The organism is Lachnospira hominis (ex Liu et al. 2021) (genome assembly GCF_014287955.1).
In the GTDB taxonomy this organism is placed as follows: domain Bacteria; phylum Bacillota; class Clostridia; order Lachnospirales; family Lachnospiraceae; genus Lachnospira; species Lachnospira hominis.
Map to the genome: position 1 here is coordinate 57,672 of NZ_JACOPD010000010.1, position 57,671 is coordinate 115,342.

At 37.8% G+C, this 57,671-nt stretch carries 54 protein-coding genes, 1 tRNA gene, 1 other RNA gene and 2 pseudogenes (1 of these 58 only partly in view); 15 read left to right on the forward strand and 43 right to left on the reverse strand.

Annotated features, from left to right (window positions below; all coding sequences use genetic code 11):
* The 5 genes from H8S01_RS12340 to ffs all read right to left on the reverse strand — a co-directional run.
* Positions 1-837: the 5' portion of a hypothetical protein gene (locus tag H8S01_RS12340; protein ID WP_186837372.1), read on the reverse strand. Its footprint begins 681 nt before the window's first position; only the first 837 of its 1,518 coding nucleotides appear in the window; it begins with the start codon at positions 835-837; its stop codon lies off the left edge, out of view.
* 15 nt (positions 838-852) lie between these two features.
* On the reverse strand, positions 853-1,449 hold the full coding sequence (recR, locus tag H8S01_RS12345) for a recombination mediator RecR (RefSeq protein ID WP_021865567.1): 597 nt from the start codon (positions 1,447-1,449) through the stop codon (positions 853-855).
* Positions 1,449-1,799, reverse strand: coding sequence for a YbaB/EbfC family nucleoid-associated protein (locus H8S01_RS12350; RefSeq protein WP_021865568.1), 351 nt, complete (start codon positions 1,797-1,799; stop codon positions 1,449-1,451). Before H8S01_RS12350 ends, recR begins: the two co-directional genes overlap by 1 nt.
* Complete coding sequence (gene dnaX / locus H8S01_RS12355) at positions 1,799-3,433, reverse strand: DNA polymerase III subunit gamma/tau (RefSeq protein ID WP_186837373.1); 1,635 nt, start codon at positions 3,431-3,433, stop codon at positions 1,799-1,801. Before dnaX ends, H8S01_RS12350 begins: the two co-directional genes overlap by 1 nt.
* A gap of 53 nt (positions 3,434-3,486) precedes the next feature.
* An RNA gene (gene ffs / locus H8S01_RS12360) (signal recognition particle sRNA large type) lies at positions 3,487-3,749 on the reverse strand.
* A gap of 124 nt (positions 3,750-3,873) precedes the next feature.
* Between ffs and tadA the strand changes: the two genes are divergently transcribed.
* Both tadA and H8S01_RS12370 read left to right on the forward strand, forming a co-directional pair.
* Positions 3,874-4,395 (forward strand): tRNA adenosine(34) deaminase TadA, encoded by a 522-nt coding sequence (tadA, locus tag H8S01_RS12365; protein ID WP_186837374.1) that lies wholly within the window; start codon positions 3,874-3,876, stop codon positions 4,393-4,395.
* Positions 4,392-4,931 (forward strand): GNAT family N-acetyltransferase, encoded by a 540-nt coding sequence (locus H8S01_RS12370; RefSeq protein ID WP_186837375.1) that lies wholly within the window; start codon positions 4,392-4,394, stop codon positions 4,929-4,931. The genes tadA and H8S01_RS12370 overlap by 4 nt, the downstream gene beginning before the upstream one ends.
* Positions 4,932-4,939: 8 nt before the next feature.
* Here the strand turns inward: H8S01_RS12370 and H8S01_RS12375 are convergent, their stop codons facing one another.
* A complete protein-coding gene (locus tag H8S01_RS12375) occupies positions 4,940-5,911 on the reverse strand; it encodes a DUF6128 domain-containing protein (protein WP_186837376.1) in 972 nt (323 codons plus the stop codon).
* A gap of 361 nt (positions 5,912-6,272) precedes the next feature.
* Here H8S01_RS12375 and H8S01_RS12380 point away from each other — a divergent pair, with 361 nt between their 5' ends.
* Positions 6,273-7,223, forward strand: coding sequence for a hypothetical protein (locus H8S01_RS12380; RefSeq protein ID WP_186837377.1), 951 nt, complete (start codon positions 6,273-6,275; stop codon positions 7,221-7,223).
* Between the two features lie 123 nt (positions 7,224-7,346).
* On the opposite strand, the gene H8S01_RS12385 is transcribed toward H8S01_RS12380, so the two are convergent.
* From H8S01_RS12385 to H8S01_RS12395, 3 genes are read right to left on the reverse strand one after another with little or no spacing between them, the layout of a single operon-like run.
* Positions 7,347-8,237: an alpha/beta hydrolase gene (locus tag H8S01_RS12385; protein ID WP_186837378.1), complete on the reverse strand. Its 891-nt coding sequence runs from the start codon at positions 8,235-8,237 to the stop codon at positions 7,347-7,349.
* On the reverse strand, positions 8,234-9,124 hold the full coding sequence (gene rsmA / locus H8S01_RS12390) for a 16S rRNA (adenine(1518)-N(6)/adenine(1519)-N(6))-dimethyltransferase RsmA (RefSeq protein WP_021865581.1): 891 nt from the start codon (positions 9,122-9,124) through the stop codon (positions 8,234-8,236). The genes H8S01_RS12385 and rsmA overlap by 4 nt, the downstream gene beginning before the upstream one ends.
* Positions 9,125-9,141: 17 nt before the next feature.
* A complete protein-coding gene (locus tag H8S01_RS12395; RefSeq protein ID WP_021865582.1) occupies positions 9,142-9,915 on the reverse strand; it encodes a TatD family hydrolase in 774 nt (257 codons plus the stop codon).
* A gap of 216 nt (positions 9,916-10,131) precedes the next feature.
* Here H8S01_RS12395 and H8S01_RS12400 point away from each other — a divergent pair, with 216 nt between their 5' ends.
* Positions 10,132-10,608 (forward strand): pyridoxamine 5'-phosphate oxidase family protein, encoded by a 477-nt coding sequence (locus H8S01_RS12400; RefSeq protein WP_021865583.1) that lies wholly within the window; start codon positions 10,132-10,134, stop codon positions 10,606-10,608.
* On the opposite strand, the gene H8S01_RS12405 is transcribed toward H8S01_RS12400, so the two are convergent.
* Entirely contained in the window at positions 10,605-11,009 is a 405-nt protein-coding gene (locus H8S01_RS12405) for a GNAT family N-acetyltransferase (protein ID WP_186837379.1), read from the reverse strand. The two genes, H8S01_RS12400 and H8S01_RS12405, sit on opposite strands and share 4 nt — an antisense overlap.
* Positions 11,010-11,305: 296 nt before the next feature.
* The gene (gene metG, locus H8S01_RS12410) at positions 11,306-13,312 is read right to left on the reverse strand and encodes a methionine--tRNA ligase (protein ID WP_186837380.1); all 2,007 of its coding nucleotides are present in this window, start codon (positions 13,310-13,312) and stop codon (positions 11,306-11,308) included.
* 193 nt (positions 13,313-13,505) lie between these two features.
* On the opposite strand from metG, the gene H8S01_RS12415 reads away from it, so the two are divergent.
* Positions 13,506-15,272, forward strand: coding sequence for a DUF885 domain-containing protein (locus H8S01_RS12415; protein WP_186837381.1), 1,767 nt, complete (start codon positions 13,506-13,508; stop codon positions 15,270-15,272).
* 57 nt (positions 15,273-15,329) lie between these two features.
* Here H8S01_RS12415 and H8S01_RS12420 read toward each other — a convergent pair whose 3' ends face one another.
* From H8S01_RS12420 to H8S01_RS12435, 4 genes are all read right to left on the reverse strand, one after another.
* On the reverse strand, positions 15,330-16,106 hold the full coding sequence (locus H8S01_RS12420; protein ID WP_186837382.1) for a J domain-containing protein: 777 nt from the start codon (positions 16,104-16,106) through the stop codon (positions 15,330-15,332).
* Positions 16,107-16,127: 21 nt separating this feature from the next.
* Positions 16,128-16,961: a DUF5685 family protein gene (locus H8S01_RS12425; RefSeq protein ID WP_021865588.1), complete on the reverse strand. Its 834-nt coding sequence runs from the start codon at positions 16,959-16,961 to the stop codon at positions 16,128-16,130.
* 169 nt (positions 16,962-17,130) lie between these two features.
* A complete protein-coding gene (locus H8S01_RS12430) occupies positions 17,131-17,385 on the reverse strand; it encodes a hypothetical protein (protein ID WP_021865589.1) in 255 nt (84 codons plus the stop codon).
* Between the two features lie 327 nt (positions 17,386-17,712).
* Positions 17,713-17,785 (reverse strand) — tRNA-Lys (locus tag H8S01_RS12435).
* Positions 17,786-18,040: 255 nt separating this feature from the next.
* Between H8S01_RS12435 and H8S01_RS12440 the strand changes: the two genes are divergently transcribed.
* Entirely contained in the window at positions 18,041-19,375 is a 1,335-nt protein-coding gene (locus tag H8S01_RS12440; RefSeq protein ID WP_186837383.1) for an AI-2E family transporter, read from the forward strand.
* Between the two features lie 181 nt (positions 19,376-19,556).
* On the opposite strand, the gene trmB is transcribed toward H8S01_RS12440, so the two are convergent.
* On the reverse strand, positions 19,557-20,201 hold the full coding sequence (gene trmB / locus H8S01_RS12445; protein WP_186837384.1) for a tRNA (guanosine(46)-N7)-methyltransferase TrmB: 645 nt from the start codon (positions 20,199-20,201) through the stop codon (positions 19,557-19,559).
* Positions 20,202-20,374: 173 nt separating this feature from the next.
* On the opposite strand from trmB, the gene H8S01_RS12450 reads away from it, so the two are divergent.
* Positions 20,375-21,802, forward strand: a complete 1,428-nt coding sequence (locus H8S01_RS12450) for a D-alanyl-D-alanine carboxypeptidase family protein (protein ID WP_186837385.1) — start codon at positions 20,375-20,377, stop codon at positions 21,800-21,802.
* Positions 21,803-22,000: 198 nt separating this feature from the next.
* Here the strand turns inward: H8S01_RS12450 and H8S01_RS12455 are convergent, their stop codons facing one another.
* The 4 genes from H8S01_RS12455 to glgB form a co-directional block, all read right to left on the reverse strand.
* Entirely contained in the window at positions 22,001-22,492 is a 492-nt protein-coding gene (locus H8S01_RS12455) for a flagellar protein FliS (protein ID WP_021865594.1), read from the reverse strand.
* Between the two features lie 19 nt (positions 22,493-22,511).
* On the reverse strand, positions 22,512-24,053 hold the full coding sequence (locus H8S01_RS12460) for a flagellin (RefSeq protein WP_186837386.1): 1,542 nt from the start codon (positions 24,051-24,053) through the stop codon (positions 22,512-22,514).
* Between the two features lie 62 nt (positions 24,054-24,115).
* Entirely contained in the window at positions 24,116-27,160 is a 3,045-nt protein-coding gene (locus H8S01_RS12465; RefSeq protein ID WP_186837387.1) for a DUF6240 domain-containing protein, read from the reverse strand.
* An 85-nt stretch (positions 27,161-27,245) separates the two neighbouring features.
* Positions 27,246-29,159, reverse strand: coding sequence for a 1,4-alpha-glucan branching protein GlgB (gene glgB, locus H8S01_RS12470; RefSeq protein ID WP_186837388.1), 1,914 nt, complete (start codon positions 29,157-29,159; stop codon positions 27,246-27,248).
* Positions 29,160-29,386: 227 nt separating this feature from the next.
* On the opposite strand from glgB, the gene H8S01_RS12475 reads away from it, so the two are divergent.
* Positions 29,387-30,349 carry a phospho-N-acetylmuramoyl-pentapeptide-transferase gene (locus H8S01_RS12475; protein WP_021865598.1) on the forward strand — a complete coding sequence of 321 codons (963 nt, stop codon included), beginning with the start codon at positions 29,387-29,389 and terminating at the stop codon, positions 30,347-30,349.
* Positions 30,350-30,457: 108 nt separating this feature from the next.
* The gene (locus H8S01_RS12480; protein WP_186837389.1) at positions 30,458-31,417 is read left to right on the forward strand and encodes a 3'-5' exonuclease; all 960 of its coding nucleotides are present in this window, start codon (positions 30,458-30,460) and stop codon (positions 31,415-31,417) included.
* A gap of 78 nt (positions 31,418-31,495) precedes the next feature.
* On the opposite strand, the gene H8S01_RS12485 is transcribed toward H8S01_RS12480, so the two are convergent.
* Positions 31,496-32,461, reverse strand: coding sequence for a calcium/sodium antiporter (locus H8S01_RS12485; RefSeq protein WP_186837390.1), 966 nt, complete (start codon positions 32,459-32,461; stop codon positions 31,496-31,498).
* Between the two features lie 458 nt (positions 32,462-32,919).
* Between H8S01_RS12485 and H8S01_RS12490 the strand changes: the two genes are divergently transcribed.
* Positions 32,920-34,605 carry a methyl-accepting chemotaxis protein gene (locus H8S01_RS12490; RefSeq protein ID WP_186837391.1) on the forward strand — a complete coding sequence of 562 codons (1,686 nt, stop codon included), beginning with the start codon at positions 32,920-32,922 and terminating at the stop codon, positions 34,603-34,605.
* A gap of 99 nt (positions 34,606-34,704) precedes the next feature.
* Here the strand turns inward: H8S01_RS12490 and H8S01_RS14350 are convergent, their stop codons facing one another.
* From H8S01_RS14350 to H8S01_RS12575, 17 genes and pseudogenes are all read right to left on the reverse strand, one after another.
* Positions 34,705-35,517 carry a toll/interleukin-1 receptor domain-containing protein gene (locus H8S01_RS14350; protein WP_021865602.1) on the reverse strand — a complete coding sequence of 271 codons (813 nt, stop codon included), beginning with the start codon at positions 35,515-35,517 and terminating at the stop codon, positions 34,705-34,707.
* A complete protein-coding gene (locus H8S01_RS12500; RefSeq protein ID WP_021865603.1) occupies positions 35,486-36,469 on the reverse strand; it encodes a D-isomer specific 2-hydroxyacid dehydrogenase family protein in 984 nt (327 codons plus the stop codon). The genes H8S01_RS14350 and H8S01_RS12500 overlap by 32 nt, the downstream gene beginning before the upstream one ends.
* A gap of 53 nt (positions 36,470-36,522) precedes the next feature.
* Positions 36,523-37,140 carry a 5' nucleotidase, NT5C type gene (locus H8S01_RS12505; protein ID WP_186837392.1) on the reverse strand — a complete coding sequence of 206 codons (618 nt, stop codon included), beginning with the start codon at positions 37,138-37,140 and terminating at the stop codon, positions 36,523-36,525.
* A gap of 117 nt (positions 37,141-37,257) precedes the next feature.
* Positions 37,258-38,592, reverse strand: a pseudogene (locus H8S01_RS12510) (MATE family efflux transporter); the annotation flags it as partial.
* 551 nt (positions 38,593-39,143) lie between these two features.
* Positions 39,144-39,560, reverse strand: coding sequence for a hypothetical protein (locus H8S01_RS12515; RefSeq protein ID WP_186837394.1), 417 nt, complete (start codon positions 39,558-39,560; stop codon positions 39,144-39,146).
* A gap of 85 nt (positions 39,561-39,645) precedes the next feature.
* The gene (locus H8S01_RS12520; protein ID WP_186837395.1) at positions 39,646-40,413 is read right to left on the reverse strand and encodes a hypothetical protein; all 768 of its coding nucleotides are present in this window, start codon (positions 40,411-40,413) and stop codon (positions 39,646-39,648) included.
* Positions 40,414-40,439: 26 nt separating this feature from the next.
* Positions 40,440-41,075, reverse strand: a complete 636-nt coding sequence (locus tag H8S01_RS12525; protein ID WP_186837396.1) for a Shedu anti-phage system protein SduA domain-containing protein — start codon at positions 41,073-41,075, stop codon at positions 40,440-40,442.
* 95 nt (positions 41,076-41,170) lie between these two features.
* Positions 41,171-41,389, reverse strand: coding sequence for a histidinol dehydrogenase (locus tag H8S01_RS12530; protein WP_243204375.1), 219 nt, complete (start codon positions 41,387-41,389; stop codon positions 41,171-41,173).
* A 153-nt stretch (positions 41,390-41,542) separates the two neighbouring features.
* Positions 41,543-42,169: a site-specific integrase gene (locus H8S01_RS12535; RefSeq protein ID WP_186837397.1), complete on the reverse strand. Its 627-nt coding sequence runs from the start codon at positions 42,167-42,169 to the stop codon at positions 41,543-41,545.
* Between the two features lie 41 nt (positions 42,170-42,210).
* Positions 42,211-43,722, reverse strand: coding sequence for a hypothetical protein (locus tag H8S01_RS12540; protein WP_186837398.1), 1,512 nt, complete (start codon positions 43,720-43,722; stop codon positions 42,211-42,213).
* Positions 43,712-44,785 (reverse strand): DNA cytosine methyltransferase, encoded by a 1,074-nt coding sequence (locus H8S01_RS12545; RefSeq protein ID WP_186837399.1) that lies wholly within the window; start codon positions 44,783-44,785, stop codon positions 43,712-43,714. The genes H8S01_RS12540 and H8S01_RS12545 overlap by 11 nt, the downstream gene beginning before the upstream one ends.
* Positions 44,772-45,833, reverse strand: a complete 1,062-nt coding sequence (locus H8S01_RS12550; protein ID WP_186837400.1) for a DNA cytosine methyltransferase — start codon at positions 45,831-45,833, stop codon at positions 44,772-44,774. The genes H8S01_RS12545 and H8S01_RS12550 overlap by 14 nt, the downstream gene beginning before the upstream one ends.
* Positions 45,808-46,050 (reverse strand): helix-turn-helix domain-containing protein, encoded by a 243-nt coding sequence (locus H8S01_RS12555; protein WP_186837401.1) that lies wholly within the window; start codon positions 46,048-46,050, stop codon positions 45,808-45,810. Before H8S01_RS12555 ends, H8S01_RS12550 begins: the two co-directional genes overlap by 26 nt.
* Before the next feature lie 474 nt (positions 46,051-46,524).
* On the reverse strand, positions 46,525-46,818 hold the full coding sequence (locus tag H8S01_RS12560) for a hypothetical protein (protein WP_186837402.1): 294 nt from the start codon (positions 46,816-46,818) through the stop codon (positions 46,525-46,527).
* A 211-nt stretch (positions 46,819-47,029) separates the two neighbouring features.
* Positions 47,030-47,407 (reverse strand): annotated as a pseudogene (locus H8S01_RS12565) (DNA topoisomerase); the annotation flags it as partial.
* A gap of 28 nt (positions 47,408-47,435) precedes the next feature.
* Entirely contained in the window at positions 47,436-47,636 is a 201-nt protein-coding gene (locus H8S01_RS12570; protein ID WP_022473970.1) for a transposon-encoded TnpW family protein, read from the reverse strand.
* Between the two features lie 122 nt (positions 47,637-47,758).
* The gene (locus H8S01_RS12575; RefSeq protein WP_186837403.1) at positions 47,759-49,636 is read right to left on the reverse strand and encodes an AAA family ATPase; all 1,878 of its coding nucleotides are present in this window, start codon (positions 49,634-49,636) and stop codon (positions 47,759-47,761) included.
* Between the two features lie 91 nt (positions 49,637-49,727).
* On the opposite strand from H8S01_RS12575, the gene H8S01_RS12580 reads away from it, so the two are divergent.
* The 5 genes from H8S01_RS12580 to H8S01_RS12600 all read left to right on the forward strand — a co-directional run bounded on the left by H8S01_RS12580 (position 49,728) and on the right by H8S01_RS12600 (position 53,697).
* On the forward strand, positions 49,728-50,114 hold the full coding sequence (locus H8S01_RS12580; protein WP_186837404.1) for a DUF2185 domain-containing protein: 387 nt from the start codon (positions 49,728-49,730) through the stop codon (positions 50,112-50,114).
* A 70-nt stretch (positions 50,115-50,184) separates the two neighbouring features.
* On the forward strand, positions 50,185-50,424 hold the full coding sequence (locus H8S01_RS12585; RefSeq protein WP_151199238.1) for a hypothetical protein: 240 nt from the start codon (positions 50,185-50,187) through the stop codon (positions 50,422-50,424).
* Positions 50,425-50,440: 16 nt separating this feature from the next.
* Positions 50,441-50,962: a TetR-like C-terminal domain-containing protein gene (locus H8S01_RS12590; protein WP_151199237.1), complete on the forward strand. Its 522-nt coding sequence runs from the start codon at positions 50,441-50,443 to the stop codon at positions 50,960-50,962.
* A gap of 104 nt (positions 50,963-51,066) precedes the next feature.
* On the forward strand, positions 51,067-53,124 hold the full coding sequence (locus H8S01_RS12595) for an FAD-dependent oxidoreductase (protein WP_151199236.1): 2,058 nt from the start codon (positions 51,067-51,069) through the stop codon (positions 53,122-53,124).
* 48 nt (positions 53,125-53,172) lie between these two features.
* A complete protein-coding gene (locus H8S01_RS12600) occupies positions 53,173-53,697 on the forward strand; it encodes a flavodoxin family protein (protein ID WP_008119059.1) in 525 nt (174 codons plus the stop codon).
* Positions 53,698-53,770: 73 nt separating this feature from the next.
* On the opposite strand, the gene mobQ is transcribed toward H8S01_RS12600, so the two are convergent.
* From mobQ to H8S01_RS12625, 5 genes are all read right to left on the reverse strand, one after another.
* Complete coding sequence (gene mobQ, locus H8S01_RS12605) at positions 53,771-55,285, reverse strand: MobQ family relaxase (protein ID WP_186837405.1); 1,515 nt, start codon at positions 55,283-55,285, stop codon at positions 53,771-53,773.
* Positions 55,286-55,518: 233 nt separating this feature from the next.
* Complete coding sequence (locus H8S01_RS12610) at positions 55,519-55,812, reverse strand: DUF3847 domain-containing protein (RefSeq protein WP_186837406.1); 294 nt, start codon at positions 55,810-55,812, stop codon at positions 55,519-55,521.
* Between the two features lie 89 nt (positions 55,813-55,901).
* Positions 55,902-56,618, reverse strand: a complete 717-nt coding sequence (locus tag H8S01_RS12615; protein ID WP_186837407.1) for a hypothetical protein — start codon at positions 56,616-56,618, stop codon at positions 55,902-55,904.
* A complete protein-coding gene (locus H8S01_RS12620; protein ID WP_005922902.1) occupies positions 56,615-57,175 on the reverse strand; it encodes an RNA polymerase sigma factor in 561 nt (186 codons plus the stop codon). The genes H8S01_RS12615 and H8S01_RS12620 overlap by 4 nt, the downstream gene beginning before the upstream one ends.
* Before the next feature lie 84 nt (positions 57,176-57,259).
* Positions 57,260-57,574, reverse strand: a complete 315-nt coding sequence (locus H8S01_RS12625; protein ID WP_005922904.1) for a hypothetical protein — start codon at positions 57,572-57,574, stop codon at positions 57,260-57,262.
* Between the last annotated feature and the right edge of the window lie 97 nt (positions 57,575-57,671).

The following is a 57,671-nucleotide window of genomic DNA, read 5'->3' on the forward strand; positions in this document are numbered from 1 at the left end:
AACTTTCAGCTGGTTTTCAAGCTCATATATCTCACTGATTGTCTTATAATATGCTGCATCCGCCTGCCCTCCCGGCGATATTTTTTCAAGTGCCGATTTTATTAAATCACTGTTTTTCTTAAACAGCTTTTCCTCATCATCAAACCAACGCATTCCCGTTTCCACAAAATCACGGTATGCTTCTATTCCGGCAAAAACATCGGATGCAAGCGTATTCATTACATCCTGCTGTACAAGTGCGAGCCTGCTTACCTCTTCATTAATTCTTTCAACAACTTCCGTACCACCTTTGAAATTCTTTGCCTGTATCATTTTTTCAAGCAGAAGCTGCTGCACACTTATCCTGCTCTCATCTTTTATCTCTTTTGTATCAAGATAAAATTCCACAGCATCGGGACTTATCGTATACCACACTATATTGTCCCTTATTGTGCTTTCTATCATCCTTACCCGCGAAATTCTCTTTTTTCTTTCGACCGGGTCAAAATATTCAAAATCAAAAGGGCGGCCGTCATTTTTAATTTTATCAAAAATGTAGCCGCCAATTTCCCTGTTTTCTTCTTCACTTAATAAAAGTCCGAAATCCCTTGAAATGAGTTCATGAAAAAATTCAAGGTATTCAGGGTATGTAACATCTTTTTCATTGAAGTTATTTTCTTCTATAAAAAAGCGTAAAATACCCATAACGATATATCCCATATCAAGTATTTCGTACTTGCCGTCTTTAAACTGTGACAATGAAATCTCTGTGAGTTTAAAAAACGGATAATATTTTTTTAAATTGAGCATTCTCGCCCTGTGTCCGGAGACAATATCGTTTACCATATTTACAGCCATAAATCTGCTCCCATTTTACAATTGTGTACGTCCCTCAAGAGCACGCAGAAGTGTAACTTCATCTATATATTCAAGGTCTCCACCGACAGGAACTCCGCTTGCAATTCTTGTAACCGTAATTCCGGTCGGCTTAATAAGCCTTGAAAGATACATTGCAGTTGTCTCGCCCTCAAGACTTGAATTGGTTGCAATAATAACTTCATTCACATCACCCTCAAGCCTTTTTATAAGCTCTTTAATCTTAATATCGGCTGGTCCGATTCCAAGCATCGGGCTTATTGCACCATGAAGCACATGATATACGCCATTATATTTGCCTGTCTTTTCATATGCTGCCATATCACGCGTATGTTCAACCACCATAATTGTTGAATGGTCACGTGCCTTATTGGCACATATCGGACAAATTTCTTCATCTGTAAGTGTAAAACACTCTTTGCAATATCTCACATTAGCCTTCGCACTTGTGATGGCATTAGTCAGTCCATCTACTTCTTCCTGTGGCATGTTAATAATGTGAAATGCCAGGCGCTGGGCACTTTTAGCTCCAACCCCTGGTAATCTGGACAACTGTTCAATTAATTTGTTAATGTGTCCGCTGTAAATATCCATTAGAAAAGGCCTCCGCCCAATCCTGAAAGACCGCCTGTAATCTTAGACATCTGTGCCTGTGATTCTTCTTCACACTTTCTTAACGCTTCATTTGTTGCAGCCATAATTAAATCTTCAAGCATTTCAACATCATCCGGATCAACTGCTTCAGGGTCAATCTTGACTTTTGTCACTTCACGCTTGCCGCTCACTGTAACTTCTACAACTCCGCCGCCTGATGCCGCAGAGAATTCCTTTGCTTCAAGCTCAGCCTGCTGTGTCTCCATCTGACGCTGCATTCTCTGTGCCTGTTTCATTAAATTATTCATATTGCCCGGCATACCGCCCGGGAATCCGCCTCTTTTTGCCATTAGATGTATTCCTCCTTATCATCTACTTCTATATCCATATTAACAAGTTCTCTTATATCTGTAAATCTGTTTTGAAAATCCTCGTCATCTGCCAGCTTTGTAATTATTATATTTACCTTTATGCCGGTTCTTTCCTCAATAACATCAATAAGACGATTTACTTCCTCTTCTCTTGATATTGCATTATATGCCGATGTGGATTTCACCATTATCTCAAGACTTATGCCGTCTTTTGCAAGAGTAACATGGCATTGTCTTAAAAACGCAACATACATCGGGTCATCAATTGTATTGATTATGCCGTTCCATGATGCTGCAATCTGTCTTACATCATCCGGAAGAGCCTCTATGACACGCTTTTCTACCGGTTTCTGTGATTGTATACCATCAGTTCCACTGATTGATGCACCTACTGACGGAACTGGTGAACTAACTGCAAACGCACCGCTTTCAAGCTCCTTACATGTCTTTTCAAGATTATTTTCAAGAAGTGTGACACGCCCGGCAAGTTCTTCCACGCTGTCATTTTTTTCCATTGAAGGCTTGCACATCTTTATTATTGTAACTTCAAGTTTAATACGCTTCTGCGTTGAAAACTTTAACTCATTTGACAAATCAGACAACACTCTTATATACCGCATAAGCGTGCCCTCATCAATTTTTGATGAGTCTGACTTCAACTGTGCAAGGCTGTCTTCTGACACATCTATTATATCAGCAAGTTTCGATTCATCATCCGTCGTTTTTACGAGTAAAAGATTTCTTAAATACCATATGAAATCATTTACAAACTGACCAAGTTCCCTGCCCTGCATTATAAGCTGTTCTATAAGCTGCATGCATCCGGCAGCATCTGACGACATTATAAGTGCAAGCATATTTTCAAACACTGCCGTATCAACCGCTCCCAGAACTTCAAGCACATTTTCATACTTTAAATCCTGTCCCAGATAAAATGCTATACACTGGTCTATAAGGCTTAATGCATCACGCATTGAACCATCTGCAGCTTTTGCAATATATCGTATTGCACGTTCCTCAACATTGATATTCTCAGCTTTCATGAGCTCAGATAATCTGTCGGAAATAGTCTCTATGGAAATCCTGTGAAAATCATATCTTTGACATCTTGATAAGATTGTTATCGGTATTTTGTGTGCTTCCGTTGTTGCAAGTATAAATATAACGTATGACGGAGGCTCTTCAAGTGTTTTTAAAAGTGCATTAAACGCACCTATAGAGAGCATATGGACCTCATCTATTATATATACTTTATACTTACCCTCTGTCGGTGAATACTGTACTTCATCACGAATCTCACGGATATTGTCAACACCATTGTTAGATGCCGCATCTATCTCAATCACATTCATTGATGTTCCTGCCGCAATCGCCTTACATGCCGGACATTCACCGCACGGATTTCCGTCTATGGGATGCTCACAATTTACAGCCTTTGCAAATATCTTAGCTATCGTAGTCTTACCTGTTCCTCTCGTACCACAGAACAGATAAGCATGTCCAATCCTGTCTGATTTAATCTGATTACGTAACGTCGTGACTATATGGTCCTGACCTTTGACATCAGAAAAGGCGGTTGGTCTCCATTTTCTGTATAATGCCTGATATGACACCGGAAACCTCCTTACTAATACTTTTAAGTACACTGCTTATAAACATATTAAAACCGTGCGTCCGGCTTCGAACAATTGTCCACAGACGTTACCGGTACAGTTAGCTCGATCCAGGCACCCTTCCGGCACACAGAAGCTTTCGCTTAATGCTGCTTCATTCCTGACCTGACATGGTTCACGAATTTCTGTTGCGGAAGACCCAGATGTCATCACCACTTATACCGGGCTGCTCCATAAACTATTGCCCTCTGCCGAACATCACCCCTGCTATAGCGGATTGCAGGTACAAGGTGCCGCTACTACCCCGGCTGCACGGTAATTTTAATTATATCTGTAAACGTAACTCATGTCAAGGTTTATGAGGCTTGTAATATTTTTATTATTGGTGTAACATTATCTTAAATTTTGACAATTATTTCACTCAGACAAAGGGGACTGACATGAAACCAGGTAATATTACTACAAATAATACTGATACATCAAAAGCTGATGAAAAATATATGAGTGCAGCTCTTGCACAGGCCGTCAAAGCATACAAAATAAAAGAAGTTCCAATAGGCTGCGTGATTGTCCATGACAACAAAATCATTGCACGGGGCTATAACCGCAGAAACACAGATAAGACCACTCTGGGCCATGCTGAAATAACTGCCATAAGACGTGCCAGCAAAGTTTTAGGCGACTGGCGTCTTGAGGAATGTACTATGTATGTAACTCTCGAACCATGCCAGATGTGTGCCGGTGCAATCGTACAGGCAAGAATTCCCCGCGTAGTCATTGGTTCCATGAATCCAAAGGCAGGATGTGCAGGCTCAATACTTAATATCCTTGAAATGCCTCAATTCAACCACATGTGCAGCGTTACACGCGGTGTTCTTGAAAATGAATGCAGCAGACTTTTAACTGATTTTTTTAAGGAATTACGCAATTCAAAAAAACGTGCGGAAACGGAGACTTTATGAAATTTGAATATCAACAGGACAGTCTTGTGTTAAAGGTATTAGACACAAGTCATACCGGAGAAGTTTTAGATTTTTACAAAAGAAATAAAGACTCATTTGAAAAATATGAGACAGACAAACCATCTAATTTTTATACGTATACATTCATCTATAATCTGTTAAAGGCTGAATATAATGCCTGTATACATGGAAAACATATCCGTTTTTTTCTGTATGATAACAGTGTTTCGGATAAAATTATCGGAAGCGTTTCATTTACTGACATAAAAAGCTCAATGAAAAGCTGCGTAATCGGATATAAAATCGACGAAAAATACCGTCGTATGGGCTACGGCAGACGTATGCTTACCATGGCACTTAAAATTATGGTTACAGAATATGGCATGCACAGGATTGAAGCATACATTCTTCCCGGTAATGACGCATCTGTAAATCTTGCCAGAACTATGGGGTTTATAAGCGAAGGCAGTGCATACGCATATGCAAAAATCAACAAAGAATGGCGTGACCACCTCCGCTTTACTTATATATCGTAATTATCTCATCAAAACTCCTGATACCAGTATCCAAAATATGGATTTGAAAAATCACTTCTGTGACTCTTTTTGAAATTATCAAAACCAAACATTGATGCCATGAATCTGTCCCTGTTTGAATACATCCCCGGCACACCTATAAAGTACCGCGTGTGATTTTCATTTTCACGCACCCTGCCAAGCAGCAGATGCTTGTAATTGTAAAAGCCGTGTATCAGAAAGCTGTTGTTGACAATCACTTCATCTTCAACCGGGAGTTTCCTTAGTGTCTCCGGCGTTACTTCTATGCAGTCATAATAATAATCATCATCAAATACATTGACGCTGTCTTCCTGTTCAAACAATTTCTCAACCCCTTCAATATCAAGAATTTCCTGTATCTCAAAATTTTCTGTTTCTGTTGCCCGAAGAGGTTGCTGCGGCTGTGAATCTGTATTTTTTTGTTGTTCCTCCGTGTTAATCACAGAGTCACCGACCTGTTCTATTTCTGCCTGCGGTGACTGCTCTGTTGTTTGCGGTGTGGCAGCCTCATCCCCTGCCTGTTTCATCTGTAAATTTTTATTATATCCTTTTGGCAGAAACTCGATATTATTCTCATTAATCTCGTCATCCTGCCACATGCTTGACATCATATAATATGTATCATTTTCTTTAGTTATTGCAATTCCACATATATCTGAAAATTCAAATCCCGAATTTTCGATATTCTCGGCATTAAACACGCCCATATACGAGCCGATTCCATTGTTGACAAGAATTCTTCCGACAATCAGAAGCCTGTATTTTGATTTATTTTCCTCTTTTTGCATTACAAGACTGACATTCATATATTCCGGTGTATCCGTATATACTCCTCTGAGATTTATTGCAAGTTCAAACTTCTGTCCCTGTACCTGTGCTTTTGCAAAGCCTGTATTTTTATCCCTCACTCCCCCTGCATAAGCATAAATATATGATATAAATCTTTTATACTCAATCATAAAATCCTTCCTTTCAACAAAACTGATACCTATTGCAAAGGTATGTCAAAGTCAGGATTATTATTACTAATTTATAACATCAGTAATATTTGAGTCTGTTTGATTTATAAAAACATTTTTATTCTATTGCAAATATATATCTATTATGTTATACTTTGTGTAGAATATATTCTAATACAAGGCAAAGTAAATTTTTCTTATTTTCTATTTAACATTCTTTATTCCGGTTTTTAAGTATCCGCCAAAAGCGGCTTTTTGTAATTTATAACCGGATATTCGCACACATGTGCTCCAGAAAATCTATCAATTCACTTGCCGTCAATCCCAATAATCAGGTATAATTAAAGAAAGGAAATACTGAATGTCCAGTACACCATACGATGATGTATTCCGTACACTTCTTACTGATTGTACGGAACTTATGATTCCGATTGTCAATGAAATTTTTCATACCAATTATACCGGAAATGAAAAAATACGTCTGCTCCAGAACGAGCATTTTATACAGATGCCCGACGGCAGTAAACAGGAGCGAATCACAGATTCCAGCTTTGAAATTATGAGTGGAAACACATGCAATATAAAATGTAAAAAACGGTACCACATTGAATGTCAAAGTTTTGAGGATGGCAGCATGGTTGTGCGTATGTTTGAATATGATACACAGATTGCACTTGAAAACAGGGAACTTACGCCCGATACTCTTACTGTAAGTTTCCCCGATTCTGCAATCATATCGCTACGTCATACATTACACACTCCTGATAAGATGAATATCAATATCTTAACTCCCGGAGGAAATGTGTCTTATAATATTCCCGTTTTAAAAGTAAGACAGTATTCCGCCAGTGAACTGTTTGAAAAACATCTGTTTTTTCTCATACCTTTTCATATTTTTGTATATGAAAAAGACTTTAATGAAATTGAACAAAATGATGAAAAGTTAAAGAAATTAAAAGCCGAATACGCATACATTACAAAGCATCTTAACGAGGCGAGCCACGCCGGTATTCTGTCAGAATACACAAAAGCAGCAATTCTTGAGATGTCCCGCAAGGTTGTAAAACACCTCGCCGCAAAATATAAAAAAATAGAAAAAGGAGTGAATCTCAATATGGGTGGTAAAGTTTTAAATTACAGAGCCAAGGATATTTTAAACCGTGGACATGCCGAGGGCTTCATTGAGGGCGAAGAACAGACCAAAATTCAGATTGCAACAAAACTGCTCACCTGTGGAAATGATATTAAGTCAGTCGCTGATATTACGGAACTGCCTGAAGAAACCGTATCAAAACTGGCTGAAAAGATTTAACAAAGCAAGCCGGGGATTAAACTGTATACATATAGGACAAATTTAATTCCCGGCACGCTTATATCATTACATCGCTACATCAACTTTATCTACAGCTGCCATTCCTTTCTGTCACTTTACATATTAAAATTTTCTTAGATATTCTGTCATCATATCTATAACTTCGCTGCTTTCATCAAGAAATGGTTCAAAGACACTGAATGCATGTGTAAGATTTTTATTTTTTGGATAATCGATAAGTTCATGCTCCTTTTGTGCCGCAGCAAGTGCTTTTTCAAAATTAATTGTATATTTCCGCAGATAATCATTATGGCTTGTCACCAGCCATGCCGGTGCAAGTGAATTAACAAGTTCTTTATTTTCAGGATTTACATATTTGGAAAATGGTGTCTTTTTGTAATTTTTGCCATATAAAAATTTAGGAAGAAAAAGCCCAATCTTATCAAACTTTGTTGTGTAAAACATACCGCTGATAAGTCCGAGTGCACTAACATGCAAATCCGATGGTTTTACCCCTGCTGCCTTAGCAATTTTGTAGCTGTTCTGAATTGCATTAGCATATGTAATAAGGCATGCACCTCCACTGTCTCCGACCATGTATACATGTGACAAGTCACCACCGTCTGGCTTCACACGTTTCTTTATAAAATCCATAGCCGCAAATACATCCCTTAACTGATCAAATATCATGCAGTCAGGAACAAGCCTGTATTCTATACTGTATACAAGAAATCCTTTCTTGCAAAGCAAGGCACAAAAATATCTGTTAAACTCTTTATTGCCAAGAAGCAATCCACCGCCATGTACGTTAATTATAACTGGAAGCATAGTATCTTTAGCATTTTGTGGGCGGAAAATATCCATCCTGTGTGCTTTTTTATTATCATCTGCATATGCTATATTTTCGCTAAAATCAACTCCGTCAGGAAATGTTAATTTTTCATCTCTTGTAACACATGATTTTTCAAAATCACTTCTTTGTTTATAAAATTGTTTTGTCATTACACTGTTCATTTTGTGCCTCTCGCATTTAATATATTAGATAATTTTGCAAATTGCTCAAGTGTAAGTGCCTCACCTCTCACTGTCGGCGAAAGATTACATTCCTCCAATGCCTCAATTAATTTTTCTTTTGTTATTCCTAACTCTGCACAACCACACACGCTGTTTGTCATGGTTTTTCTTCTCTGGTTAAAAGAAGCTCTTATTATACCAAACATTAATTTTTCATTATCAGCTTTTACCGGTGGTTCTTTGTATCTTTCAAGTTTTATCACTGCAGAATCAACATTTGGACGCGGCATAAAACAACTTGCCGGAACTGTAAGAACAACCTGCGGTTTCGCATAATACTGCACTGCAAGCGACAGTGCACCGTAATCTTTTGTACCGGGACCCACCTGCATTCTGTCGGCAACCTCTTTCTGAACCATAATAGTTATGCTATCTAACGGAACTTTACTCTCAAATAGCCCCATTACAATAGGAGTTGTAATATAATATGGGAGATTAGCAACAACTTTTATCGGTTCTGAGTTGTTATGCTCTGCCGCAAGCTTAACAATATCAAGCTTTAACACATCTTCATTAATGACAGTAACATTGTTATAATAACTTAATGTATCATTTTCAAGAATCGGAATTAATTTCTTGTCAATCTCGACCGCAACAACTTCTCTTGCTTCCTCACACAGAATCTGTGTCATAGTTCCGATTCCCGGACCGATTTCAAGAACAAAATCGTCCTTCGTCACACCTGCTTCACGCACAATCTTTCTCACTACATTTTCATCAATAAGAAAATTCTGCCCGTATTTTTTTTGAAATGAAAATCCATATTTATCCAGGATTTCTATTGTGTTTGTTGGATTTCCAAGATGCTTTACATTTTCAAATGCCATACAATCTCCATTCTGTTTTAAAAAAATAACTTTTTCGCATTTTCATTGGTTATATCTATAACTTCCTGTGCCGTAATTCCTTTAATCTGTGCTATCTTTTCGGCAACATATCTTATATTTCTGCTGTCATTTCTCGTTCCGCGGTGTGGCTCAGGTGCCATATAAGGGCAGTCCGTTTCAAGAACGATTCTTGTCACCGGCACTTCTTCTACCGTCTCAACAAGCTTTCGTGCATTTTTAAAAGTCACGACACCGCCTACACCTATAAAAAATCCCATATCAAGAAATTCCTTTGCTGCTTCTTTTGTATAAGAATAACAATGTATCACTCCGCCGGCTTTGTCTGCTCTCTTATTTTTCATGCACTGTATCGTATCCGCACACGCTTCTCTTGAGTGGACAATTATAGGCTTATTAACATCAACTGCCGCTTCAATCTGCGTCTCAAACCACATTTTCTGGACTTCCTTCGGATTATCAAGATAATGATAATCAAGTCCGATTTCTCCAATTGCAACAACTTTTTCATTGTTTAAAGCCTGTTTTTTCAACCATTGTATATCGTGCATGGTAAGATTCCCTACGTCCTCAGGGTGAACTCCTACCGCCGCATACACTTTATCATATTTGTCTGCAAGTTCAAGTGATTTTTTACACCCGTCTAAACTTGCCCCGACATTTATTAAATACTCCAGTTCACCGTTATCCGACAACATCTGACTGATAAGCTCGTCCCTGTCATCGTCAAACGCACTGTCATCATAATGGGAATGTGTTTCAAATATTTTCACTGTTGCTCTCCGTTAAATACTTTTTTATATCATAATACCGCAAAAACATAAATTCGGCAAAATATTCTCTGCCTTAATATATTATAGATTAATTGGATATGTTAGTCAAAACGTAATTCATTTTCACGATTATTTTTTTGTTCTTTTAATTGAATTCCAACCATGACTTCAATATAATAAGTAATTATTAAAACATTTTGAACGGAGAAAGCTTATATGTTTAGAAAAATGAGAAGATTTAAACAGGAATTAAACGAAACCGAATGTAAGAAAATTCTTAAAAACGAAGTCCGCGGAGTCCTCTCCGTAATCGGCGATGACGGCTATCCTTACGGACTTCCTATTGATTATTGGTATGACGAAATCGAAAACCGCATTTATTTTCACGGTGCCAAAGAAGGACATAAACTTGATGCGATTAAAAAATGTAACAAAGTATCTTTTTGCACATACGACAAAGGATACAGAAAAGACGGCGAATGGCCTCTCTATATAAACAGTGTAATTGTTTTCGGAAAAATCAGCATTGTAAATGACAATGAAAAAATAATTGAAATTTGTAAAAATCTCTGCTATAAATTCACCGATGACGAAAATTATGTCGCCGATGAGCTTGAAAAAGCAGGAAACCGCGTATGCTGCCTCGAACTTATTCCCGAACACATCAGCGGCAAACTTGTCAAAGAAAGTTAATTAATATTACATATCTGCATTGCTGCTCCGTTTTCCATAACATGAAATCCATGCTTTTCATAAAAAGGAACGTTATTTTTGTCTTCAGGCATAAGTTCAAGATACATAAAATTCTTATATTTTTCTTTGATGTATTCCACCATTCTGCCTGCAATACCCTGTCCTTGATATTCCGGATGTACAAGTACATAATGAATCTGTGCGAGCATTTCCGAATCATCAAGGACGCGTATGAGACCGACAAGTCTCGCATCGTCCCACACAGTGAGCACAGTTTGGGAATTCATAAGTGCCTTATACAGTTTTTGCGGATATTCACCCGATTTCCAGCCAAATATCGTAAGTCCGTATTCAAGCGGACACCTAATATCAGCATCAAGTTTCTTTTTGTATTTCGCCATAATTATATCACCTTCTCAAATTGTTCCACAGGTCATAAAGCTACATGAAATCATTCCCACATTTATCCGCAGCATAAAAATATCCGTCGGAATTTTTGTTTTTAAGCAAGAACTCCGACGGAATGTTTTATCTTATATTTCTTTTTTATTATCAGCACCCGGAGTTGTGACAATCACCTTTTCCGGCGTAATAATAACAGCACCTTTTGCGGTAGCCGCACCATTAAACATCTTTTCTACCATCGCTTTAAAAGTATCGACAATCTCATCTTCAGCAACATACTCTGCTGTTCATTTTATCTAATTTCACTGCCCTCAATAATATCCTTATCAACAGTCAGAACAGAAAGATTATTCTCATCATCTGCTGCCGCAAGAATCATTCCCTGTGACTCAACGCCGCAGAGCTTGCAAGGCTTTAAGTTCGTAACTACAGCAACCTTTTTTCCAACCATTTCTTCCGGCTTATAGTATGCTGCAATTCCAGAAACAATCTGTCTTACCTCATCGCCGATGCGAATCTGTGAAACAAGAAGTTTCTTTGCTTTCTTTACAGGTTCACACTTAATTACTTCACCAACCTGAATCTGAATCTTGTCAAAATCATCAATTGTAATCTCAGGCTTTTTCTCAACCTTTGGATAATCCTTAATTCCAACTGCCTTTTTTTGTGCTTCCTGAATCTTTTCAACTTCTTTCATAACTTCTTCAAGATCAAGACGGGCAAATAATATTTCAGGTTTTTCAGTTACTTTTATATCATTTTCTCTTAAACCAAACTTGTCGAGGTCATCAAAATCTCTTTCTCCAGCCTTTGGATTTGCAGGATAAAGCTGTGCAAGAATACGCTCAGAAGTCTCAGGCATATAAGGTGTCAGAAGATTTGCTCCGACTGTAATGCTTTCAACAAGGTTATATAAAACTTCGCTGAGACGGTCTTTCTTTGTCTCATCTTTTGCAAGTGCCCAAGGCATTGTCTCATCAATATATTTATTGCATCTCTTAAAAAGAGTAAATATCTCCGTAATTGCGTCAGCAACATGAAGTGTCTTCATCTTATCTTCAACTCTTGCCTTTGTACCTGTCACAACAGCTTTAAGTTCTGCATCAAAATCAAGGCTTGCACCATTCTCATCTGTACCCGCACCTGTCGTGTCGGCACCTGTCTTTGCAACATTGCCGCCAAAATACTTATTTGACATGGCAATTGTTCTGTTTACAAGATTACCAAGCGTATTGGCAAGGTCTGAATTCATACGCTCAACCATAAGCTCCCATGAAATAACACCATCATTTTCAAAAGGCATTTCGTGAAGGACAAAATATCTTACAGCGTCAACGCCAAACATATCTACAAGGTCATCTGCATAAATAACATTGCCTTTTGACTTACTCATCTTACCATCGCCCTGCAAAAGCCATGGGTGTCCAAATACCTGCTTTGGAAGCGGTTCACCGAGTGCCATAAGGAATATCGGCCAGTAAATCGTATGGAATCTGATAATATCCTTTCCGATAAGATGAAGGTCTGCCGGCCAGAACTTCTTATACTGTTCGCTTGAGTTACCGTCTGCATCATAACCTATACCTGTAATATAGTTAGTAAGAGCATCAAGCCACACATAGACTACATGCTTATCATCAAAATCAACCGGGATACCCCATTTGAAAGATGTTCTTGATACACATAAATCCTGAAGTCCAGGAAGAAGGAAATTGTTCATCATCTCATTCTTTCTTGAAACAGGCTGAATAAATTCAGGATGTGTATTAATATGCTCGATAAGTCTGTCCGCATACTTGCTCATCCTGAAGAAATATGCCTCCTCCTTAGCCGGCTTAACTTCACGTCCACAGTCAGGACATTTACCATCTACAAGCTGTGACTCTGTCCAGAATGACTCACATGGTGTACAATACATTCCTTCATATGAACCCTTATAAATATCACCCTGGTCATAAAGCTTCTTAAAAATCTTCTGAACCTGTTTTTCATGATAATCATCTGTAGTACGAATGAACTTATCATATGATGTATTCATCAAATCCCATATTCTCTTAATCTCACCTGATACATTATCAACAAATTCTTTTGGTGTAATGCCGGCTTCTTCAGCTTTAAGCTCAATCTTCTGTCCATGTTCGTCAGTTCCTGTCTGGAAAAACACATCATAGCCCTGCTGTCTTTTATATCTTGCAATGCTGTCCGCGAGAACTATCTCGTAAGTATTACCGATATGCGGTTTGCCTGAAGTATAGGCAATCGCTGTTGTCATATAAAATGGTCCTTTATTCTGTGGCATTGTCATAGCCTCCTAACTCTTTACTGTTTCAATCTAAAGATGAAATAAGCTTCATACACTTAAAACATCCGCCATTTAATTAAATATTGTAGCAAAACTGATTTAATATATCAAGAGCCGCATTTTGCGTGCAGTGATAAAATATAGTATAATAAGTTAAGTTTACAACAACAGATTTCAGGAGGGTTTATATTTGAAAATTACAAAAAAACGCTTTTTATTAATATTTACATCATTAATCCTGTCATTTTCACTTCTTGCCGGTTGTCATTCTGCAGACACTGTCCGTAATAACCAGCAAAACACTGTAGATTCTGCCTCATCAGAAAATGAAAATTTCAGGGAATTTACCGATGCAATTTTTCGTGATAATGTCTCAGGAGATATTCTTTCCCTTCATACGATATTACAACATCCTGAAAACTACGGTATTACCAATTATGAAAAAACTCTCGGCAGATATAATCTCGATAATCCAACGGACAGCTCAGATATATCTGACTGTCTGACGCAGCTTAATTCGTTTGACAAAAACAGTCTTTCAAAAGACCAGCAGATTACATATGAATTATTAAAAAAATATCTTCAAACAAAACTCGAATACTGCGATTTATTTCTGCTTGATACAGACTTATCGACAACAATAGGAATACAGGTTCAGCTTCCTATCATATTTGCGGAATATACATTCAATGAAGTAAAAGATATTGACGAATATCTTTGTGCTGTCGAAGATACGGACGAATTTTTTGAAAATCTTATCGAATATGAAAAAATGCGAAGCGAAAAGGGCTATTTTATGGAAACCTCCCTCGCAGAAGAAATCATTGAGCAGTGCAATACATTTATAGACAGTGCCGATGATGGTTATCTTATAACAACATTTGAAGAAAAGCTGAACAATTTACCGGAACTTGATGAAACGCAGAAATCTTCTTACCAAGAAAGAAACAAAGCTGCCGTAAATGAACATGTGATTAAAGGTTACCGTATTCTTGCAGACGGCATTGAACAGCTTAAAAATACAGGAAAATACAGCGGCGGTCTCTGCAACTATCCAAACGGACAGAAATACTACGAATACCTTGTAAATAACCAGATGGGCTGGTCAAAAACCATTGATGAATACGACGCTCTTCTTGATTCGTATATAAGCCGAAATATTGCCTCTATACAGGGGTTATACAGAAAAAATCTTGGACTTTCCGACCAGTTCAACACATTTCATTTTCAATATACACAGCCAATGGAAATCCTTTCAGATTTAAAAGAGAAAATAAAAACATCATTTCCTGAGGGAGCCGATGTCAATTATGAAGTAAAATATATCACAAAAGCATTACAGGATTATGCAAGCCCTGCAATGTATTTTACTCCTCAGATTGACAACAATGCTGTCAACTCAATATATATCAACCCCAAAAGCACCGGCTCTTCAGATATTTATACAACACTTGCACATGAAGGATTTCCGGGACACCTGTATCAGATTACATATTTTGCAAACAAAAATTCTGATTTAATCAGACACATTATCCAGCCCGGCGGATATATTGAAGGCTGGGCCACTTACTGTGAAGCTCTTTCTTACCAATATGCCGACACAGATAATGCTCCGTTAAATACTCTTATGCAGCTTAATTATTCAACTATTATGCTAATCTATGGAAAAGTAGATATTGGTGTCAACTACTATGGCTGGTCAGAAGATGATGTATACAATTTTATAAGTTCATATGGATTTAATGACAAATCCGTTGCTACACAGATGTACTCGCAGATGCTCTCGGAACCTGCAAATTATTGCAAATATGTTCTTGGCTATGTGGGATTTATGGAATTAAAAGCTGCCGCCATGCAAAAACAAGGCAACAGCTTTAATCTTAAAGAATTTCATAAGTACATCCTCGATATGGGACCTGTACAATTTGACATATTGTTTGAAAATCTGCCTGAATAAAATATCTGCAGATTGGTTTTCCACATAAAAATATTTATTATGTTATCTTTTCCACAATCAGCAGAATCTTATTCCACAAGTTGGACCACAACATAAATTAAGGCATAAAAGCGTCATGCAATATCCGCCCGGATTCATAGTAGTTCTGCCATATGACTGTCCTCTTCCTGCATACCATTGTCCACCGCTTTGAAGCTGTCTGTAAAGATTCTGATATGCTACATTATCAGGGTCTATCTCCACGGCATGCTTTGCATGCTCAAGTGCTGTTGCAGTGTTACCGGCTCCCGAATTTGCCTGTGCACTGTAATAGTACCATCTTCCGTCACGGTTATCTATTCCATTAAGGACATTAATTGCCTCCTGAAAAGCTCCGCTGTTAATATAATTTACAGCCGCTTTGAAATGCATTCCTGTCTCATCATCTCCCATATTATCTGTGCGGTTCTGACCTCCGCTATAAGAATATCCACCAAATCCAAACGGTCCAAATCCCCAGAATCCACCAAAATCTCCATATGGATTACCATTCTGCTGATTATCTCCGTCATAGCCATAACCGCCACCTGATGAGCGTCCTGTCTGACCGTATCCGGAATAACCTCCATATCCGGAATATGAACTTCCGGATGAACTGTATCCCATCTCTTTTTCTTTCATTATCTGATTATAAGCCTGCTGGACTATCTTAAACATCTCTTCTGCTTTATCCTTATTCGGATTGTTAATATTAGCATCCGGATGATATTTACGGCTTAATGCCCTGTATGCTTTTTTTATCTCTTCGTCAGATGCATCCCTTGATACACCTAATACCTGATATGGATCACTCACTTATTTACTCCTGTATTAACATTAATTATTTTTCTTCTCATGCCTTAACTTTGCCGCATCAAAACGCGTCCAGACACCAGAATAGATTATGTTTCTTAAAATCTCAACATCATTAATAATAGGAAGACGTTCAAAATATCTTGCACATTCCGCCATTATACTATTAAGCAGATTTCCTACATAATTATCAAAATCCGGCTGTTTCATATATGGAATAAGCATATTATAATTCTTTTTTTCAACATCTTTTTCCAAATCGTCATATGCATCAAGTATATAAATATACTTGCCGAGAAAAAAGCCCAGCTTTGAAAGCGTCTCATGCCATTCATCGTCACGCCATGCTGTTATTGCCGCAAGCTGCTTACCAAAACAATATGAAACTCTGTCAATATCATTACATTTCTGTGCTTCAAGTTCAGATAAATCCTTTAGTGACGACTCTATTATACGTGCTTTGTTTTCGTATTTCTTCCTTATTATATTAACTTTGGAATTATAGCTGTCTGCAAGAATCTTTCTCGTAACTTTATGTTCATCATTCCAGTCATCCATACATTTATAATACATCATAAGTATATTCATATCCGCAACATAATCTGTAACTTCATTAATGCGGTATTCATGCTTTGCAACCGGATGGACCAAACACTTTTCCTTTCCATATTCAGTCTTTGGTTCGTATAAACCACTTAACAGCATTATTAAAAAAGTCATATCATAACTGAGTGATATTTTACCGGTAAATCCGTATTCCTTTCCAAGTACCTTGCATAATCCGCAATAGTACGACCTGTAAACATCAAATTCACGAAACTTCAACTCAGGCTTATTAACAACCACATATCCGTACAAAGACCTCTTCCTCCTGCAAACAACAAGCCGGACATTCGGTAAATGAACTACAACATTCATCCGCCGGCTATCCGACTTGCTGTTATCATATAACAACTTACTTTTACAGTCAATTACAGCAAAAGATTTATTATAAAATGTTTATAATTATAGAATTATTCTAAATTAATTACTCATCAGGACTTGTCCCGAACTTATAAAGCTGACTGTAGTAATCAAGTTCTTCTTCTAGTCCTGTTCCATGTGTCAAAAGCCCTGTGCAATCATTTGAAGACACTGCATCTGCCATATCAAGATAATCTTCATCGTCATAATAGCTGTCATCACCATAAGCCTCGTCATTTCCAAGCATTTTACGGCTAATCAGATAATCCTCATCATCATAATAACTGTCATTTTTCTCCGAATTTCTGCGTGGATACATAATCTCTGCCTCCTTTCACTATCAAGATAGTGTTAGTGTTCCCAGAGTAAATTTTATAATTCATATATCATATTTACTACTGCAAGCCAAACTTCTCACCTGTGGAAATGATATTAAATCGGTCGCTGATATTACGGAACTGCCTGAAGAAACCGTAGCAAAACTAGCTGAAAAGATTTAACAAAGAGAGCCGGGAATTAAACTGCGTCCATATAGAACAAATTTAACTCCCGGCTCTCTACATTTTTATTTTTCAAATATTCTCGACGCAAAAAATAAAAGCCCCACAACCTGGCTCCAATGACCAAATCATAAGACTTTCGTAAGTGCGCCGCCAGGGGTTCGAACCCTGGACACCCTGATTAAGAGTCAGGTGCTCTACCAACTGAGCTAGCGGCGCATATTAGATTTCTTCTGGCTTCCAGAAGTTTTTCGTTTTGTTCTCTCGAACACAATGGTTATTATATATGAATGATTTAATAAATGCAAGCATTTTTTTGTTTTTATTTAAGAACAATTCATTTTTTTTACTTTTTCTTAATTCTTTTTTCTATTATTTACTATTGCTAAACTTTTAAAATTAATATATAATATTAATATATAACCTATATGATACACTGACTGTGTAATTTATTTATTGGAATTGGAGGATTATATGCTGCATAAAAAGTCTCAGGATAAAACTTCTGAACATGATAAATTAACTAATGATGCTAACAGTGATGATGCTGTTGACGAAGCCGTACATTATAATAAAAGTAATGATGATAACGACAGTGCAGACAACGACAATAATAATCATCGTTTTTTCATACCGAACAGTAAATATTCAACGATTGTAATATATGCACTATTATTTGTTGTAGGTACTATCCTTATATATAAGTTTATAGGAACCTTTAACCAGACTATGCATTTTATAGGTTCAATTCTTAATCTTATTTCGCCTTTTATTGTGGGTGCATTTATTGCTTTTATACTCTTCCCTCTTGTTAAGCTTTTATTCCGGAAGCTTTTTAAGGATGTACTTAACATGAAGTCCGATAAAGCTGCGAAGTACCTTTCAATAACAACTGCATATATAATTGCAATTGGAGCTATTACAATACTTCTTGTTTTTGTTATACCACAGATTTACGAAAGCATAACTGAAATTACAGAACAGCTTCCTGTATGGTATAATTCTGCACTTGAATTTGTTGGCAATTTTGAAAACAATCACCAGAATCTCGGTGAATATGTTGATTTCAATATGATAAATGAAAGAATAGAAACCGCACTCCCTAATATTTTTAATTATCTTACCGGAATCATGTCAAATCTTATTCCTGTGATTTTTTCAACCGGTATGGCTATTGTTAAAGGCATTATAAGTTTTATCATATCAATTATGGTATCTGTTTATATGATATCTGACCACAAGAATCTCTTTTATCAGGGAAAAAGACTTATATATGCAATTCTGCCTTATAAACCTGCCAACACATTAAGAAATGTACTACGCGAAAGTGGACGTATTTTTACAAGCTTTATATTTGGAAAGGCACTTGATTCACTTATCATAGGTATTATATGCTTTATTGCAATGGTTATATTCCGATTCCCATATGCAGTTCTTATCAGTGTAGTTGTAGGTATTACTAATATGATTCCATACTTTGGACCATATATCGGAGGTGCTGTCGGATTTCTTTTTATACTTATTGTAAGTCCGTTCAAAGCATTGCTTTTTGCACTGCTTATACTTGTAATACAGCAATTTGATGGTCTTTACCTTGGACCTAAGATTCTTGGAGATAAAACGGGGCTCAAGCCGCTATGGGTTATATTTTCAATTACAGTTGGTGGCAGCCTTTTCGGTGTTCTTGGAATGTTCCTCGGAGTTCCTTGTGTTGCTGTACTCGGATATATACTCAATCAGGTTGTTACACATTTCCTTGGGAAAAAGAATATTACAGTTACCCCTTATGATTCCCATGACCGCATATAGCTTTTGATATTTCATCCCAGTTTCTTCTGATTTTTACAAGACGTCGATTAATTTTTTTGCGGCAGAATAATGAATATGACAGATTTTGAAGTGATTTTGATATGCATCCCATATCACATATGCTCCTTATGTGTTTATATCATTATATGCCGCAATTTTCATTCGGGTTCGTATTTATTATTTATTTCAGACGTGCAATAAGCTTACAGATTGGATTACCCTGTGAAGAAAATTTTTCTTCATATTCCGTCATTACATTTCCTTCAACTAAATCTGTATCATTATGCAAGTCATATGTAACAATTGTAAGCTCCCACTTAGGAGATTCTTTTACTTCTTCAACCGAAAAATCAAATAATCCTCTGTTATCCGTTTTGAATTCTACATATCCATCATCTTTTAAAATATCAGTATATCTTTCAAGAAACTGTCTTGAAGTAAGTCTTCTCTTGGCATGTCTGTCTTTTGGCCATGGATCAGAAAAATTAAGATATATTCTGTCAACTTCACCCTTTGCAAATACATCACCTATATTTTCTGCGTCCATTCTTATAAACCTGAGATTAGAAAGACGCAGTTCATCCTGTTTTTCAACTGCTCTTAAAAGCACACTGGAATACTTTTCAATTCCAATATAGTTAATATCAGGATTCATCTGGGCAAGTGTCGTTATAAATCTGCCTTTTCCCATTCCTATCTCGATACGCACAGGATTATTATTGCCAAACACTTCTTTCCATGTTCCTGCCATATTTTCCGGCTCTGTAAACACAAATTCATTTTCAATCATGACTTCCCTTGCACCGGGAACATTTCTCAATCTCATATATTTTTAAAATCTCCATTTCTGTAAAACTTATTAAAGTATAATAAAAATATTTCCATTCGACAAGCGTTATTAATTGATTTGCATTTCAATCATGTGTATAATGTAGCATGATATTAGAATTATTGTAAAAGTCAGTTACATGCCGGCTTTATATTTGATGGAGATAATATATGAATAAATTTTTTAAAAGAATGACGGCTGTTTTTCTTGCTGTCAGCACAACTGCGGCTTCTATATTAATGCCTGCAACAGGCATATATGCTGCCGAAGCAGCTGCCACAACACAAAACACGCAGGCTGCACAGACAACGCAGAATTCACAAAGCACCCAGACAACCAAAAACACACAGGAATACGACTGGCCGCAGGCACCGGATATTGTAGCCCAGAGTGCAATTCTTATTGATGCGGATACCGGTGCAATTCTTTATGAAAAGGATGCCCATGCCAAAGGATATCCAGCCAGCACAACTAAAATTCTTACCGGACTTCTCACAATTGAAAACTGTGGCCTTGACGAGACAGTTACATTCTCAAGTGCGGCAGCCAATTCTGTAACATATGAGGATGCCAGCCTTGGTACAAAAACAGGAGAACAATATAGCGTTGAACAGGCTCTATATGGACTTTTGCTCTATTCAGCCAACGAAATAGCATATGGTCTTGCTGAACACGTAAGCGGCTCACTTGCAGCTTTTACAGAGCTGATGAATAAACGAGCCAAAGAACTTGGTGCTATTAACACTCATTTTGCCAATGCAAGTGGTCTTCACGATGTCAATCATTACACCACAGCTTACGACATGGCAATGATTGCCAAAGGATGTTACAACAACTCCACTTTTGTAAATATTGATTCAACATCAACGACTTACACTATACCGCCGACAAACAAAACAGATACGGCTCGTAATTTTAAACACCGCCATCTCATGTTAAAAGGCAGACAATATTATTACGAATACTGCAAAGGCGGAAAAACAGGATTTACAGACCAGGCCGGTTACACACTTGTAACATTTGCAGAAAAAGATGATATGCGTCTTATATGTGTATGTTTCAAATCAGGAGACAAAGAACGTTTTACAGATACACGTTCATTATTTGACTGGGGATTTGCCAACTTTAAGAAAATCACAGCTTCAGGCGGAACAATAAGTTCATTATTTACAAGCGACAGTTATTACCAATCTCCTGTATTTAATAAATATAACTTAAAATTCAATCTGAAAGCCTCAACACTTACACTTCCTAACAACGCTTCTGTAGGAAATGTTGCAATGGGCATTGATAACAATTACAAAACAACAAGTGAAAACGGAATATATACCGCTCATCTTAATTTTAATTATGGAAATAATATTGTCGGAACTGCAAAACTGACACTTTCATCTGACGAAAATATCGCTGCTGCCAGCAATCTTCCTTTCGCAAAAGATGATAATAATTCTAATTTAAAGCAAAAACAATGTATAGTTATAAATATATGGGTCATAGTTGCAGTAATTGCCGCAATACTTATTGTACTTTACATCCACTCAGAAGTAAAACGCAGAAAAACACAGCGTAGACGCTACAGCGGCCGCAAATATTTGTAGAATTCATAAACTATGAGAAACACGCTTCGCGAGTTTCTCAAGTTATCGCGGCAGTCGCCAAGGTCTCGTGCAAGCACGGACTTTGGCTCGTTGCTCGCGTAAAATAAAAAACAGAGGCTGCATCACAAATTTTGCATCCTCTGTTTTCTTTATGTGCAGGGTAATCCAAATCAACGCCTGCATTTAAGCTTTATAATCTCAAACTTTATATCCTCTGTTTTCGTATCCTTTTGAATACTCATTTGAACCGCCATCATTTGAATATGTAAAACCAGCATATACCTGCTGTGTATTTTTCATAAGTGGTTCTGAATCATCCTGTTTACTTAATTCATAGAATGATTTTCTCATTGTCTCAAGCATTTTCTTTACTGATTCAAGCAGCATAATTGTATTTTTATCCTTTTTTGCAACCGCCTTTACAAGATACCTTTGCATTACAAGATAAATGTTATAAAGCTGCACTGACACTTCATACTGCATATCAAGCGAAGTCACAAGGCTGTCTACAACTCTTTTGACCTGAACTACATCAGACTCATATTCATCTTTTTCTGCCTGCGTTTCATAATTATTTTCGATAGCATCGCTGACATACTGTATAGCCATATCATACATAATTACAATAAGCTGCGTCTTATTTGCCTGTGAAATGCGATATGAAAATGTCTGTATCTCATCTTTTTTCAACGCTGATTATTCCTCCACACTACTGTAAAATCTGAAGTACAGTTGACGGACGTTCATTTGCCTGTGCAAGAATTGATGTTGCCGCCTGAGTCATTACATTTACAGATGTATATTCTGTCATCTCTTCTGCCATATCTGTATCAGTCATTGCAGAGAGTGCTGATGTAAGATTCTCATTTGAAACAGCAATATTATTCTGTGTATGTTCAAATCTGTTCTGATATGAACCAATCTTAGAACGTACCGAACTTGCCCTATTAATCGCTTTATCAACCTTTTCTATTGACTGTGACGCAGTAAGTCCTGTCATAACATTTACAGTATCTATGCCAAGTGTATATGTTGTAACCTCAGGTATATCAATTCTTATAACCTGATCCTGGTTAGCACCAACATGAATACTCATAGTTCCAACATCTGTAACTTCCTGAACAATATCTTTTGATGATGTACCTGTTGATACCGGTATTTTTCCTGTATCATCAAACTTAGTTCCCGCAACATTTCCCGGAACATCCATCTCAAATCTCTTGTTATTAACATCCTTTACTGTAATTCTTGTACCACTTGTTGAAAGTACGGCACTGTCATCAAATCCAACTCTCTTGCCATTGGCATCTGTTGTAAACTCTGCTTTAACATCGCTTCCCTGAACAACAAATCCGTCATCATCTGCCGCACTGTCAATTCCCAATGCCTGTGCAAGCTCCTTATTGCTGCATTTTACTTCAATAGACTGAGAACTGCCATACTCTTTTGTCATAATAACAAGACGGCTTCCCGGATATGTTGTCACTGGAGAATAGCCTGCGTAATCCATTCCGTTTGCAGTTGTATCATTAGTTGTATCTGTGACTGCAAATGCACTTCCCCCAATTATGCTTGCTGCATCAACGAGTTTTCCCATTATGGTATTAAGGTCATCACCCTCACTGACAGAAACTTTATATCCGTTTAATTCTATTACACCTTCCTGTTCCTTTGTAATTTTATCATTTGCACCAAGAGCGATTGTTCCCTCACCCACAACAATTGCCTGTCTTGCATCTTCTGTAACTGTAATTCCATAATCACCAGTTACAAAATTCTCAGAACATGTAATCTGATTAACACCCTGACAGTCAGAATAAACTCTTCTTGAAAGATTACCATCAATAAGTGACTGTGTATTAAATTCTGTCTGTGACGATATTCTGTCTATTTCCTTATTAATATTATCTATTTCACCCTGAATGGCACTTCTTTCATCATCTGAATTGACATCATTAGCAGCCTGTACAGAAAGCTCCTTCATACGTGTAAGCATTGACTGTATTTCAATAAGGCCGCCTTCTGCTGTATTAAGTACAGAAATACCATCTGTAACATTATTGTCAGACTGGCTGAGTCCACGAAGCTGAACTCTCATCTTTTCAGAAATAGCACAACCGGCAGGATCATCAGCTGAGCTGTTAATCTTGTAACCTGACGATAATTTCTGTATAGAATTAGACAGGCGGTCCTGTGCCTTCTGAAGTGCGTTATTTGCTATAATCGCAGAAATATTTGTATTAAGTCTCATATATATTCTCCATTCCGTAAATACATTGTCTATAATAAATATCGGCGTATTCACACTTTTTTTTACATTAAATCAGAAATAAATGATTTTGCAATTCTGTACAGCTTTGATGATGGCTGTGATTCAGATTTTTCATATGTAATATCTGTAACCTTATCATTTGAATTAGCATACACATTAGTCTTTTCAAAATTGAATTCTTCTTTTATCTTTTCAGCTGCATTTTGTAACAAACCGGCAAAATCATTATTTTCACCTGTGCATACGCCAAATACATCGAATGTATCATCTGTAACTTTAAGCTCAATGCTTACTTCTCCACAGCTTTCATTATCACATCTTATAGAAATTCTTCCACTTTCACTTCCGTCTGAAATCATTGTAAGCTTCATAACGCCAATTTTGTCATCTGATAAAACCGGAATTCTATAGTCTCTTTGTCTGTTGAGATTTTTTACAAGGTCGATAATATTATTTTTTAAAGCTGCCTGACGTACAAAATCATAACTGTTTATATCAGCTTCAGCTGATTGTGGTATGCTTTCTGATTTTTCGTCATCCAGACTCTCAATTGCCTCTCTGAGCGATTTTTCGTCTGACATACTGTCTATAATCTTTTCTGCCTTATTTCTGTCAGCACCAAATATCCTGCCATATGCACTGCCGCTTACAAGCTCCTGCATAGCCTCTATATTATTTATTGTAACAGGCTGCTCTGCCTGTTCAAGCTGATGAAGCACTTCATCATCTGCCGCCGATACAGCACGTACAACTTCCATATATGCATCCATATACTCAGCTTCAGCTGCCGCGTCATATGCATCCTGCACACTTTCGCAGAAATTTTCTACTGTTCTTGTATTTATAGACTTTTCAGAATTAACCTCTTTTAATGTAAGCGGAGTGACAGATGATGCCGTATTATCAAAAAGATTAAGATAATATCTTACCTGTCCTGCCATTGCAATATCTGTATCATCCCCTACTGAATTATCCATTCCATACTGTTTTCTGCTGTCGTATGCCCGGCACAGATTTTCCATAGTAATATCTGCCCCTTGCTTTACAAGTGCACCAATTGCATTTCCTGCATCTTTTGTATAGATATTAATCATTTTATAAATTCCGATAAACTGACGTCTTTCCTCTTCACTTATGCCACCTGTTTTATCAAGCTTGTATAAAAATCTGCTGAACTTATCTGTATTATCTGAATCTTTGTTCTTATTGATAAGGTAATCATTTACACTTTCAATATCAGAAGTAAGCGGATTGATATTATCCTTTATCATATTAAGAACAGTCTCTGGATTCATCTGCTCTATGAGAGTATTTAATGACTCCTTAATCTGCTTAATCTGCTCAATATTATTTTTTGTTATATCAATATTGTTATATGAAAGAATTCTTACAGCATCCGAATTTGCTTTTGTATTTTCCATGCCAAGCTGTGAAAGAATACTTTCAGAACTTGCCTCAACCGCATTTTTTAACGAATCTCCAAGGTCTTTTCTCACCTTTGTACCAACTGCTTCATAAGAGTTTCCTGCCTGTCTGAAACGTTCTCTGAGACTGCTTCCCATCTCAGAAAATCCGGCAATATTTATAACTGCCTGCGACTGCATATTTTCTTTATAGACAGCTCCAATAACTTCATCAGGTGCATATGAAATATTCCTGATTGCACGTCTTGTTGCAAGCGAAAGCTGATACATACTGATAAAATCAGCCGTTTTATTATCTGTTCCATTAACATCCGCCAATACATTGGATAATGCCGCAGCCCCTGTATCCGTAGGTACCTGACTATCTATGTCATCAGCAAGCTGTATTGCAATCTGTTCCATAGCTTTTTCCTGGTCATATGCAAGAAGATTTTCATGCAATGTATCTATTGAAACTGACAAAATATCAATTCCGTTATTGTAAATATGCATGCCTGCCTGTGGTGTGAGCAGAATCTGAATTTCAAGCAGTTTTTTGTAATTATCCTCATATTCCGGCTTATTCTGCACAACGCCCTGTTCCTGGGCAACAGATTTATTTCCTATATTATACTGTGCCATCGCCTCCTCAATAGATTTAATTGACACATTATCACCATACATGTCTGTCGCTCTCGCAACTGCATCATAATCAGCATTTTTTACGATATCTATTGCATCTGCGATTACAACCGCACTGTCATAATCTTTTATAAGGCTTACTTCTTCTGCCTTGCTGCCATCAGCCATACCCTGTGCAATTTTTAGAGATGTCTCATCATAATCAAGATTAATCATATCAAGCTGATTTTTGTATACAAGATTTTGTTCAGTCACCGGTATATCCTGCGAAATAAATGTTATTGCATTATTTATGTTGTTATCATTAACTTCAAGCTTAGCTTTACCTATAATTTCTTTTATCTGCGGCATAAGCTGCTCAAGTTCCTGCCTGCTTAAAGTCTGCATTTTATCGCCAAAGCCTTTTGATGCTGCCTGTGCAATCTGAATATTTTTTATTGTAGGCTGCATATTATTCTTAACAAGATAATTCTTTGTATCTTCTGACAAACTGCCATTTTCCATACCTGAAAGACTTTCTGCCATATCACTTATATTGTCATCCGTAAGCGGAAGTCCTGTATCCTGCATATTAGCAGCGACCTGTTGTGCCATACCGGCACTTCCGACTACCTTTTCTATCTTTGACACATCAATTCCAGACATGTCACCTGTATAAGTATCACAGTGTGCCGCAAGTTCTATTTTAATCCTCTCGATAATATTTACGCAATCATCCGGTGTTGCATCATTCAGATTAAATCCGTCTTCATCTATCTTTACTGCATCAGCACCCGAAAGTCTGTTAAATAATGCTTTAAGATTTGCTTTTGCGTCAGATGCACTCTGCATTATCTGCGATTTTACATCATCTGCCTGCTTTATAAGTGAAGTATATGTATTCTTATCAAGCTTTTTTGTATCAACTTCCATGCCGGATACTATAACTCCGTCAAATCCGGTCTTCTGGGTTTTCTCATTATTATTTTTTATATTAATAGACGCTCTGTTAGCGGTGTCTACATTATTTCCGGTTTTATAAATCGTTAAATCCACGCTCATATGACCTCCATTATTGCCATAACAAAAAACCTGTACAGGTTTCGATACTCTGTACAGGTTTTATCGTCTTTTTTATTCAATTTCTTTAGTCATCAATGCCTAAATCACCGGAAAATTCATAAACTGCAATGCCATAGGCCGGCAAATCAATAAGAAGAGACTGCTTATATCCGTCGCAATCACCTTTTACAGCAGTCAGCGTCTTCTTCTGAATATCTTCATTACTTCCAAGTACAAGCTTATACTTGCCTTTCAAAGGTGCCCCTATACGGAACTTATTTCTCTTAACAGGCGTAAAGCTTAATACAAATAGCAAATGCTTATTATTATCAGGACTTATCCTTATAAATGAATATACACTGTTATCTTTGTCATTAGCATTAATCCATCTGAAGCCTTCAGGTCTGTAATCAGTCTCATAAAGACATCTGTAATTCTTATAAAGCAGCATACATTTTTTAGTAAAATCTTTCATCTGCTTATGGCTTTCATCATCTAAAAGATACCAGTCTAATTCTCTCTCTTCACTCCATTCATTCCACTGTCCAAATTCCTGTCCCATAAACAGAAGTTTCTTGCCGGGATGTCCACACATATATGCATATGCAAGCTTGAGATTAGAAAATTTGTCATCTTTGTCTCCCGGCATCTTGCCAAGCATAGAACACTTTAGATGAACAACTTCATCATGCGAAAGAACAAGAATAAAATTCTCGCTATATGCATACATAAGGCTGAATGTAAGTTTGCCATGATTAAACTTTCTAAAATATGGGTCAAGTTTCATGTATTCTGTAAAATCATGCATCCATCCCATATTCCACTTAAATGTAAATCCAAGACAGTCACCATTATCCGGATCACCACTTACATTAGGCCACGCAGTTGACTCCTCAGCAATAGTTACAGCCTGTGGAAAACGTTTTTTCATCATGCTGTTAAAATGCTTTAAAAAGCTCATGGCTTCAAGGTTGCCATTGCCGCCGTATTTATTAGGCACCCAGTTGCCTTCTGTTCTTCCGTAGTCAAGATAAAGCATTGACGCAACCGCATCAACTCTCAATCCGTCAATATGAAACTTATCTACCCAGTACATGCCATTGGCAATAAGGAAATTGGAAACCTCATTCTTACTGTAATCAAACACCTTAGTTCCCCAGTCAGGATGTTCTCCTTTTCTTGGGTCAGCATATTCATATACACAGCTTCCATCAAAATTGGCAAGTCCGTGTGCATCTTTAGGAAAATGTGCCGGCACCCAGTCAAGAATAACTCCGATTCCTTTCTTATGCATATAATCAACAAAATACATAAAATCCTTAGGCGTTCCATATCTGGCTGTAGGTGCATAATATCCTGTAACCTGATAACCCCATGAACCATCAAAAGGATACTCGGCAATTCCCATAAGTTCCACATGAGTATATCCCATATCAGACACATATTCTGCAAGTTCATGTGCTATATCACGGTAATTCATATATCCGTCTTTTGTTCCATCTTTCTGCTTTCTCCATGAACCAATATGACATTCATATATCGACATTGCACTAGAAAGATGATCTTCTTTTTTCTTATTCTCAACCCACTTATCATCTGTCCACTTAAATCCCGTAAGATCCGTTATAACAGAAGCTGTCTCAGGACGCAGCTGTGCCGCATTAGCATATGGGTCAGCTTTATAAAGAGCCTCTCCATCCTGTGATATTATAAGAAACTTATAGCATTGTCCTGCTCTGGCTCCCTCAACAAACAATTCATATACACCGCCGTCCGATACAGGCTTCATATCATATCCATAAGCACGCCAATCATTAAAATCACCTACAACATAGACTTCTTTTGCCTTTGGTGCCCATACAACAAAATATACCCCCTCCTTGCCGTTCTTTACAGCAAGATGTGCTCCCATTTTATTATAAATCTCATAATGTGTTCCCTGTCCGAAAAGGTATGTATCCAGCTCTGTCATAAAAATCTGTGTAGTGTCTTTGTTCATAAAATCCACCCTTCCATCATATATATTTATATGCAGCATATATACAAGCTATGCCTTATTTGTACTTTTGTCCCCATCTTCTACACACGTATTTCAATATGAATAGTATATCATAATCAAAAATAAATTACTATATAAATTTTTATATCTATTTATATTTCATTGTGTTATACTGACACATGCAGACTGTAAACACAAAATAAAACAAACGTGGAGGAGTACATTTTATGATTTACTATTTAATCGGGTACGATTACATCAAAATCATTACATTTATAAGTGTAATTTTTGCATTTGCCCTGACATGCCTCTTAATCGTTCTTGGAAAAAATATTCTGCCAAGAGATGCCGGTCGTGCATATGCAATTAATGGTTCCAAATCAGTCGGAAAACCACGAGGAGCCGGAATTATATTTATACTTACATTTACATTATCAAGCGTTCTTTTTATCCCAATGGACGCCGAACTTGTTATCTATCTTATTCTTGTTCTTGCAGCGATGTTAAGCGGCTATCTTGATGACAGTTCACAGACTCCATGGGGCGGATTGAAAAAAGGACTTATAGATTTTGCTATTGCAATAATGGCAGCATTTACTTACCTTCATTACAATCCAAACACTTTTGATATTGCATTATTTTCAAAAACAGTAACACTTAATCCTGTTATATACGGACTTCTTATTGTTATCCTTGTATGGGTCAGCATCAATGTAACAAACTGTTCAGACGGAGTTGACGGACTTTGCGGAACTCTTTCTGCTGTAACTCTTACATCTGCTTACGTATTATTTAAAGTTTTTGAAATTGAACCTTATTTCAGACATACAATCCTTTTAATGACAGTATGTATCCTTGGTTATCTCTGGTTTAACGCCTCTCCAAGCAAACTACTGATGGGCGATGCCGGTTCAAGAGCAATCGGTTTATTTATAGCATTTACATTTTTAAAACTTCACCATCCGTTACTCTATATTCCAATGGCAATTATGCTTATACTTGATGGTGGTCTTGGTCTTATCAAAGTATCATTTATGAGATTTTTACACATCAATTTATTTAAAAATCTCCGCACACCAATACATGACCACATGAGAAAGAAACTGGAATGGTCAGACGCACAGGTTGTATTCCGCTTCACAATTATACAGCTCGTCATCTGTATCGGATGTATATATGCAATAATGTAATATATATTGATTTTTCATTCATGTCAGTTGTATAATAAATACACAAAAGCTGGAAGTCTTATATGGCTTTCAGCTTAATTTGCCTTATCAAAGAAAGAGAGGTGCTTCATGAATTATATTGTACTTGATTTGGAATGGAATCAGAGTGCAGATGGAAAAGCATATACGAACAGTCGTATTCCATTTGAAATTATACAGATTGGTGCAGTCAAACTTGATGAGAATTTTTCAGAAATCTCACAATTTGACAGATATATCCGCCCCGCAGTCTATACAAAACTGCATGATAAGGTTCAAGAAATACTTAATGTAACAATTGAAGAACTTACTTGTATAGGTCATGATTTCACATATGTTGCAAATGATTTCATCAGATGGTGTGGTGATGATTACATCTTCTGCACATGGGGACAGACTGACCTGACAGAATTGCAGCGTAATTTTGACTATTATAATATTGAATACAATTTTCCAATGCCATTTCTTTTCTATGACGTACAGAAGCTCTACAGCATATGCTTTCAGGATAGCAAGGAACGAACCACCCTGAAAAATGCAATAGAACATCTGGGAATGCAGGAACTTGAAGGTTATCACAGTGCCGGCAGCGATGCCAGATACACATCACAGATTATGCCTGAACTTGATTTTGAAAAGGTACGGAAGTTTTACAGTGTTGATACCTACAGAATTCCACAGAATATAAAAGAAGAAATTTATCTTGATTTTGGTAATTACGGAAAATATATTTCAAGAGGATTTGCAGATCGTGAAGAAGCTGCCAACGACAAAGAAGTTACTGCATGCCGCTGTTTCAAATGCAACAAAACAATGAAACGGATTATAAAATGGTTTTCTACCAACAGCAAGTCTTATTATGGTCTTTTTTCATGTCAGGAACATGGTCTAATAAAAGGCCGATTCAGAATTAAAAGCACTGATGACAAACAATATTATGCAATAAGAATTTTAAAATGCACCGATGAAGAGGGCGGCAAAAAAATCAAGATGCGTCAGCAGCGTGAAAAAGAACATCGTCGTGCCAAAAGACTTGGCACGCCTGAATAAAAAAAGTGTCCTGGAAAGTTCAGCTTTCAGGGACACTTTTTAACTTTACATATCAAAGTCTTACGTTATTCATTTAATTTACCTGATACATATATATACCATATAAACCACATATACAAGTAACATTATTATTCCTTCTTTGCGGTTTATCTTCTTTGATGTCCATGCAAATATCCATACAACCGTACTCATAATAATGAGAATAATTATATCTATAATATTTTCCATAATAAATGTAACAGGACTAATTGCTGCGGCAACACCAAGAATTAATAAAATATTAAAAATGTTAGAACCAATTACATTTCCGAGTGCCATATCAACTTCATTTTTTCTTGCTGCAACTATAGAAGTTACAAGTTCAGGAAGACTTGTTCCCAATGCAACAATCGTAAGACCTATAAGAGTCTGGCTCAATCCGAATCCTGCAGCTATAGATGAGGCACCATTAACAACAAAATCACCGCCAAACTTAATCGCAATCATTCCACCAACTATATATAACAAGCATTTCCACATCGGAAGAATCTTTATCTCTTCTGCCATTTCCTCTTCTTCAGTTTCAAACTTGTCACCTTCGCTTCTTGCCTTTTTTGCAGAATAAATCATCCAGAGAAGATATGCCACAAAAATAACAAGGAAAATAATTCCATCAACTCTTCCAAGTTTCATCCCGATAAATCCAAGAACTACAAGCAATCCTGCACAAACAATTGAAAACGGGAACTCTTTCATAAGCGTATTTTTTTCTATTGTAAGCGGTGCAAACAATGCACAGGCTCCACAGACGACCATAAGATTAAAAATATTAGAACCTGACACATTACTTACAGCCAACGTATTATTTCCTGTTATAGAAGCTGTAACACTGACTGCCAGTTCGGGAAGGCTCGTTCCCATTGCCACAATAGTCATACCGATTATAAGTGAAGGAACATTGAATTTCTTTGCTACTGAAGAACTTCCTTCAACAAAAAAATCTGCTCCTTTAATAAGCAGAACAAATCCGATTACAAGAATCGCTGCTGATTTTAAAATTTCCATATTTTTGTCTCCTTTTTTAATATGATTACAATGCCTGATGCAGGACATTATTCCTGCCGTCATATAATCTGTGAAGAACGCATTCTGCCGCGTAAAAAAAGAGGCTCATGTATATCTGATGACATAAAATGCCATATCAGACATACATGAGTCTCATTCATTAAGATTTGCCAGATTAAAAATCGGGTCTGTTGACAAATCACGTATACACGCGAACTACTCCCTCACAAGAAAGTATTTAATTTATATTCAGTTTAAATTACAAATAAATATTTGTCAACTTGTTTTTATATTACTACACACCCATCACTATGCACCAAAAAATATCGAAGTAAAATGTAATATATCAGCAATACAGCTATAAAATCATTGAATTTTTAACAATTTGTAGTATTATAAAAATAATAATAAGTTTATTAAATTACAATAAACTTATGAAAGGAGATTTTTAATTTATCATGAAAAAACAAGCTCAAAAGAAAAAAGGCACTATAGCAGTCAAGATTTGTATACTTGTAATTGCAGCACTTATCCTCTCTAATCTTACAAGTATGATTCTGATTGTAAATAATTCAAGAATACTTATACGCACCTCTGTCCAAAACAATATGATGAGCATGGCCAAAACATCTGCCGAACTCGTCTCTAATGAAATGCGTATCAATAACAACAAATCTCTTTCATATGATGAATATGCACGTATACTTAAAGACACAAAACTCACAGGTGTAGACAGCTCTTATGTCTATGTCGTATCCTCTGACGGAACCATGTTATATCATAATACAAAGGATAAAGTCGGCAAGCCGGTTGAAAACAGTCTTATCAATAATCTTGTAACACAGATTAAATCAGGAAAACAACCTGAACCTGCAATAGTTGATTATGATTATAACGGTGTTGTAAAATACGCCGGTTATGTTATCCTTGATAACCATGATATTGTTGTAGTCAGTGCCGATGAAAATGATGCATTAAGCGGAATTACACGAATTACCCGCATTTCAGGATATATTCTTATTGGTATTATCATCGTTGCCCTTATTGTTGCATATTTTTTCAGCAGATCAATTGCCCGTCCGCTTTCATCATTAAGCAGACTCATCAAAGAAATTGCTGATGGTAATCTGAATGCTGATTTTTCAAAAATCAAAAAGTCGAATGACGAAATTGGTCTTATAACCGAAGAAATGCAGTTTATGAGCAGTTCATTAAGCACAATAGTAGAAAAAATCAGGACTGCCGGAAATACGATGTCAAAAAACAGCACTGACTTGAACGAGACAAGCAACCAGACACTTTCTGCCAATAATGAAATATCACGTGCAGTTCAGGATGTTGCAGAAGGCTCAACAAATATGGCCAATGCAATAGCCGATATTAATAATTCACTTGAAACAATGTCTCTTGAGTCAGAACACATAGACAACTCTGTTACAGATATCAAAAAACAGACAGCTTCCGTTCAGGAAAACAGCCAGTCAATGAATGAAAAGATGCACCAGATGCAGGAAAGCAGCGAAATTATGGATGCCGGCATCAATGAAATATCAGCACGAATCGGCAAGGTAAATGAGATTGTTGACAAAGTAAGCCAGATTATTTCCGTAATTGAAGAAATATCAGAACAGACTAATCTTTTATCTTTAAATGCCTCAATCGAAGCTGCCCGTGCGGGCGAGGCCGGAAAAGGATTCGCTGTAGTTGCAGAAGAAATCCGTACACTTTCCGATAATACCGGCAATGAACTTAACAATATCCGTGAAATCATCTCAGAACTTGTTAATGAATGTGATACATGTGTAAATGATTCTAAAAAAATTGTAGAACATAATCTGGAACAGAAAGAATCTATTAATACAGTGCTGAAAGAATTTAATGAACTTGACGCACAGATTACATTAACAGCAGATAAGGCAGATGAAATTAAAGAACAGGTTGACCAGATGGTAGAACTTAATAATAAAATAACAACAACTAGCAACAATCTTGCAGATGTCAGCTCAACCAATGCTGCAGCATCAGAAGAAATGAATGCTAATATTGAAGAGTTAAATGCCATGATGCACAATGTTACAAATATGGCTGAGGAAATGCATAATCAGTCAAATGAACTTAATACTGCACTTGAATATTTTAAGTAAAATAGACTCGTTGTAACTAACTATTAATAGGGCTGCCGCTTTAACGATTGAAAATGATATGCTCCCTCCTAAGTGACAAGTTTTTATTATTTCGCTTGTCTACCTAGATGGGAGCATATCACTTTTGCCCTTGTGCCGTACAAAATCACTCTTTTTGCACCATTCTTTTTGCACCCATCGGGAGGTTTCTGCTTCTTTTGACAAAACCAGCAAAACATTCGGAGTATTACTTAATGCGGACGGAATCTCTGTCTGATAACTTGAACCAGTCGGTATCGAATATGGTGCCATCCAGCACTTAACGCCTCTTTCAGTAAGCATTTTTCGCAGACAATCCGCATACTCTCTTTGTGCCGAGCAATAACTAATAAATACATCACTGTTTTGATTTATATTGTCCGTAGATTCTAACATTGAGACAAGCTTTTTAACCTTTTCAATATCATAATCGCAAAATGTGATTTTTTCCAGACATTCAATTTCCGCTAATGCCCTCATACATTGATTTATTAACGGCGGAATAATATAACATAATTCTATATTTTGATTTCCGCTTCCCAATACAGGCAAAATAACTTTAGACGGTGCAATTCCCAATTGCTCCATATTAACAAGCATATCATAAAATGTTGAAAATAATTTACAAAGTGTCTTTACCTGCTCATCTGTGCGATTATTCAAATTTAATAATTCAATACAGCCCAAACGTCCGAATTTATTATTCAGCGGTTGGGATACCCAATAATTTTTTAATTTTCTACAGTCAATTTCCGCATGTTCAGCCTCACTCTCCACAGAAATTCCTTCTTTACTAAGATTTCCGATTAAAGTTCCCGGAAACGCAGCGTAATCCCCTTTAAATGCTGAACAAACCAACAAATCATTTAACTGCCAATCTGTTATCTTCGCCACACTCAAATCCAATAATACCTTTAATCGAATTTTCTACCATATCAGACACAGCCTGCTCAGTATAAAATGCCATGTGAGGTGACAATATTACATTAGGAAAACTCTTCAAGATTGCCATATTATCGTTATCAAGTCTCTGTGTTTCCTTATTAAGATAATAAAGTCCAACTTCACCCTCAAAAGTATCGAGTGCTGCAAACCCAACCTTTCCATTTTTAAGTGATGCAATAAGAGCCTGTGTATCAATTATTAATCCTCTTGCTGTATTGACAATTATAACGCCATCTTTCATTTTCTTAAATGCTGTTTCATCAATAAGATGTGTATTCTCATCATTTCCTGGAACATGAAGTGTTATAATGTCTGATTTTTGTATAAGTTCTTCAAAACTTACATATTCTGCATATTTTTTCACTTCTTCATCCTCATAATATGAGTATGCTAATATACGGCAGCCAAAACCTGATAAATGCTTAACAACTGTTTTTCCTATATTGCCTGTACCTATAACACCAACTGTCGATGTAGATAATTCCTTTCCTACTTTTCCACATAACGAATAATCCTGACAATCTGCTTTTTTCATTATCCATGGCATATTACGGCATGCCATAAGAATAAGCATAATCGCATAATTAGCTACACTGTTTGGTGAATATACAACATGAGATACTTTCATTCCAAGAGAATAAGCATAATCAACATCAATATGCTCATAACCTATGCTTCTTGTTGATATATACTTAACACCTATATCATGAAATGCATCAAGTATTTCCGGATACATAGGATTGGTTATAATTGATATGGCATCATATCCCTTAGCAAGTCCAACATTTTCCATTGATGGATAATCTGAAGTAAATCCATACTCAAACGGATACTTTTTTGCAAACTCTTCTACATATTTCTGCTCGTCATATTCTCTAAGTGCATAAAAAAATATTTTCATAAAACCTGACTCCTTATCTTTAATACCTGTTTATCAAAATAATAAATCATTATTTATCTGACATTTCCGGCATATTCCTCAAATAACTTATCTATCTGATTCCAGTTTTTGCATCTTACAAAATTGTCATTAGGAAATTCTGCCTGCCTGTTCCACGGACGGTCAAATACAGCAACCTTACAATTATGAAAATGCAAAACATGTTCAAAAGCAGATGGCGAATCCTCTATTGCAAAATCAAATGTCATGCTGTAAAGCTGTTCTAACGTCATATTATATTCGTATTCATGCTCGAATATTTCACGGCCATATTTATCGACACAAAACAAAGGCACTCTCTCCAGATGATGTTCGTCCAGCCATTTTCTGGATGGCTCATACGAATTAAAAGGTCTTCCTGTAATAATAAAAACCTCATGCCCTTCATCAACCCATTTGTTAATTGTCTCTGATGCTCCCGGCGTTTCCTCATAACTTAGCAGATTTTCAGGAAGATGTCCCGCTTCCATTAATTTATCATACTGCTCATCGCTTAAATCAAATGATTTCTGAAGATTAAAAAACTGGACCTGCCTGTAAGGCACATCAATTCCGAACAGTTCTTTAGCAATTTTCGTAAAATATTTTGCAGTCTCACATATTACATCATCAAAATCTATATATATTTTCATTGTTTCTCCTGATATATTTAACTTAAATATTTTATGTTAATATATTAGCACATAACATGATTAAAATATAGCTATTGTGGCTTTAATTTAATTGGATGCAATCCTGCTTCAAAAGTTTTATTCCGGCCACGATTTTCTGAGTGCCACATATGAAATCAAAAAATTTGCAAGCCAGCCGGCTGGTACAGCAAGCCAGACAAATGCAATACCAAAACGCGGTGCAAAAATCAAAGCAACTGTCAATCTAATAGCAAGATTTACCATATTAGCAACAAGAAATGGACGCATGATTCCAAGTCCACGAAGCACTCCATCTGTTGCCATTTTAATCCCCATAAAAATAAAGAAATATCCAATCCATTTCATATAATCACCTGATACCTGATATGCCAGGGCAGTTCCATCTTTACCCAGAAACAATGAGGAAATCTGAGTGTGCAGTGTTTCAATGATTATAAATGCAAGAATTGCAAAACATATATCTAACACAAGTGCCGCATGATATCCTTTTTTGATACGTTCAATTTTCTTTGCACCCAGGTTCTGGGAAACATATGGCGAAACTGCATTACCGATTGATACAAATATCAACGAAAAAACATTTTCTACTCTCATTGTCGCAGCATAACCTGCAAGTGCCTGTGTACCGAAAGGATTGACAACTGCCTGTACTATCATCATGCCAATTGACACTGTGGACTGCTGAAGAACAGATGGAACTGCAATTTTAAGCATTGAGCACAATTCTTTCCTGTCAAACCATTTAAAATAACTTTTATAACGACTCATCCTGTAAAAAAGAATCAAAAGTGAAAACACTGCAGAAATACCTTGTGCAATAAGTGTCGCAATAGCTGCACCTAACACGCCAAGGTCAAGCCCCGCAACCATCCATAAATCCATAATAATATTCAAAACAGATGAAAATATCAGGAGAATCAACGGAATTTTTGATTCACCAATTGAAGTGAACATAGTTGAAAGAATATTATACATGAATAAAAACGGAAATCCTAAAAAATAAATACGCAGATACAACACTGCTTCATCGAGTATATCAGCAGGAGTTTGTAATAAATTCATCATTGAATGAGAAAAACAAAATCCAAATACTCCCAGAAGTATGCTTAAAACTAAGAAACTAATCAGCGACGTTGACACAATTGTTTTCATTTTACCATAATCCCTGGCACCAAAATAACGGCTCACAAGCACACCGGCACCCACGCCGGCACCGAGTGCCACACAGATAAAAACATTAGTAAGTGCTGCACAGGCACCAACAGCCGCAAGTGCGGAAGAACCAACAAACTGACCGACTATTATTGAATCAGCCATATTATATACTTGTTGAAAAAAACTCCCCAGAATCATAGGCATCGCAAAAACTGTCAACGCTTTAAGCGGTGCGTCTGTGATTAAATATTCATCTTTTGACATTATTGTATTCCTCCTGCAGACATAAAATCCTGCTCTCTTTCACCTTAGTCTTTTCCTCTACTTAAAGGCATCATAAAATAAAAAAACAACAATGAAGCTTCAATCTTCACTGTTGCAAAATCAAATGTTCCCGGCGGGAATCAAACCCTCAACTAGCACTTAGGAGCTCGAATCCACACTGGGAACACTGATTATTTTAAGTAAATATGAGTCAAGGAAAGCCTTGATTTTCCTGACTATTTTGTAAATCTCTATCAAGTTAAGAAAACGGAGAATCATCTGAGAAAAATGGTTTTCGCTGTCAAATCGCTGACATTGTCACCCTGAGGGTTCAGCCTTCCGTTCCAATGATTTTTTCATAAATATGGCTACCATTTCATCTATAGCAGTAATGATAACACTATTTTCTTATTAGATTATTTATATTATAGCGTGTATGAGGTCGGATGTCGATGGTTTTTTGACCATAATTTACTCTAATTTCCCATTGTTTCAAACAAAATAGTATATTTATATAATCACGTTCTTTCTTGAACAATTTCACTTTATATCATTGAATCCTTTCATTTTTCATATCTACTAATGAGCAGATATGCCGCTCCTATCACAATAGTTGCATATATCAACAATATTCCAATGGTCTCTATAACATCCATTTTAATTTTTAAGAGAGAATTTTCAAACACAAATATTAGAATAGAACAAACGGTCAAGAAAGTTCCAAAGTTCTCAACTCCTTTTGAATTGAGATGCTTGTCTAATTTGTCAGTTCCTAAAACTATACCTGCAAGAATCAAACATCCCAATATATATATTGCATTTACACCTAATGGTAATTCATATAGAAAATATTCAAAAAGATCCTTGATAATTGTAATGATTACGATAACTCCTGCTACAAAAGATGCCTTCACAGACCAAAATTGTAGTTTTTCTCGTTGTTTCTTTTTTTCCCTATTTATTTTTGTGTTATTTCCCATGTTTCTTAATACTTTCCTCTCATAAAATTATATTTATTCCAATAATCCCTATATCATAGCCTATTCACATATTCGCTTATAATTTTTATTCTGAAAACATTGATTTTATCTCATCATCCGATATAGGTTCTGCTGTGAATATATTTTCTCTATTTATTTCTTTATCACTAGGTACCTTATTCCAAATAATCTCACAATACTCTTTTGCAGCACTTGTATACTCATACACATTCCCACCTGATCCTTCTTCTGTTGCCCATGCAAGTCCAGAATATATTATCCATCCCTGTGCTAATAATCCTTCTTCTTCCATTTTTGTTATGTAAAATGTATCATTGATAATGTGCCTAGACATATATATTAAATCTTGGAGCATTGTGTTAGCCGTCATAATTACATATCTTCGGAATTTATCATCATCTATTTTTTCATCTATTTTTGCTTCCCACAATAACGAAAAAACATCTATTTTATTTAGGTCTTCAACTCTGCTTATCACATCTAATATAAACGCTGACTCCTTATTAAATTTCTTCTTAGATATTTTCTGAATGTATTTTTTTCTCTTTTTCTCCGGTATTTTCCCAACTCCCAAACACAATCTTTCAAACTTTCTTAAAAACAATTTGTCTGGAATACTTGCTACAGCTTTTATTCCTTTATATAATTTAGATATTTTTTCACATGTGTCATCCACAATTTCTGCATAATCCATTACAGTATTAAAAAAAGCAGAATTTTCTACAGCTTCATAAGCTGACTGTGCCAATCCAAATAATGATGCTAAAATTTCATCAAGCTCGTTTATGTCACTATTGTCTGCTTCTATTAGTTCATTTGAATTATCTTCCATATAACTTACCTCACATACTAATTTTATTATATCCCATTATGTAATAAGCCTACATAATCTACAATCCGATCATAACTAATTATTTTAACCCCAATATCTTGCATTTCACCTCTTAATTGATTACTTAGCTCATCCATCCTATCCCTTCTGCTAACAACAAGACAATATCTAAATCCCCATGATGGTACATTGTTTGAAATATCTTTAATGCCCTCAGAATTAAGAAAATATCCTCTATTTTGTTCAATCCATCTTTTCCAATCTCTAATCTGATTAAGTCCTTTCCGAACCTTATCTGTTTCGGCATTTGATGTTTTTAATCTGTAATCCACATTTACATCCTCGAACTCAACGAATACAAATTGATATCCCAATGAATTCTTTCCAATCAGTAAATAATCAAGACGGTATTCTGCACCCAGTTGGTATTCCGGCACCACGCAAGAAAAATGATGCCCAAAATCATACGCTTTCAATATTGATAAAGGTATAAACCACTTTTCATTATTTTTTATATAAGTCTGTATATCATTTTCTCTCTTTGATGTATTGATAGCATCCAAGAATTCTTGTGCTTCCTTTTTACAATCTAATGAACGATAATCACTCATTTCATAAACATAAAAATTCTTTGGTAACCTGTTAATCTGCAATTCATCCACAATTTACCTCCATATTCATATGTTAACTTTTTACTATATTATCACACAATCGCACTCAAATGTATAATTCTGTCATTACTTCCACATCTCAGATATTATTCTCTCTTCGCGCTCACGTTCCTCAACATACTTCCAAAAGTCTTCCAATATTTTTTTACTGATTTTTCTGGTAACGGTAATGGCTGAGGTTCCAGTTCATCCAATCTTTTCAATAATCTTATCACTTCCTCTGTGTCAAACTGATCATCCTCTGCCTCCATCGTATAATAATCAAGCCTTTCATGTAATAATCTGATTTCTTCATCCCTGTTCATATCCAAAAATTTTCCTTCACTTTCTACATGACATTTTTTGACAAAATCTTACAAATTTTGTTAAATTTTTCAAAGACATTTTCAAACAAACGCAAAACGACGATACCTCATGGATTTCTCTTCCCATACAGTACCGTCCTATATCAATCATTATCACTTCATTGTCTTTGCCAGGGAAGTAAGCAATGCTGCCATTTCCGGATTTGCCAGTACCTTCATCAAAAGCTCTGCATCCACTCCGTCTGGCACTTCAATCTTCCTGCTGTCTCCTTTGTCCTCCTTCATTTTCGGATTCAGATTTTCCTTATTATAAAAAGCATTCTCCATAATCTCTGCATTTTTTCTTCTATCCTCGTCTATGATATGACCATACACTTCTGTTACCATATCCGCCTGTGCATGTCCGGAATCTCCCTGGACTGCCTTGATATCTCCACCACTCAATTTCAGTTTGTACGTTACACTGGTATGACGCAGACTGTGAAACACTACATCTGGAAGTCCCAGTTCGTCAATGATATCCTGCATTTTATTTCTCAGATAACTGTCTCCGATCGGCAGCCCGAAGATAGTTGCCATTACAAGGTTGTAATCATGATACTCATTTCCCAAAGCAGCCTTTATTTCATCCTGTTCCTGCTTCAATTCTATAAGATATTGTGCGACATATCTTGGAATGAATACTTTTCGTGCACTGCTTCCGTCATACCCGCCGGCTTTGCTGCATCCTGTCTGGATATATATTCTTTTATTTCTACAGGCTCCTGATGCCTTATTCATAATATATTTTATTTACACTAGTTTAATGACATAGTGTCCTATTACAAACTCTGGAAAAATAATAAACTACCTTCAACTAACGGCCAATCTATATTTAGACCAGTCCCTCTTTTAAAAGCTTCATCTGGATATACAAAACCTAGTTTTTTCAAATATGCCATTTCTGCTTGAAATGGTCTTCTTGTTCCTCCAGCTCTCTGCGTTGTTTTTTTATACATATGAAGTTGATTTGTAAGTATATCATCTAACCAATCCAAATAATCTTGTGACTTAAATTCTATTTTATTTCCTGAGTTTAATCTTTTTATTTTAGTAAAATCATCAAAACTCTTCGAAAATCTTTGTTGAGAATATTTGTATGCTGTATAAAGAAATACATCAAACTGTCCTACTTGTAAGCTAACGGCTCTTAAAATATTCATTGGTTCATCACTATATGGAGCATTTCCAGCCTTTTCACATGCATTAACGTATTTATATCCATAATCTGTCAATAACCCATCCTCGTCCAGTAATCCAATTTGATATAACCCTGAATCAATTACCTCACGATAGCTATGTGCATCTTTCCTTACTTTACTTACATACTCATCCCATGCATCATCTTCTGTAAAACCTGTTCCACTATTTAATTTATTGACAAGTTTAGCTTTTATTGAATCTACTCTTCCTGAAAACAGTTTTTGATTTGTAGAAGAATCAATTCTTATTTTAGTTTCAATATCATTAACTAAATACGGAGATTTAGAATTATAAATTGGTATGAGCTTATCCCAGAAATAATAGTTAAACCAAACATATCTCCAGGCCTTGTCCGACATTGAATCTCCAGGCGTATTAGATAAATACATACATGGATCGGCTGTTGGATCCATTCTTTTGACTGCTGCAATGACTTCTTTTGGAAATACATATTTCGATTTATCTTCTCCAACCGAAGAAATAATCTTTACACCTTGACAATATCTAAAAAAAGCATCTGGATGACTCATTCCTTCACGTACATGCGCCCATATTGTACTAATCTGTCCAGATAATTTTTTTGAGCTAATTGATCTATGTACAACTGTTTTAGATAAATCAATATCTCTAACGCACGTTAATTTCTTATTAAACGGTCTTGTGCTTGCCATATCAGGAGTATCGTACATATAAACCGTAATCGGTGCATCTGGGGCCGTAGTTTCTATGATATTTTTAACATGTGTACCTGGATTGGCATGACTAACATAGCTTTTAGGAATACATATAACTGATGCATCATATCCTTTTTCAATATATGCTAAAGATTGCCCTACTGCAGTTAATATACCATGCACGCCTTCATTTGGTCTCTTATATTCAAAAGCAATAGAAACATCACTAACTGTTGGTTTTGAATTTGTTGCTTGTATAAGCCCATCAGCCAATGGCCATACAGTACTACCTTCTCGTCCAGCACTTAATTTCCATGTACCCCCCGCTGTTAATGTACCAAAAAATAGTCCTGCTTTGCTCTGAATAATATCAGCAATTTCACCTGATGCATATGCTGCTTCGCTATCATGACTCATAATCTGCTCCTTCCTCAAGATACTGGTATATCTTTCTTAAAAACGGTTCCGCCATTTTCGGTGGTACTGCATTTCCAACTTGAATACACTGTTCTTGTCTTGTTCCAAAAAATTCATGTGTATCTGGAAATGTTTGAATTCGTGCAGCTTCTCTTGCTGTTAACGTTCTATTTAATGTAGGATGAACTGGAAATGCATTATGTCCTGGTACCATGGTAGTTGAGGGTTTATTCCTATCCAACCTTTTATATACATGGCTGTAATTAGATACTTTTCCAGTCTTTGAATCTCTTCTTGTTGCAACAGCAAGTTCAGGTGGTAAGTCATCTAAATTTAACTTGCATCCTTCTTTTATATAACCATATCTAGCAGCTACAATAGGTTTATGTTGCAGCGGAACATGATTAGGTATCTCATTCTCTTTCCCAACCAAATCCATAATAGCATCCCCTACTGTTCTATACGTGGGTAGTTTTCCAGATTCTACAGAAAAATGCGTTGGCTCAGGTGGAATAAAATCTATTCCCAACCTATTACCAATCATAAACATCCTATATCTTTCTTGCGGAACTCCATAATCTGCAGCACACACTATCGCACACCATATATTGCTATATCCAAGTTTTTCAAACTCCTTTTTTACATTCTCAACAAATAGACCATTGTCAAGATTTGTGAATCCCTTAACATTCTCCATAAAGAAAAACTTTGGTCTAGTTTCTTTTACTACTCTAATATATTGATACACCAAAAAGTTTCTTGGATCTTGCTTAGGATCATACCCTTGTGTATTAACAAATCGTCTTTTTCCAAAAATTGAAAATCCCTGACAAGGAGGTCCTCCCTCAACAAGATCTATTTCCTGTCCCTTTACATATTCGTTAATAACTTCCTTTGTTAAATTATTAATATCATCTGTAACTATAGGAATGTCCGGGAAATTAAAATGATGAGTTTTAGCAAATACTGGATTTACCTCATTTGACAAAACTATATTAAATCCACTATCACTAGTAGCTCGTGTTAATCCTCCCGCACCAGAAAATAAATCAATCGCATTCATATATTCCTAATTCCTTTGCTTTTTCTATTTGCTTTTTAATAAAATCACCTAGTTTATGTGAAAACAATGGTGGTACAGCATTTCCCACTTGATGCCCCTGCTGCCTACGATTTCCCTCAAATATTACCCAATCTGGGAATGTCTGAATTCTTGCAGCTTCTCTTACCGTCAAACTTCTATGTAAAGTAGGATGAATTGGAAAAGCATCATTTCCAGGAACCATAGTTAATGCTGGTCTATTAGGATCAAGTCTCTTAAATGTATTTCCAAAATTTTTTCTATAGAGTTCTGGCGGCAATTTATCTTCTGGTAATCTACCTCCTTGAGGAATTAATTTATATCTTTCGATATTTTTTTCCGTATGTTTCAAAGCTACATGATTAAATGCAGGATTATCAGGCATATTAACTAAGTCACTCAAAACAGATCCACAATCTGTCCATCCTGGCAGATTATCTTCTGGATTATCTGAATGATCTGGTTCAGGAAAGGAAACCGGTAAACCAACTCTATTTCCAATAATAATTACCCTATTTCTAATTTCTGGTACTCCATAATCCGCCATATTTATAAGCTTATATTCTGCATTATATCCAGCTTCGTGAAGTGTCTTCATTACATTATCTAAATATGCCCCCTTATCTAGGGTAAGAATTCCTTTTACATTTTCCATTACAATAAATTTTGGTTTTAATTCTTTAATTAGATTTGCATACACTAAAACCAATTCATTTCTTGAATCATGTGCATACCTTTTATTTGGATCAGATGATGCTCTATGCCCGATAGTAGAAAATCCCTGACAAGGAGGTCCACCTATCACAACATCCAAACTTTCTCCGCCTAAATATTGTCGTATCTGATCAACTGTAACATCTCTTATGTCTCCATTAATCATTGGTATATGAGGGAAATTACGCTTATGCGTTTTCTCCACCAAATCGTTATTATCGATGCATAATTTTACATCATAGCCAGACTCTTCAAAACCTAAATGTAATCCCCCTGCACCTGAAAATAAATCAATTGCTGTGAGTTTCTTTTCCATTATTATTTATATTCTCCTCATCTATCATTTCCATAATATCGCCAACATCACAATTCAAGGCTTTACAAATTTTGGAAATGCTTTCCATTGCTACAAATTCATCTCTTCCTAATTTTGCAAGCACATTACTACTAATACCGGCTCTTGATATTAAGTCTGTCCTTTTTAATCCCATATCAAGCAAACGTTTCCACAATTTTACATATCTAACCGTCATTCTTTCCTCCTAAGTGATTGAGCAGACATATATATTTAGTATACTATATCGTCATCCATATGTCCAATTAATATCACGAAAAGCTGATATTAAATCATATTTAACTTAATCTCCTTAATTCAGTTTTCATTTTCTCATTTCATCAAGCCATATATAACCATTTGTATCAATAGATAAAATAATCATTCACAAAAGCTGATATTTCACTAAAATTTTGAATATGCACGACTCCTAAATCTTCCATTTCACCTATGTCCTCACTTTTAACATTCAATTCTGGTTGCAATCTATCAATTAAGAAAATGATGCCTTTATTTGTTTTATTTCATCATCCATAAAATTCCTCCACTTTTCCAGCAATACGAACTTATGTTTTAATTATAATTGTTGCTTCGCAAGTTAGCAAGCAGTGCCCTCGTACGTACGTGAGAGCATTTTGCTTGTTGGAGGCACATCCCCAATCCCCTTAGAATGTCATCTTCGATGCCAAGCTGTGCACTCACTTTGTGAGTGCTGATACATTCCTGCTTTGCCGGAATTGCAAAAAAGCGGGCAACCACCAATTTTCATTTTAATGATTGCCCGTAAGTTTATCTCTGCTGCTGTCGTTTCTTTTTTAGGTCTTCCTCCTGATTCCATATCTGCTGTGCAGCATAGAAGGATTCCACATTTTGCTTCGCAATCTGATAATCCCGCATCTCTTTTTTTATTTTTTGTACTCGCTGTAAGCTGCTTTTTTCTCAGAAAGCAGTCGTGCAAATTCTCCATTCAGATCTCTTACCTTCGGAATTTTCCCGTCCGGAAGTTTTGAAAATGCTTCCTTTGCTGCCTTGTGAAGAATGATTTTATCACGATGCGCCTCATGGAATTTTTTGCTGTAACCGGATTTACGATACGCAATGTATGTATCTCTGGTCTTTGCATAATTGATAATATGAGTTTTGAGGACCTTGTTGCCACGATAAATGCGTGCTTCCCTTTAGTGAATCTCATGCATGAGTACTTCCGCATCTTCGATTACCTTATAGGTCTTTACCAGATCCATGATCATCTCTTCAATCTCACTCATAAATTCCGTATCCTGAAAATCCCCCTTCTCCACATCAAGAAGTTTCTGCTCCAACTCTGCTGTCATGGATGGTGACTGGATCTGTTCGGGCATGACCGTAATTAGGGCTACTCCCTTATGAGTCGGCATAAGATACTTTGTTTTCTTATTACCTTTTCTCTCTACAAATCCGATACGCACCAGCTTTTCAATGGTTGCTGCCCTTGTCGCTGATGTTCCGATTCCTTTACGCTCTGCTTCATCCGGCATCTTGTCAGCTCCGGCACGTTCCATTGCTGAAAGAAGGCTGTCCTCTGATACGTTTTGTCAAGGGTGTTTAAGAACTTTTTTCGCTGTCATTCAAAATCAGACGCTTGATTTTGTCGCTCATGGTTTCTTTGCTCGTTTCACTGAAATGGATTTTGACGCGGTAGGTGGTCTTTCCGATTTTCTTTATCATTACAGGTGGCGCGGCTTCCTTTACGGTCAGAGGGGAAGCGGTTGCGGGGGTGCTGCGGTTGCTGGTGTCGTTGTTCATAGGCTCTCCTTTCCATGAGAAAAGCCCCATGCGGTCATACATGGGGCGGTGGTTTTGAGGTTGAAGTGGCGAAGTGGCAAAGTGGCAAGGTATCTGGGTTTTGCCACTTGGATTTTGCCAGTTCACTTTTTTAGGGCGTGATACCATGCTGCGCCGATACGCTTTGAAGTAATGCACCCGTCAAGGTTTTTCTTTGCCGCCCGGACAGTACGGGCAGAAATCCCCGCGTCGGCTGCGGCTTTCTCTATATCCTCGCTGGCAAGCTCTTTTCCGTCTGCCAGTAGGTCAAGTATCAGCTTTTCAGCCTGTTCGGTTTTGGTGGCGTTGTTGCCGCCCGCGCCGGACAGCAACTCGTCGGCGGTTATATCATATTCGCCTATCCACTCAAAGCCTGTTTCCGGGTCAAGGCAAAAGGCTACGGGCTTTCCCTCCGGCGCAAGGGAAGATTTGTCGTGAATGATAACGCGCACATTCGGCTCACGCTTTACGCGCCCAATAAGAAGCACGCTCCGGGCGGCTGCGCGGAAGTCAATAGAACCTAAACCCCGGTATGCGCTCTGCCCTCCGGCAGCTTTGTTGAGATGTCCGATAAGGATAACGGCGCACCCGGTACGCTCGGCAACATCGGCAAGGCGGCGGAACATGGGGCGCACTTCGTTTGCCCGGTTCATGTCGGTTTTTTCGCCCATGTACGCCTGTATGGGATCAAGGATAATCAGCCGCGCCCCGTTCTGCGTGATTGCCTTTTCTATGCGCTCGTCGGAGAGGGTAAGCTCCCGTTTGGCTTCATCAATCACAAGTACGCGGTCAAGGTCGGCTTCTGCTTCCATCAAGCGGGGTTTGACGGTATCGCCCAAACCGTCTTCGGCGGTCTGGTAAATCACTTGGAATGGCGGTAAGGGCTTCATTCCCGGCAGCGTTCCCCCGGTGGTGCAGGCGGCGGCAAGGCGTAGGGCAAAAGTGGTCTTGCCCTCGCCGGGATTGCCTTGCACAATGGTTACTTTCCCAAAGGGGATATACGGCTCCCATAGCCATTCAACGGTCTGCGTGTCCACCTCGCTCATGCGGATAATCTCAACGGTTTCTTCCTGCGGCGGCTCTTTCAAGCCGTAAATCGCTTCCCGGATATACTTCCCGTCCGCGATTTCTGCCCGGTGCTGCAATACCTCATTCCAGTCCTTGTAAAGCGGCACAAGGCGGTGGACGGTCAAGCACTCCGGCATAAGCTCCGCAAGGCGGCTGCAAGCGTCGTTTCCGGCGTTGTCGTTGTCAAGGCAGAGGTACACGGTCTTGATGTTCGGACGGTCAGAGAGAAAGCGCAACAAGGCTTTTTCTCCCACGCCGCCCAACGCCAGATAGCTTTGCTTCTGCCAGTCCTTTTTGAACAGGCAGAGGAAAGATAAGAGGTCTATCGGGGCTTCAAAGACAAACAACCTTTCGCCCTCGCCACGGTAGCAGAAGTTAAAGGCTTTGTCGCTGCCTTTCACATCAAGCCGGAAGTTTCCCGCCGTTCCCTTGCTGTGGGCGCAGTGCGGTATTCCGTCCTCGTCCCGCCCCACGAATACGGCGTTGTGGTGGGCGGCTTCCTCGTAAATATCCCCGGTGGCAAAGAAAAAGCCCGTCACATCTTCATCAATGCGGCGGGCGGCTGTGAGGTAGTTCCTCGCTATGCGGTTGTCGGTGCTGCGGGGTGGCAGTCGGAAGTCAGAGAGGGGCGCGGGGCTTGGTCTGTCCAGCGGTTGGGCTGCGCCTTTTTCTCCTGTCAGCATTTCAACGGCTTCGGTAAAGCTCTTTCCGTAAAACTCCATGACAAAATCAATGGGTGCGCCGCCCTTGCTCTGGCTGTGGCGATACCATTTGTTTCCCCGGACGGTCAGGCTGTCGTGCCGCTTCCAGCGGTACTCATTCCCGGCGCGGGTAAGCTGCTCGCCCTGTGATTGCAGGAAAGAAACAAGGTCGGCTTGGTTGGCGCGGTCTATCTGTTCTTGGGTGTAATACATGGTTGATACCTCGCTTTCTGTGGTTGAATTGTTCATAGGTTTTGAGTATAATGAAATCGACAAATTGGAATTTGTGGGAGGAGACTCTAATATGGGATTATTTGGTAAGAAGAAAGATGAGTTTATAAAAATAAAGGTTGAAAATCTAATTGATTGGAAAGAACCAAACGGAGAAGGTTGTATTGTATCAGATAAGATAACTAAAGAAGGATACAAAGTTGGATATATGTATAGAGAACAACCAGATGAAGGAAGACCAGATAGCGGTTGGAGATTTATGGCTGGTAATGAAGATGATGAATATATGAATAATCCAAATAATCATCATATTTTTGCTGTCAATACACTTTGTAATTATGATAAAGACATTATTCCTTATTTGCATTCAGAAATTGGAAGTACTTATATAAGAGTCGATAGTAATAAAATGAAAATTGACGATGGCACAAAACCAATATTTATAGAAAAGCAAAATTAAGAAAAATGACAACTCCCAGTTTGTAAGTCTTAATATGATAATTAAATTATAGAAAGACAAGTAGAAAAACATGAACAACGTAATTATTGTATTTAAAGATGGTGAATTAAAACTCGAAGTTAACGTAAGAGATAACAGGGAATCTATTTGGTTAAGCCATCAACAAATTGCCGAACTATTTGATTGTGACGTGAAAACCATCAACAAACATATTAGTAATGTTTTGAAAGAAAAATTAAATGAACAAGTTGTTGTCGCAAAATTTGAGTCCACCACTAAGCACGGAGCTATTGCAAGGTACAGAAAGTGAGAAAATAATACCTATTATGGATAAAAGAATTTTAAAAACAAAAGAAAAACTTCAATCGGCATTAAGAATACTTCTAGAGAAAAAAGATGTAAGTGATATTACTGTAAGTAGTCTATGTGAAGTAGCGAATATCAACAGGAGTACATTTTATGTTTATTACAGTAATATACAAGATTGTTTTGAGGAAATTACAGATTCTATTATGGATGAAATGCGAACTTTATTACAAAACAATCTAAATCCAAGCCAAGAAGGTTTTCTTTTAGTGTATTTTAGAACTGCGCGAAAGTATAAAAATGTATTTTTAGCTATACACAGGCAAGGTGTTCACAATTCTACGATTCAAAAGATGGTGGATATTAATAACGATTGGCTCCACGGAGAATTATTTATACCAACCAGTAGCAATCGTTTAGAATATAATTTTATATTTTCGGGATTTTATGGAATGGTAGAAATGTGGCTACAAAATGGTTGTAAAGAGTCTGACGAGCAACTTATCAATATATTAAAAAAATTTTATGTAGTAAACCGCTAGATATCCAACATAATGTCTTTAATTGTCGAGATACTGTACTTGAATCATGCTAAAATGTGAATTGTAAAAGCATGATTTTTTATTATATCAAGGAGATTAGGACAATGAATAAAAAGTATGAAGCACTATTTACGCCATTTTTTATTGGAACTTGCGAAATTAAAAATAGAGTAGTTATTCCAGCTATGGAAGGTACCAATATTATAGAAAATATGATGGGACCTAAATTCAACGAAAAGTCAAAACAATACTACATTGAACGAGCAAACAATGATGTAGGTCTTTTCATCCCAGGGATGATTCCAGTTTATTCTATGATGGGAGGTAAATGGTTGCACAAAAATCCTAAAGTATTTGCGCAAGCAAAACCAGTCATTGACGAGATTCACGCAAACGGATCTAAAATATTCTTCCAACTTGGCGCAGGTTTTGCGGGAAGAAATTACACAATACCAGATAAACTGCTAAAGATGGCAGATAATAAAGCTTTTAAGAAACTTACTAATCCATTCTTGCACTTAAACGAAATGATGGTTGCCCCTGACGAAGGACTTCCTATGGTTTGGGCACCACAACTCACAACTCGCCAAATTACAGAAAAAGAAATTGCTGATTATATTGAGGGATATGCAAAATCTGCAAAGTTATGTAAAGATATTGGCGTTGACGGGGTAGAAGTTCATGCTGTTCATGAAGGCTATCTTATGGATCAATTTACAACTAAGTATACAAATCACAGAGCTGATAAATATGGTGGTTCTTTTGAAAACCGTTATCGTTTTGCAGTGGAAGTTGTAAAAGCAATTAAAAAAGAATGTGGTGATGATTATCCGGTTATGTTACGCTACTCAGTTACTAGTAAAGTAATAGATTTTAAAGTAGGAGCAGTTCCTGGTGAAGAATTTAATGAGATTGGTCGTGATATGCAAGAGAGTGAAAAGGCAGCTAAATATTTACAAGATGCAGGCTATGATGCATTAAATGCTGATAATGGTACTTATGATTCTTGGTATTGGGCTCACCCACCGGTTTATATGCCATTAAATTGTAACCTAAAAGAAGTTGAACATATCAAAAAATATGTGGACATTCCAGTTATTTGTGCAGGACGTATGCAAGCAGATGTTGCAGCAGAATCTATTGCATCAGGAAATATAGATGCAGTAGCTATAGGTAGACAGTTTATCTGTGATGGTGAATACTTGACTAAATTAAAAGAAGGCAGAGAAGAAGATATCAGACCTTGTATCTCTTGTCATAATGCATGTCTCCCATTAGCATACTATAAAAACTCAGGTGTAGTACTGGATTTAAAAGATATGGAAACACAAGGACATTGTGCATTAAATCCAGTAGCTTTCGAAGAAGATAAATATCAGATAAAGAAAGTAGCTAATCCAAAGAAAGTTGTTATCATCGGCGGTGGCATTGGAGGCATGGAAACAGCTAGACTTTGCGCAATGATGGGTCATAAAGTTGATTTATATGAAAAAACAGATAGATTAGGTGGGGTATTTATTGCCGCAGCTGCTCCAGAATTCAAGGAAAAAGATAAAGATTTGATTAAATGGTATTGTACACAAATCGCAAAACTTCCAATATCTGTACATTTAAATACTGAAGTTAAAGATATATCTAAACTAGATGCAGACGAGATTGTCATTGCTACAGGATCCAAAGTAAGAAAGTTACCAATCATTGGTTTCGAAAAAGGTGTTGAAGCAGTAGATTTTTTACTAGGTAATAAAGAGGTTGGCGAAACAGTCGCTGTAATTGGTGGCGGATTGACTGGCTGTGAAATCGCTTATGATTTAGCACGAAAAGGTAAAAAACCATTTATTGTTGAAATGGCTGATGACCTTATCAAATCAGCTGGTATTTGTGCAGCAAATTCTAGTTGTCTAAAAGATTACTTGCGTTTTTATAAGGTTCCTGTATACTTAGAAAGCTCTTTAAAAGAAATCAAAGATAATGGTGTAATAATTCAAACTGCAGATAGAATTAAGGAGATTAATTGCGAATCAGTCATTTTATCTGTTGGATATACACCAAATCCATTATGCGAAAAATCTGAACATATTCATGTAATCGGAGATGCTGCAAAAGTAGGAAATTTAAAAACTGTAATTTGGGGAGCTTACGATTTAGCATTTTCATTATAGATGAAGAAAATATACATCTAGAAAAATCAGAAGTTGGAGGATACACGCATGAAAATTGTAATCATTAATGGAAGTGCCAGAAAAGGAAACACACTGACAGCAATCAATGCATTTATAAAAGGAGCATCAGAAAAGAATGAAATTGAAATCATTGAACCTGACAAACTCAACATTGCACCATGCAAGGGATGTGGTGTCTGTCAATGCTCTAAGGGATGCGTCGATAAGGATGATACAAATCCTACAATTGATAAAATTGCTGCCGCAGATATGATTCTTTTTGCTACACCAGTTTATTGGTGGGGAATGTCAGCACAATTGAAACTTATCATTGATAAGTGCTACTGCCGTGGATTGCAGTTAAAAAATAAAAAAGTTGGCACGATTGTTGTAGGCGGTTCTCCCGTAGACAGTATCCAGTATGAGCTGATTGATAAGCAGTTTGACTGTATGGCAAAATATCTTTCATGGGATATGCTTTTCAAAAAATCATATTACGCAACAGCCAGAGATGAACTTGAAAAAAACAAGGATTCCATGAACGAACTTGAGGGGATCGGAAAAAATTTATAAAGCACGTTCCAAATGCCAGTTTATCAAAAAGCATTTAGGGCGGACAAGCAAAATGGCTTGCCCGTCCTTTCCTTTATCGCTCCTGTTCGTGCCGCTTGGTGCGGTTCTGTGTCTGTTCCGGCTGGTCGGCGCGGAGTGCAATATCCACACATCTGCGGATTTTTTGAAGCTCGGAAACATCGGCGCGGGTCTCTTTCAGTTTGCTATAATCGCTGTCCCTCTGTGTTTTGAGGTCAGCATATTCCTGTTCCCATTCCGCAATAGGCAAGGTCTTTGTTCCTTTCGGCAGATTTGCATGGAGATAGCGGCTTGCTGCGTTCCATAGGGTCAGCTCGGCGCGGTGGGCTTCCTCGTACTTGTCGTGCTTGTTTGTCCAGCCGTTTTGCAGCTTTTTCAGTTCATCGTGAATGGGCTTGTACTCTGTGTAGTTCTTCCCGTATTCAATTAGCTTTTGTAGCTTCTTCATGCGTTCCTCGGCGGTTTTCATTCCTGCCCGGATTGAATAGGCTTTATCACTGACAGAGGAAAGGGAAGCGTCCAGCTCGTCAAGATTAGAGATACCATGCTCGGAAAGATAGTTGACCGCCGCCGCTATGGTTTTCAGTTCATCGGCTGTGTGCTGTTGTTGCCAACGCTGCGAATACTTCCGGCTCTTTTCTCTCTGAACGCTCAAATACTTCATCAGCAGATTTGCAAGGCCGGGGGATTGTTGCGGCTGCTTCGGGGCGGTTTCCCGCGCTTTGAACAGGTCGGCAATCCATTCCTTGAGCTTGCCAATCTGCGCCCGGATTTCCCGGATAAGGCGGTTTGTCTTTTGGATACTGCGGTTCAGTTCGCCTTTCTCGGTGGCGATACCTTTCTTCTCCATCTGGCAAGCCGCCACGCCCATGTGGACGGTGGGTATCTCGTCTATGCCGCGCTCGGCGTTGCTGCGGTGGTCGATACGCTCCGGGCTTCCGTTCCTCTCCAAAAAGTTGTTGGTAAAGTCAGCCCACGCCTTGTGCCACAAGAGGGTGTTGTCCTTGTCGTTCCAGCCTGTAAGGTCAACTTTGCGCGTCTTATATCTGCCGCTTGGCAAGCGGATACGCTCGCCGTTTTCATCAAGGTCATATTCCTTTTTGGATTTCGCCGCCCACGCGCCGCGCTCGTCAAGGGGGCGCATGGTAAGCATAATATGACAATGGGGGTTGCCGCTGTTGGTGTCGTAGATAACAAAATCCACACACATTCCTCTGGAAACAAATTGAGAGGAACAGTATTCCCGGACAAGCCGGATCTGTTCCTCTCTGGATAATTCTATGGGGAGCGCCGCGTCAATCTCTCTGGCAAGCTGGGCGTTCCCGGCTTTCTCGTAAAGCTCCACGCTGTTCCACAAGGTTGAACGGTCAGAGAATGAGGGTGGCGCGTGGGGCGGCAGCATGATCTCTGTATGGACAACGCCGCCTTTGCGGGTGTAGTCATGGGTCATTCCGTCCCATTCGTTTGTCAGCTTTTCACCGCTTCGGTAGGCGGCTGCGGCAACAGCTGATTTGCCTTTTCCTCGGCTCACAATGCCGATGTTCCAATGGTAAATGGCTATGGGTATCACCTCCCGGATAGGATAATAAAACCCTCAAAAATGGTACAGACGCCAACGGCGGGTGTGCTGTTTTTGTGGGTGTGCAGGGATAGCCGCAAAGCGGCGCAAGGGGTGCAGCCCCTTGTTGCGGCAAAGCCGCCATATCGGAGTGCGGGGAAATCTCCCTGTGCGGAGACAAGCCCTCGGCAGAGCGCACACGCCCGTAAGGGTGTATAAGTGCGCCCTTAGTTCCTAAGGGATTTTCAGCTTGTCGCTCCCTCTGCTCGTTTTTTCAGATATTCCCGCGCTGGTTCACTCGTCAAGGCAAGCCGGAGAAGTGCTGTGGCTTCCTCGTCGGTCATGCCCTTTGCTTCCGGCACAATGCTTTCAAAGACCGCGCCTCGGACGATAAGGCGGTGGCTGCGCGTTCTGCGTTCCTCTTTGGATAACTTCTGACGCAACATCTTTTCCCGATTTTCAAACTGCCGGATTTTCTTCTTTCCGTCCTCGATCTCGGCTTGCAGCTCCTCGCGGGTTTTCTCTCTTGGCTTTGTCATGGTTGGTCGCTCCTTTCTGTCCGTAGACATAGAAAAAGGACAGTCGATTTGCTCGGCTGTCCTGATGGTAGTATTAAATTTTCATGGGGTTATCCGTTGAAAGAACTTAGGTCAAGCGCACCATTATTTATCAGCTCTTGGATAATGGTAGCCAAATCGTTTTTCACACTTTCGCTTTCAGTTTTTGCACCCGCATTTTCAACATATACGGTGCTATCTCCCAACTTAAAGGTCGCATAGTAAATTACATTCTGTTCTCCCACGCTGTTCCGGTCTGTTACAAAATATCCTGCCGTCACGCTTGTGCCATTTACTTCGCTACTTTCTTCACTTCCTACAATCTTCGTATCAAGTAGTGCTATATCCGTTGTAGATATTACCACTTTGGCATTTTCGATTTTTCCCTCAAAACCAATCAATTCTTTGTTGCTGTCGGAAACAGTATCATCAACACGAAAAACTGCATGAGCTGTAACGGTCAAGTTTGGAAAAAGAGAGGCAGCTTCCGTTTCCGTAAGTTGCCTTGTTGTTATAGTCCCGTCAATGTCAATGCTTGAGCCAGCAGTTTTCGATTTTACAAAGATGATTTCATTTCCGTTGTCCAAAGTGGCAATGTCAGTTTTGTTCCCGAACAATCCACTTTGAAATACGCCTACGCCTAAAACAGCAATTACTGCAAAGCAAGCCGCCATAGCTCCCCACTTAACCCAACCGGGTTTCTTTGCTTTCTTTTTGTAGTTAAGGGCTTCATCAACATATTTCGTATCAAGTTCACTCATAGCGTCGGAAAACTTTTTTGCGTTCATACGAATACCTCTCTTTCAATCAAATATTGCTTCATCTTCTCGCGGATACGGGTCAGCCGGACAGAAATGTTTTTTTCTGAAAGCCCCATAAACTCGGCTATGTCCTTATAGCTGTCGGAAAACCAATAGCGGCGCATGAAAATAACGCGGTTTTCGGTAGTCAGCGTGTCTAAAAATGCTTCAATGATACGGGCCAACTCTTTGGCTTCGATTTCTGCTTCTACTGTATTCGGAGCTGCTATACAGGCTTCAATTTCTTCCAAAGCAATCGTGTAATGGCTGCTCCGTTTGGCTGCTTCCTTTCTCCAATAGATTTTGAGTGAAATGTTCCGAACGATTTTAACAAGATAAGATAGCAGCGGGTTAGGTCGTGCCGGGGGAATGGCGTTCCATGCGCCTAAATAAGCGTCGTTTACACATTCCTCCGCGTCTTGTCTGCTGCCTACGATATGGTAGGAAAGATTGTGGCAGACCTTTCCGTATTTTATATCCAGCTCTCGTATGCCTTGTTCTGAACGTCCAAAAAACATTTCTATGATTTTTTCGTCGTCTATCATCTCACCGCCTCCTTTCGGGCTTCACCTATGTACTACGGTTTCAGCGGCAAATACTACATCTAATCCGAAACTTTTTCAAAAAAATTATAGCACATCTTTTTGAATAGGGTGTGTCAAGTTGCCGGAATGTTTCTTTGCCGCTTTGCTGGCGGCGTTCCTCCGTTCTTCGCTGTATGGGGCGGTCAGACGGAAAGAGAAACGCCCCTTGCAGATTTCAAACTCCATGCAGCCCGTGTCCGGGTCTGCGTCGGTCTGGCGGCACTGGTCAGGGTGAGCTACGGCGTAGGCGGTCAGCCTGTTCTTGAGGTCGGTGTTGTGGGTACGGATATGGATAATCGGGTTTTTCTCGTCAAACCAAATATCGGTGGTCTTTTCCTGCTTGGTAAGCCCTGTTCTCATAAACTCTCCTTTCTGCGCCCCTGTTACGCAATAGGGGCATTTTTCGGGTGTTTTTCCCGGCTCTTGACTTGGGGAAAATGAGGATTTTCAAATAGAA

What these genes read in the sequence shown, in the direction of transcription:
- H8S01_RS12490 (WP_186837391.1), top strand. Translation starts at nt 32,920, where the DNA reads ATGAAAAAACAAGCTCAAAAGAAAAAAGGCACTATAGCAGTCAAGATT.
- H8S01_RS12440 (WP_186837383.1), top strand. Translation starts at nt 18,041, where the DNA reads ATGCTGCATAAAAAGTCTCAGGATAAAACTTCTGAACATGATAAATTA.
- glgB (WP_186837388.1), bottom strand. Translation starts at nt 29,159, where the DNA reads ATGAACAAAGACACTACACAGATTTTTATGACAGAGCTGGATACATAC.
- H8S01_RS12370 (WP_186837375.1), top strand. Translation starts at nt 4,392, where the DNA reads ATGAAATTTGAATATCAACAGGACAGTCTTGTGTTAAAGGTATTAGAC.
- metG (WP_186837380.1), bottom strand. Translation starts at nt 13,312, where the DNA reads ATGCCACAGAATAAAGGACCATTTTATATGACAACAGCGATTGCCTAT.
- H8S01_RS12500 (WP_021865603.1), bottom strand. Translation starts at nt 36,469, where the DNA reads ATGAAAATATTTTTTTATGCACTTAGAGAATATGACGAGCAGAAATAT.
- H8S01_RS12610 (WP_186837406.1), bottom strand. Translation starts at nt 55,812, where the DNA reads ATGACAAAGCCAAGAGAGAAAACCCGCGAGGAGCTGCAAGCCGAGATC.
- H8S01_RS12550 (WP_186837400.1), bottom strand. Translation starts at nt 45,833, where the DNA reads ATGGAAAAGAAACTCACAGCAATTGATTTATTTTCAGGTGCAGGGGGA.
- H8S01_RS12450 (WP_186837385.1), top strand. Translation starts at nt 20,375, where the DNA reads ATGAATAAATTTTTTAAAAGAATGACGGCTGTTTTTCTTGCTGTCAGC.
- recR (WP_021865567.1), bottom strand. Translation starts at nt 1,449, where the DNA reads ATGGATATTTACAGCGGACACATTAACAAATTAATTGAACAGTTGTCC.
- H8S01_RS12545 (WP_186837399.1), bottom strand. Translation starts at nt 44,785, where the DNA reads ATGAATGCGATTGATTTATTTTCTGGTGCGGGAGGATTAACACGAGCT.
- H8S01_RS12350 (WP_021865568.1), bottom strand. Translation starts at nt 1,799, where the DNA reads ATGGCAAAAAGAGGCGGATTCCCGGGCGGTATGCCGGGCAATATGAAT.
- H8S01_RS12580 (WP_186837404.1), top strand. Translation starts at nt 49,728, where the DNA reads ATGGGATTATTTGGTAAGAAGAAAGATGAGTTTATAAAAATAAAGGTT.
- H8S01_RS12380 (WP_186837377.1), top strand. Translation starts at nt 6,273, where the DNA reads ATGTCCAGTACACCATACGATGATGTATTCCGTACACTTCTTACTGAT.
- trmB (WP_186837384.1), bottom strand. Translation starts at nt 20,201, where the DNA reads ATGAGATTGAGAAATGTTCCCGGTGCAAGGGAAGTCATGATTGAAAAT.
- H8S01_RS12560 (WP_186837402.1), bottom strand. Translation starts at nt 46,818, where the DNA reads ATGGAGAATTTGCACGACTGCTTTCTGAGAAAAAAGCAGCTTACAGCG.
- tadA (WP_186837374.1), top strand. Translation starts at nt 3,874, where the DNA reads ATGAAACCAGGTAATATTACTACAAATAATACTGATACATCAAAAGCT.
- H8S01_RS12615 (WP_186837407.1), bottom strand. Translation starts at nt 56,618, where the DNA reads ATGAACGCAAAAAAGTTTTCCGACGCTATGAGTGAACTTGATACGAAA.
- H8S01_RS12375 (WP_186837376.1), bottom strand. Translation starts at nt 5,911, where the DNA reads ATGATTGAGTATAAAAGATTTATATCATATATTTATGCTTATGCAGGG.
- H8S01_RS12505 (WP_186837392.1), bottom strand. Translation starts at nt 37,140, where the DNA reads ATGAAAATATATATAGATTTTGATGATGTAATATGTGAGACTGCAAAA.
- H8S01_RS12620 (WP_005922902.1), bottom strand. Translation starts at nt 57,175, where the DNA reads ATGATAGACGACGAAAAAATCATAGAAATGTTTTTTGGACGTTCAGAA.
- H8S01_RS12520 (WP_186837395.1), bottom strand. Translation starts at nt 40,413, where the DNA reads ATGGAAGATAATTCAAATGAACTAATAGAAGCAGACAATAGTGACATA.
- H8S01_RS12465 (WP_186837387.1), bottom strand. Translation starts at nt 27,160, where the DNA reads ATGAGCGTGGATTTAACGATTTATAAAACCGGAAATAATGTAGACACC.
- H8S01_RS12460 (WP_186837386.1), bottom strand. Translation starts at nt 24,053, where the DNA reads ATGAGACTTAATACAAATATTTCTGCGATTATAGCAAATAACGCACTT.
- H8S01_RS12480 (WP_186837389.1), top strand. Translation starts at nt 30,458, where the DNA reads ATGAATTATATTGTACTTGATTTGGAATGGAATCAGAGTGCAGATGGA.
- H8S01_RS12600 (WP_008119059.1), top strand. Translation starts at nt 53,173, where the DNA reads ATGAAAATTGTAATCATTAATGGAAGTGCCAGAAAAGGAAACACACTG.
- H8S01_RS12625 (WP_005922904.1), bottom strand. Translation starts at nt 57,574, where the DNA reads ATGAGAACAGGGCTTACCAAGCAGGAAAAGACCACCGATATTTGGTTT.
- rsmA (WP_021865581.1), bottom strand. Translation starts at nt 9,124, where the DNA reads ATGGCATTTGAAAATGTAAAGCATCTTGGAAATCCAACAAACACAATA.
- H8S01_RS12575 (WP_186837403.1), bottom strand. Translation starts at nt 49,636, where the DNA reads ATGTATTACACCCAAGAACAGATAGACCGCGCCAACCAAGCCGACCTT.
- H8S01_RS12570 (WP_022473970.1), bottom strand. Translation starts at nt 47,636, where the DNA reads ATGAACAACGACACCAGCAACCGCAGCACCCCCGCAACCGCTTCCCCT.
- H8S01_RS12535 (WP_186837397.1), bottom strand. Translation starts at nt 42,169, where the DNA reads ATGAATAAGGCATCAGGAGCCTGTAGAAATAAAAGAATATATATCCAG.
- H8S01_RS12515 (WP_186837394.1), bottom strand. Translation starts at nt 39,560, where the DNA reads ATGGGAAATAACACAAAAATAAATAGGGAAAAAAAGAAACAACGAGAA.
- H8S01_RS12430 (WP_021865589.1), bottom strand. Translation starts at nt 17,385, where the DNA reads ATGTATCCACGCAGAAATTCGGAGAAAAATGACAGTTATTATGATGAT.
- H8S01_RS12530 (WP_243204375.1), bottom strand. Translation starts at nt 41,389, where the DNA reads ATGAACAGGGATGAAGAAATCAGATTATTACATGAAAGGCTTGATTAT.
- H8S01_RS12540 (WP_186837398.1), bottom strand. Translation starts at nt 43,722, where the DNA reads ATGAGTCATGATAGCGAAGCAGCATATGCATCAGGTGAAATTGCTGAT.
- H8S01_RS12590 (WP_151199237.1), top strand. Translation starts at nt 50,441, where the DNA reads ATGGATAAAAGAATTTTAAAAACAAAAGAAAAACTTCAATCGGCATTA.
- H8S01_RS12475 (WP_021865598.1), top strand. Translation starts at nt 29,387, where the DNA reads ATGATTTACTATTTAATCGGGTACGATTACATCAAAATCATTACATTT.
- H8S01_RS12485 (WP_186837390.1), bottom strand. Translation starts at nt 32,461, where the DNA reads ATGGAAATTTTAAAATCAGCAGCGATTCTTGTAATCGGATTTGTTCTG.
- H8S01_RS12400 (WP_021865583.1), top strand. Translation starts at nt 10,132, where the DNA reads ATGTTTAGAAAAATGAGAAGATTTAAACAGGAATTAAACGAAACCGAA.
- H8S01_RS12405 (WP_186837379.1), bottom strand. Translation starts at nt 11,009, where the DNA reads ATGGCGAAATACAAAAAGAAACTTGATGCTGATATTAGGTGTCCGCTT.
- H8S01_RS12385 (WP_186837378.1), bottom strand. Translation starts at nt 8,237, where the DNA reads ATGAACAGTGTAATGACAAAACAATTTTATAAACAAAGAAGTGATTTT.
- H8S01_RS12595 (WP_151199236.1), top strand. Translation starts at nt 51,067, where the DNA reads ATGAATAAAAAGTATGAAGCACTATTTACGCCATTTTTTATTGGAACT.
- H8S01_RS12555 (WP_186837401.1), bottom strand. Translation starts at nt 46,050, where the DNA reads ATGACGGTTAGATATGTAAAATTGTGGAAACGTTTGCTTGATATGGGA.
- H8S01_RS12585 (WP_151199238.1), top strand. Translation starts at nt 50,185, where the DNA reads ATGAACAACGTAATTATTGTATTTAAAGATGGTGAATTAAAACTCGAA.